The following is a 57671-nucleotide window of genomic DNA, read 5'->3' as shown; positions in this document are numbered from 1 at the left end:
CGATATCGTCGGCCAGCGCGACGTCGACTCGCTGTTCCTGATGGTGCATGTCGAGGCGGGTGTAGCCGAAGCTGAGCGACGGAATGCGGGAAGCGATGCGGGTGGCTTCCGGCACGCAGCTCGGTGCCGGAACCGGCACGGGCTCGCCCGTCTTGGCGGACTGCTGTTTCAGGTATGCGGCGAACAAGGGGTCCTTGCCCGTGGCGACGAGGGGCAGCAGACGGGTAAGGTCGACCTGACCCACCGCGTAATCCTTGTAACCCTTGTCCTTGGCCAGGTCGGCAAGGCGGCCGTCTTCCTGGAGGCTTTTCGCCGGCCGGTCTGCGCCGAGCGCCTGACGGATGGACGGCTGCGCGGCATCCGCCGGCAGGAGCGACACCACCGCCTGCTTGCCCACGGTGGCGATGATCAACTGGATACCCGAGTCCGCGAGCGTGACGTGGCGATACGCCTGGCCGCCGGCGTCGGCGGTGTCCAGCTTCTTGCCGTAGGCGGTTTCGAGACGGCCCACGAAGGCGTCCCAGGCGGCGGGATCGGCGAGCGCCACACGGACGACGGGGCTGAGGCCCAGGCCGTAGATGGCCGAGCCCGTCTTCACGTCGAGGCCCATGTTCTTCAAGGCCGCCTCGGCCGTCTTGCCGTCGAATTCGGCGGCAAAGGCCTTGAGCAGGCGGGCTGCCTCGGCGTTGCCCTTGCCCTCGAGGTCTTGCGCGAGGGACTTCATCTGGGCGACTTCGCCCGGAAGTTCCGCATTGGCCTGCGTCAACAGCGCCTCGTAGGCGTCGTCGTCGAGCTTGTCGAGGCTCGCCAGAACGTAAGGCGTGTCGGCCGGCACGAAGGCCAGCGGGGCGTCCTTGTCCTTGTGGCCGCAGGCCGCCAGCAAAACGCTGGCGAGGCCGAGCGCGATGAGTCGCTTCGTCGGTCGCATTGTGTATCCCATTGTCCGGTTTGGTCCCTTGGTCCGGCCATTATGCCGGAAGCGCGGCGCCCGCAGGCGCCGGCACGGCGGTCTGTCCGCAAAATCCTGCGACGAGGAGCGGCTGCCGCCTAGCGGCCCATGACCTCGGCCAGCACCGCCATGCGCACGAAGACACCGTTGCCCACCTGTTCGAGGATGCGGGACTGGGCGCCATCCGCGACGTCCGAGGCGATCTCGATACCGCGGTTGATCGGGCCGGGATGCATCACGAGGCAGCCCTTGGCTGCCCTGGCAAGGCGCCGGCAGTCCAGGCCGTAGCGCTCGAAGTAGGCCGCCTCATCGGGGAGATCCGTAGCCGCCATGCGCTCTTTCTGGAGGCGCAGCATGATGACGGCATGGGCCCCCTCGATCGCCTCGTCGAAGTCCTCGTGGAAGGTGACGCCGCTCAGCTCCGACTCCGCGGGCAGCAAGGCGGACGGCCCCACGATGCGCACGTCGCGCGCACCGAGCGCAGTGAACGCGTGCACGTCGGAGCGGGCCACGCGCGAATGGCGCACGTCGCCGCAGATGACGATGCGCAGCTTGCGGAAGTCCGGGTGATGGTTGCGAATGGTGAGCGCGTCCAGCAGACCCTGGGTGGGGTGGGCGCGATTGCCGTCGCCGGCATTCACCACGGAGACGCCGCTCATGGCGTGGCGAACCAGCGACTCGGGCGTGCCGGATTCCTTGTGCCGCACGACGATCGTGTCCAGGTGCATCGCTTCCAGCGTGTGCAGCGTGTCGAACAGTTCCTCGCCCTTGGCGGTGGAGGAAAATCCGATGTCGAAATTGACGACGTCCGCGCCAAGCCGGCGTGCGGCCAGTTCGAACGAGGTGCGTGTGCGGGTGGACGGTTCGAAGAAGAGGTTGAGCACCGTGCGGCCGGCCAATAGGTCGAGCTTGCGGGTGCCGTGCGCCGTGGCCTCGCGCATGCTGTTCGCCCGGTCGAGGAGGCGTTCGATGGCTTCGCGGGGCAGGTTCTCGAGGGTGGTCAGGTGGCGCAGGCGTTGTGACATGACGTCCTCAGAACGAAGGAGATGGCGAAATGGAGCAAGGCGGATCTGCCGGCATGGTACTGGCGGTGTGGATTCCGGTCATGCCTGCACGAGGTAGGACTCGAGAATGACGGCCGCTGCTTCCGCGTCGATCGACTTTGCATCGGAACGCTTGCGCGTGCCGGCGGCGCGGCCGGCGGCGAAGCGGCGGGCGGCTTCCTGCGAACTCATGCGCTCGTCGGCGAGGGCGACGGGAAGGGCATAACGTTCGGCGACGCGGTCCGCGAAGCGTCGCGCCGTACGCGTCATCGGCTGCTCTTTTCCGTCGTTGTCGAGCGGAAGGCCCACGACCAGTTCCGCGGGCAGCCATTCGCGGCGGAGCGCGTCCAGGGTCTGCCAGTCGGGTTCGCCATCGCGCACCGGTACGGCGGCAAGAGCCCGCGCGGTGCCGGTCAGGCGATTGCCGACGGCGACGCCGACTATCTTGGTGCCGACGTCGAATCCGAACAGGCAGCTCATCGCGTGGCGGGGCTCAGGCGTGACCGGCGTAGCCGGTCAACTGGGACGGATCGTGCACGCCGAGCTTGCGGGCTGCGGCCAGCCAGCGCTCGTCGATGGGAGTGTCGAACACGATGTGTTCGTCCGCTCGCGTGGTGAGCCACGCGTTGTCCATCACTTCCTGTTCGAGTTGCCCGGCGTCCCAACCCGCATAGCCCAGCGTGACCACGGCACGACGCGGGCCTTCGCCGGCGGCCATGGCCACCAGGATGTCGCGCGAGGTGGTCACGGACCAGTCGTCGTTGACGCGATAGCTGGAGTCCCAGTTGCCGGGCTCGCGATGGAGCACGAATCCGCGTTCCTGCTGCACCGGCCCGCCGATGAGCACCGGGTAGTCGGCAATTTCGGGGTCGTCGCAGGTGAGCTTCATCTGTGCGAGCACGTCGCCCAGGCGATATTCGGAGATCTGGTTGATCAGGAGGCCGACGGCACCGTCGTCCCCGTGCTGGCACAGAAACGCCACCCCGCGCGCGAACGGCGATTCGGCCAGCGAAGGCATCGCGATGAGGAATTGCCCGGCGAATGAGTTGGCAGTCGTCATGGGCACATTGTAGCCGCTACGACGATGAGCCGTGTGCGAACGTTCAGTGCGCCGCCTGTAACTTCTGCTCGATTACCAGGAAGGAGTGGCTTGTGCGCAACATGATGTTTACGAAGGTTTTTATCCTGGGCGGGCTGGCTTGCGCGACCACCGCCGGGGCGTCCACGCCGGGTGCTTGGAAGGACTATGACCAACGGCTGACGAAAGCCTGCATTGCCGCCAGCGGATTGAAGGACGCGAAGCCGGTCGGCGGCCCGATCCAGTACGACGATCGGGTGCCGGTCACCGCGCTGGTGCTCGCCGGCCGCTATCCGCAGAAGCACATGAACAACCGGCCCGGCCGGGAGCTGTGCGTGTGGGACCGCAAGGCCCAGAAAGCGTACGTGAGCGAGGCGGATCAGCTGCTGCCAAAGTGAGCGCTTTTGCCTTGTGTGGGAGCCGCTTCAGCGGCGATGGGTGCTCGCGGCGAGGCTGCCGCTGGCGCAGAATCGCCGGCAAAGCCGGCTCCCACACATCATTAGCCACTCCGAGGGTCTTCCTCGAAGATCAGTAATTTCGCAGCACGTCCCCCGGCAGGAACTGCCACGTGCGCGTGATGTAGAGCTCGTCCACCCGATTCTTGTCGGCGGGGAGGGCCGGGAAGGGTGCGGCAAGCCGGACGATGCGCTGGGCGGCGTCGTCCAGCACCTTCTGTCCCGAACTCTTGATGACGTCCATGCTCCTGATGCTGCCGTCCCGGTTCAGGCCTACCGTGAGGACCAGCTCGCCGTGCAGGCCCCGGCGCCGTGCCTCGTCCGGATAATTGAGGTTGCCCACCCGTTCCACGCGCCCGACCCAGCCCTTCATGTACGCCGCATACGCATATTCCCGCGTGTTGGACGAAATGAACTTCTTCTTCGGACGCTTGGCGTAGGCCTGCGACTGCTCCCGCACCTCGGCGGCCAGCCGGGCCATTTCCGTCCGGCGCTGCACTTCTTCGTCGGATTCCGGCAGGGGCCGCGGCTTTCGCTCGGTCTGTTCGTGCGTGGTGTCCACGGCAAAGGCCGTCTCGCCGGACGTGGTGAGGAGTTGGCTGGGTGTGGCTTCGCGCGGGGCCGGAGCCTGGGCTTCCTTGGGTTCTGCGGAGAGGCTGTGCTGCGGCGTGGGAAGGAGCCCCGAAACCGGGTCCGACGGGCGCGCCGCCTTGTCCTTGTCGCCGCCGCCGGCGTTGCTGGCCTGTGCGAGGAAGTCGGCCTTGTCAGGCTGCTCGCGGTTGGCGACGTCCACGAGGGTGACGTCGAGCGTGGGTACGCTCGGGCGCGGCTTTTCCGCCTCGAAGGTGATCCCGAGGATGACGATACCGTGCAGCAGCAGCGAGAACAGCAGTGTCGCGCCGAACAGGTCGGTGCCGGTGGTGCGGGTCGTCATCGGGCCTCGATCGCGTCGAACAGCAGCCCGGCGATGTTAATGCCGAAGCGGGCATCCAGTTCACGGACCCCGGTCGGAGATGTGACGTTGATCTCGGTCAGGTAGTCGCCGATCACGTCCAGGCCGACGAAGCGGAGTCCGCGCCGGACCAGCTCGGGGCCGACCTGCGAGGCGATCCAGCGGTCGCGATCGGAGAGCGGAATGCCCTCGCCATGGCCGCCGGCGGCGAGGTTGCCGCGGAATTCGTCGCCTTGCGGGATGCGGGCGAGGGCGTACGGCACCGGCTCGCCGTCGATCATCAGGATGCGCTTGTCCCCGGCCGATATCTCGGGAATGAATTTCTGGGCGATGGTAAACCGGCGGCCGCCGTCGAGTAGTGTCTCCAGCATCGAGTTGACGTTGCTGTCGCCGGCCGAGACCTTGAAGATGCCCTGGCCGCCCATGCCGTCCAGCGGTTTGAGGATGGCGTCGCGGTGCTCCGCCAGGAACGCCTTCAATTCGCCCCGGTCGCGGGAAATCAGTGTGGGCACGATGCACTGCGGGAAGTCGAGCGAGAACACCTTCTCGTTGCAGTCGCGCAGCCCGCGCGGATCGTTCACCACCTTGCAGCCGGCCCGCTGGGCGCGCTCCAGGACCATGGTGTCGTAGATGAACTGCGCATCCACCGGTGGGTCTTTCCGGGCCAGCACGACGTCCACCTCCGCAAGGGGCCGCCATTGCGGCTCGCCGAGGGTGAACCAGCCGCTGGGGTCTTCCCTGACGGTGAGGGGCCGCAGCCGGGCCCAGGCCTGTCCGTCGCGCAGGGCCAAGTCGCCCTGTTCCATGTAAAGGAGGGCGTGGCCCCGTCGGGAGGCCTCCAGCAGCATCGCGAAGGTGGTGTCCTTGGCGATCTTGATGGCGCGGATGGGGTCCATCAGGACGGCAACGGAGAGGGGCATGGAGGATTTCCGCAGGCAGGAAAGGTGCCAAGTTTAGTGAAGGTCGCCTGGCAAAGGGCCCCTTTAGGAAGAATTCATCTTGACGGCGCTCCGGCCAACCATTAAACAGCGGTCGGGAGGAACGCCGAAGAGCGGACCGCCGGAGCCTTGGTTCCGGACAACGACCTGGCGCACGGAATAGTCGACCGAAATCCGGCTATCCTGCACGGGTATTTGCGGTTTTTTTCGTGGTACGGGGGCGCAGTGAACGAAAACGGACGCGGGAACGACCTGAGCGGCTTGCGGGTCATGGTCATCGACGATTCGAAAACCATCCGACGCACGGCCGAAACCCTGCTGAAGAAGGAAGGCTGCGACGTCCTCACCGCCGTCGACGGTTTCGAGGCGCTGGCGAAAATATCCGACCAGAAGCCGAACATCATCTTCGTCGACATCATGATGCCGCGTCTGGACGGCTACCAGACCTGCGCGCTCATCAAGAACAACGCCCAGTTTCGCGGAACGCCGGTGATCATGCTTTCGTCGAAGGACGGCCTGTTCGACAAGGCGCGCGGCCGCATCGTCGGCGCCGAGCAATACCTCACCAAGCCATTCACCCGCGACGAGCTCCTCGGCGCGATCCACCGGTACGCGAAGGCGAGCTGACCCAACTCCACGCAAGACGACGTCCAGGGGGACGTGTGGCAAACATTCTCATCATCGACGACTCGCCCACCGACGTCCGCGTGTTCACCACGCTGCTCGAGAAGGCGGGTTTTTCCGTTTCCAGCGTCGACAACGCCGAGGCTGGCCTCGACCGCATCCGTGCGAACAAGCCGGACCTGGTGATCATGGACGTGATCATGCCGGGCATGAACGGCTTCCAGGCCACGCGCACGCTGAGTCGCGACCCGAACACCGCCGACGTGCCGGTGGTGATGATCACCACCAAGTCCATGGAGACGGACCGTGTATGGGGCCTGCGCCAGGGAGCGAAAGCGTTCATCACCAAGCCGGTGAACGAGAAGGAACTGCTTTCGACCATCGCCAGCCTCCTGCCGAACACGACGCATTGAGGACGCCATGAGCGAGAACGCGGCACTCACGCCATTCGAACTGCTCGCCCATTACGAGCGTGCCTGCCTCGCGCACACGGCCGACGCGCCGGAGCAGGTGGAGTCGCTGGGCCTGTGGCGCGGCATCGGTTTTCGCGTGGGGCGCCGGGCTTTCGTCAGCGGCATCGAGGAGATCAACGAACTTCTCGCCGTGCCGACCCTGACCAACGTACCCGGCACCCAGCCCTGGCTGATGGGCGTGGCCAACGTGCGCGGCAACCTCGTGCCGGCGATCGATCTCGGCCGCTTCCTGTTCGACGAGCGCACGCCGGCTTCGGAGCGTGCCCGCCTGCTGCTGGTACGCCAGCACGGCGGTACGGTGGGGCTGCTGGTGGACGAAGTATTCGGCCAGCGTACGATGGACGACGCCCAGCGCGACTCGGGCGAGGAAGAACACGATCCGCGGCTGGCGCGTTTCGTCGCGCAGAACGTCCAGATCGGCGAGCAGACGTTCGGACTTTTCAGCATGAGCCGTCTGGTTCGTGCGCCGGATTTCCGGCAGGCGGCGCTTTAGGCGCCTCCATGGGGGAGGGGGACGGCCGGGTGGTCGGCCTCCACAGGATGAGCGGGGCCGGTTCGACCGGTTCCGCGATGGGAACGGAGGGGCGGTCCTCGGGCCGCTTCGTCATGCCGGTGGCCATCGAGGCCCCGGCGGCTAGCTTTGCCAGGTTTGGGTGAGGTGGATATGAGCACGACAGCAGGCGGCGCAGGCCGGGAACGTGGCTACACGATCGTCATCGTGTTCCTGCTCCTGGCGATCGGTTTGGCGTCGGTCGACTTCTGGTGGCTGAACAACAAGAACGGCGAGGATCGCGAGGCCATCGCGCTGACGACCCAGGTGCAGGTGCTGTCGCAGCAGACCGCGAAGTACGCCCTGGAAGCGTCGGACGGTAACCGCGATTCGTTCCGCGAACTCGCCGCCACGAGGAACACGATCGATTCGGCCGTGCAGCGCCTGGTGAAGGGCGACGAGAAGACCGGCATGCCGGCCTATGCCGACGAGAACAAGACGCAGGCCGGTCGCGCCATTGGCGCGCTGTCCAACGCGTGGCACCAGCTGGACGCGGACATCGGCAAGATCCTCTCCAACAAGGATCTGGTGCTGTCCTCCGGCGAGCGCGCCGACCTCTTCGCCAAACAGATGCCGCTGCTGAACGCCCGCACCGACGAGGTGCTGAACATCGTGCAGCAGAAGAATGCCTCGGTGGAGCAGACCTTCACGCTGGCGCGCTGGATGCTCATGGCCGACCGCATGATCCGTCGCGTGCAGGAGATCCTGCAGGGCGGCGATGGCGCGCAGTCCGCGGCCGACGGCCTTTCGCGCGACGCGCAGCTGTACGGCGCGGTGCTGAAGGGCCTGATCGACGGCAATCCGGACGGCGGCGTGCGCGCCATCAGCGACGGCAATGCCCGGAAGATCCTCGAAGGCATGCAGACGTCCTGGGGCGATCTGGTGGACCCGGTGAACCAGCTCGTGACCGCGTCGCCCAACCTGCAGGACGTGAAGCGCGCCGGTAACCAGGCTTCGCTCGACTCCCAGACGGTGCTGCTGCGCGCGAACGAATCCGCCGACCAGATCGCGAAGCTACCGCTGACGCGCCTGTTCCCGAACGTGTGGTGGGGCCTGCTCGGCGCCATCGGCGCGGTGCTGTTCGCGCTGCTGCTCGTGTACAACCTCGTGCGCGACCAGCGCCGCCGCTTCGAGACCACGTCCGAACTCAACCAGCGCAACCAGACCGCGATCATGCGGTTGCTGGACGAGATGGGTACGCTCGCCGAAGGCGACCTCACCATCAAGGCCACGGTGACCGAGGACATCACCGGCGCCATCGCGGACGCCATGAACTCCGCCGTGGACGAGATGCGCAACCTCGTCACCACCATCAACGAGACCGCGGTGCGCGTCTCCGCGGCGGCGCAGGAAACCCAGGCCACCGCCATGCATCTCGCCGACGCGGCGGAGCAGCAGGCGCAGCAGATCACTTCGGCCACCTCCGCGATCAACCAGATCGCCACCTCGATGGACACGGTGTCGAAGGACTCCGCGGAATCGGCGGACGTGGCGCAGCGCTCGGTGCAGATCGCCTCGCGCGGCGCGGAAGTGGTGCGCGAGACCATTCAGGGCATGGATTCCATTCGCGACCAGATTCAGGAAACCTCCAAGCGCATCAAGCGCCTGGGCGAATCCTCGCAGGAAATCGGCTCGATCGTGGAACTCATCAACGACATTGCCGAGCAGACCAATATCCTCGCCTTGAACGCAGCCATCCAGGCGGCCTCGGCCGGCGAGGCGGGCCGAGGCTTCGCGGTGGTGGCGGACGAAGTGCAGCGCCTCGCCGAACGTTCGGCAAGCGCCACCAAGCGAATCGAAACGCTGGTGCAGACGATTCAGTCCGATACCAACGAAGCGGTGAGCTCGATGGAACAGACCACTGCGGAAGTGGTGGCCGGTGCCCGCCTGGCGGAGGACGCCGGTACGGCGCTGGGCGACATCGAGCGCGTCTCGAACGACCTTTCGGCGCTGATTCAGAACATCTCCGCCGCGGCACGTCAGCAGTCCGCCGCGGCGACCGACACCTCGGCCACGATGAACGTCATCCAGGAGATCACCTCCCAGACATCGCTCGGCGCCAGTCAGACGGCCGAGTCGATCGGTAACCTCGCCCAGCTCGCGAACGACCTGCGCCTGTCCGTCGCGAACTTCAAGCTGCCGGGTTGACGCAGTGAGACTTCAAGACCATACCGATTTCACCACGCTGCACTGGGTCAAGGCCGAGCTCGACGACGCCTTGTCCAAGGCGCGTCAGGCCCTCGAATCCTATGTGGAGGACTCGCGGGACGCCTATGTCATGCACACCTGTGCCGCGGACCTGCACCAGGTCCACGGCACGCTGCGTATGGTCGAGCTCTACGGCGCCGCGATGGTCGTCGGCGAGATGGAACAGCTCGTCGCCGCACTGATCGACAACCGCGTTGCACAGCGCGACGACGCCTATGCTGCGCTCATGCGCGGCATGATGCAGATGCCGGACTACCTCGAGCGCCTGCAGAGCGGCCACCGCGACGTGCCGATCGTGCTGCTGCCGTTGCTCAACGATCTGCGCGCCAGCCGCGGCGAACAGTCGCTGCACGAGTCCGCGCTGTTCACGCCGAACCTCGACACCATGTTGCCGGCCACGGCGCCGGGCGCGAGCGATCCCGCCGCCGCCGAGGCCCAGCGTGGCGAACTTGCCGAATTGCGCCTGCGCTTCCAGCAGCAGTTGCTGGCATGGTTCCGCGGCCAGGCCAGCGAACGCCAGTTGCTCGGCATGCGCGCCACGTTGGACAGCATCGCCGCCCGCTCCTACACGATCGCGGGTCGCCGCCTCTGGTGGATCGCCGCCGGGGTGCTGGAAGGTCTCGAACGGGGTGTGCTGCGTGCGCACGAAAAAGACGTACGCCAGTTGATCGGCCGCGTGGATCGCTCCATCCGCGAACTCGTGGAGGGCGGCGAGGAAGCCATGCTGGGCGGCGACGCCGACGAGCTGTCGCGCAAGCTGCTTTATTACGTGGCCCAGGCAAAACCGGGCAGCGAACGCATCGAGGAACTGCGCCAGACCTACCGTCTTGAAGGCCTGCTGCCGCAAGCGTCCGAGGTGGAACATGCACGGGGCTCGATGTCGGGTCACAACCGTGCGCTGCTGGACACCGTGTCGGCGGCCATCAAGGACGACCTGCTGCGGGTGAAGGAAGCGCTCGATCTCTTCCTGCGTCGTCCCGACGGCGATCCGGCCCAGCTTGGCCAGCAGACCGAAGTGCTGGACCGCGTGGGCGACACGCTGGGCATGCTGGCTCTGGGTGTCCCGCGACGCGTCGTGGGCGAACAGCGCCGCATCCTCGGCGAGATCGCCACGGGTGCGCGCGAACCGGACGAGGAAGCCCTGCTAGACGTGGCTGGCGCGCTGCTCTACGTGGAAGCCTCGCTGGACGACCACATCGAAAGGCTGGGCGCCGACGGCGAGGCCCCGGCGCCTGCCGACCTCGGCCCGTCGCCGCTGCCGCGCAGCGAAGCTCGCCACATCCTTTCCACGCTGATGCGCGAGGCCACCGCCAACACCGCGAAGGTGAAGGACGCCATCGTCGGCTTCGTCGAATCGTCGTGGGACCACGATCAGCTGGCCGGCGCTCCCGAGTTGATGGCGGAGATCGGGGGTGCCATGCGCATGCTGGGCGCGAGCCGCCCGGCGGAACTTGCCGACGGCATCGGTCTGTTCATTCATCGCGAATTGCTCGGCGACCGCCGTGTGCCGAACGGCGTGCAGATGGACCGGCTCGCCGATGCGCTGGCCGCGCTGGAGTACTACCTCGAGGCCGCGCGCGAGCATCGCGGCGGCCTGGAGCACATTCTCGACGTTACCCAGCAGAGCCTCGCCGAACTCGGCTATTGGCCCGTGCCGGTGGAACAGGAACCGGAAGCGGAAGAAGAAAACGACATCCTCGGCGAAGCCGCCATCGAAGACATCGAGGCGGCGGCGATCGAACACATCGCCGTGCCCTCGACCAGCGCCGATCCGGACGAGACGGTGGCGAGCTTCGCCGACAGCTTCGACCTCGTGGACGAGCCGCCGGCGGAAGTCGAGACCGCGCCCGAAGCACCCGTCGCCGCCGCTGAGGCTGCGCCTGCCGCACCGGCGGGCGAGGAAGACTGGGTCGAGATCGAAGAAGAGATCGAGCAGGAAGTCGGTGGCCTCGGCATGGCCGAGTTCGCGGGTTTCCAGATCACCGTCGACGGCATCGACGACGAGATTCGCGAGATCTTCCTCGAGGAAACCGAGGAGGAAATCGGCAACCTGCGTGCCGCCCTCGGCCATTGGCTGGCCGAACCGGAGCGCAGCGACGCGCTCGTGCCGATCCGTCGCTCGTTCCACACGCTGAAGGGTTCGGGCCGCCTTGTCGGTGCGCGCCTGCTGGGCGAGTTCTCCTGGAAGGTGGAGAACATGCTCAACCGTGTGCTGGACGGCACCATCGGTCCGCACGAAGGTGTGCAGGCCCTGGTGCGTCATGCCGTGGATGCCCTGCCGCAGCTCAAGGCAGCGCTGGAAGGCGACGCCACCCCGGCGGCGCCGATCGCCGCGATCATGGAAACCGCCGACCGCCTTGCGATGGGAGACACGGCCTTCGTCGAGGACGTGGCCCGTCATTCCATCCATCGCGTGCGCAGCAAGGTCAAGCGGCGCGTTCCGCGCGACACCATCGCGGCTGTGCCCACGGCCGCTTTTGCCGCCTACGGGCAGCCTCCCGCAGAGACGCCGGAAGCATCCGTACCCGTGGAAGCGACAGTCGACGAAACCGTCGCTCCCATGGAGGCCGAGGCTGCATACAGCGCACCGCCGCTGCCCCCGGTGGACGCGGTGCTGCTCGACATCCTGCGTGCCGAAGTGGCGCAGTACCTCACCGTGATCCGGGCGAACCTCGCGCAGGCCGGTGGCGACGAGCTGCCAGTGGACGATGCCCTGCTGCGTGCGGTGCATACCCTGCACGGCGCCATCGGCATGGTGGACATCCCCGTGCTGATCCAGGTGCTCGCGCCGCTGGAAGGCTTGATCAAGCGTGTGCGCGCCAGCGGCCAGCCGCTGCGGCAGGAAGGCGTGCAGGCGCTCACGGACGCCGCCGACCTTGTCGATCACGTCATGGACCAGTTCGACGCGCCCGATCCGCGTGTGCCGGACGTGTCGGAACTTGCCGCGCGCATCGCCGTGCTTCGCGACGAACAGCCGGAAGCGACGGTCGCGCACATCCTGTACGAACCCGATCCGCTGCCGCTCGACGACGAACTCGACCTCGAGTTGACGGACGACACGGTCACGCCCGCCCACGAGGACATCGAATCCTTCCTGCCCGAACAGGCGCTGGAACCGAGTGTTCCCTCGCTGGACGAGCAGTTGCTGGCGGATGAACTCGCGGACGAAGGGGCGCTCCTTGACCTGGAGCCGGTGCCGCTGGAACCGGTCGCATCCAACGACGAATTCGGCGCCGATCTGCTGACCTCGCTCGAAGGCTTCGACATCGAGAAGGTTGATGTCGAAAAGCCCGAGGGCGAAGTCCGGCCCATCATGGCCTACGATGCCGAAGAGGACGCCGCATGGCGCACGCTCCTCGGCGAGATCGAAGAGGCCGCGTCACCGGCCGCCACCGACGACGAGCCGTTGCCGCAGCCGATGTCGCACGATGGCGAGGTGTTGCATCTCGACGATGGACTGGACGAAGTCGTCACGGACGAGCCGCATGCCGCGCCGACGGACGACGCATGGGTCGACGTGCCGGTCGTGTCCGATACGCTCCCGGAAAGCGTTGCCGCCAGCGACGAGCCCGTGCATATCGAGGACCAGTCGCACGAGCCGCTGGCGCCGCAGGTGCATACGCCGCCCGACGAACCGGCGCCCGCCCTGGTACCCGAGCTTTCGCCTTACGCGGACATCGACCCCGACCTGCTCGAAGTCTTCGTCGAGGAAGGGCGCGAGATCCTGGATCACGCCGACGCCGCGCTCGCGGCGTGGCGAGCGGAGCCGGAGCAGCCCGAGCACGTGGCGGCCCTGCAGCGCGACCTGCACACATTGAAGGGCAGCGCACGCATGGCCGGTATCGCTGCCGTGGGCGATCTTTCGCACGCCATGGAAGCGCTGCTCGATGCGGTGGCCGGTGGCCAGCGCGAGAGCGATCGTCCCGCCATCGAGGCAACGGAAACCGGCTTCGACCGCCTGCACGGCATGATCCAGTCCATCGCGGCGGGCAAAGCGATCGCGCTGACGGATGCCGACATCGAACCGTTCGCCCGCCTGGCGGGTTCGCCGATCGGTCCCGACACGCTCACGGCGGAGGCCTATCGCGAAGAGCGCGAGGCCGCGATCATCGAACCCGCGCCGGTGTTCGAACCGCTGCCCGAACCCGAATCGCCGCCCGAGCCCGTCTTCGATCGCGAACTACCCGAACTGTTGCCCGAGTTCGAGGAAGAGGAACTCCAGCGCGCGTCGCAGGAGCAGATCCGCGTGCGCGCGGACATGCTCGACACGCTGGTGAACCACGCCGGCGAGGTGTCGATCTACCGCTCGCGCCTGGAACAGCAGACGGCCAGCTTCCGCTCCGCGCTGACCGAGCACGAGCAGACGGTCAGCCGCCTGCGCAGCCAGCTGCGCATGCTGGAAATCGAAACCGAAGCCCAGATCATCGCGCGCTACCACCAGGAACACCGCGACACCGGCCTGTCGAACTTCGATCCGCTGGAACTCGACCGCTTCTCGCAGCTGCAGCAGTACTCGCGAGCCCTGGCCGAATCGGTATCCGATCTTGTCTCGCTGCAAACCATCCTGGACGAGCTGACCCGCCAGTCCGAGAACCTGCTGCTGCAACAGCAGCGGGTGAACGCGGAGCTGCAGGAAGGCCTGATGCAGACGCGCATGCTCCCGTTCGATGCGATGGTGCCGAACCTGCGGCGCACGCTGCGCCAGGCCGCCTCCGACGTCGGCAAGCGCGCGCAGTTGGTGGTGGAAGGCGCCAACGGCGAAATGGACCGCAACATGCTCGACCGCATCAAGGCGCCGTTCGAGCACATGCTGCGCAACGCCGTGGCGCATGGCATCGAGGCGCCGGAAGCGCGCGAGGCAGCCGGAAAGAATCCGGAAGGCACCGTACGCATCCAGGTGGCCCGCGAAGCCACCGAGATCGTAGTGCGGCTGTCCGACGACGGCGGCGGCATGGATCGTGACGCGATCCGCGCCAAGGCGATCGAGCGCGGCCTGCTGCGTCCCGACGCGCGCGTGTCCGACGACCAGATCTTCCAGCTGACTCAGGTGCCGGGTTTCTCCACCGCGGAGAAAGTCACCCAGGTGGCCGGACGCGGTGTGGGCATGGACGTGGTGGCCAACGAGATCAAGCAGCTCGGCGGCACGCTCGGCATCGAATCGGAAAAGGGCCGCGGTACCACCTTCGTGATGCGCCTGCCGTTCACGCTCGCCGTGACCCAGGCACTGATCGTGCGGATCGGCGAGACCAACTTCGCCATTCCGATGACTTCGGTGCACGGCGTGGCGCGCATGGCGCCGAACGAGCTTGCCCACCGCATGGCCGATGCCTCGCCGGCGTTCGACTATCTGGGCGAGGAATACGGTATCCACGACCTGCCGCAACTGCTCGGCGTGCACGTGGTGTCCTCGCCGGACGAAGGCGATATCCCGCTGCTCCTCGCCCGTTCGGGCGACCTGCGCGCAGCGATTCGCGTCGATGCCGTGCTCGGTTCGCGCGAAATCGTGGTCAAGCCGGTAGGCCCGCAAGTGAGCTCCGTGCCGGGTATCCTCGGTGCCACGATCATGGGCGACGGCTCGGTGCTCATGATTCTCGATCTCGCGCCGCTGGTCCGCCACGGCGTGGCGCGCCGCGCCTTCGAGGCGGAAGCCCTCGTGCCGCATGCGCCGCGCGCGCAGGACGAGGTTCGCGTGAAGCCGCTGGTGATGGTGGTGGACGATTCCATCACCATGCGCAAGGTCACCGGCCGCGTGCTGGAACGCCACGAGTTCGAGGTGATGACGGCGAAGGACGGTATCGACGCCCTGGAGAAACTCAACGAGCGCGTGCCCGACCTGATGCTGCTCGATATCGAGATGCCGCGCATGGACGGCTATGAGCTGGCGACACAGATGAAGGCCGACGAGCGGCTGGCCGGCGTGCCGATCATCATGATCACGTCACGCACGGGCGACAAGCATCGCCAACGTGCCTTCGACATCGGCGTCGACCGGTACATCGGCAAGCCGTATCAGGAGAACGACCTCATCGTGCAGATCAACGACGTGCTCGGAGTCCACCATGGCTGACCGCGAGACGACGGTCGCGCTGCTGTTCGACGACGCCAGCCTCTCCGCGCACCTGCGTGAGGCACTCGTCGCCCAGGGCGCGCGGATCGTGTACGAGTCCGACCTGCGCTCGTTCGCGCCGGCCGAACTCGTCGGCTCGTCGGCGGACGTGGTGGTGGTCGATCTGGACAACCCGGGCGACGACGATCTGGACCGCCTCTACGACGCGGCGGAAGGTGGACATCCGCGTCTGGTGTTCAACGACGCCGACGCGAGCCGCAAGCTCGAAGGCTGGGATCGCGCCCGTTGGGCCCGGCACCTGGCCGCCAAGCTGGTGGGCGAGATGGCCCTCGATCCCCCCAGGCCCGAAGACGCACGTGCCATCGAGCCGCGCGTCGCCGAGCTGGCCGCCGTCGCCGCACCGGTCGAAGAACGCTTCGAGGAAACGCTGGTCGAAGACCTGGCGATCACAGGCAGCCATGGCTATCCAGAGACGCCGATGCCGGATACCGGCGCCGCGGCGTTCGGCGAGATGCCTGCGATGGCGGACGACGTCGCCGACGAACTGACTTTCTCCACCCCGCTGTCCGACGACAGCGGGGAAGGCGAGGGCGTGACCTCGTCGGAACTGGCGGCCGAACTCGAGGCACTGCTCGCCGACTCGGGCCCGCTCATCGAAGACGACCTCGAGTCGCTGCCGTCCGCACCGCTGGAACTGACCGAGCTGGCGACGCTCGACCTGTCCGGGTTCGAAGTGGTGGAGGAGGCGGTGGACGTCGACACCGCGCCGGAGGAACCGGCTCGCGAAAGCGGCAGCACGCTGAGCCTCGCATCGCTGGACGACGAGGCGTCCGTTGGCGGACAGGAGACGCTGCGGCCGGTCGAGATCGAATCGCGATCCACCGAATATGTTCCCCCGCCCGTGCCGGAATGGGACCTCGTGGACCACGATGCCGTCGTGGTGGAACCGGTGCCGCGTCCCGCGCCGGCCGAGTTCGGCATCGAGACGATCAGCGCCGCGGAGTACCTGGCGCAGGACGTCGTGGACGACGGTACGCACGGCGTGGAGCCGGGTTTCACACTCGAACTGGTGTCGATGGAAGAAGCCGTCGCACCGCGTACCGACGGTGAATTCGCGCACGAGATGTTTCTCGACGCTGCGCCGCGCGCGGTGCGCCGCGTGATCGCCATCGGCGGCACGCACGAGAGCGAGGCTTCCATCGCCGCGTTCCTCGCCGCGCTGCCGGAGCGTGTTCCCGGCGTGCTGCTGGTGGTCGCGCATCATGACGACACGGACGGTTTCGCGGCGCGCCTCGGTGCGCGCGTGGCGACCGACGGCACACATGCGACGCACGGCGATCGTCTGGTCGTGCCGCGCGGCGCGCACGTGCAGATCCGCCGCGACGGTAGCGTCGGCGTGCGCGACGACGGCAGCACTGCAAGTGTGAGCGGTCCGTCCATCGACGGCGTGCTGAGCACTGTCGCCGGCGGCTTCGGTGCCGACGCCCTGGCGATCGTGTTCGCCGGTCGCGGCAACGACGCGGTGGCGGGCGCGCAGGCGGTGTACGACGCCGGCGGCCGAGTCTGGGTCGAAACGGTGCCGCCGGAAACGGAAGCAGGACACATGGTGGCCGGCATCCGCGAGGAGCGGGTGGCCGACTACGCCGGCGACGTGGGCGCGCTGGCACGGAAACTGATCGAGGAATTCCCATGAGCGAGCCGTTACCGCGCGAAATCCGTTGCGTGCTGATCCCGAGCGGTGGCGTCCGCCTTTTGCTGCCCAACGCGGCGGTGGCGGAAGTGATCACCCTGGCGGGAGTCGAACCCGTGGCCGACGCGCCGGAATGGTTACTCGGGCGTATCGCCTGGCGCGGCTGGAGCATTCCGTTGCTGAGCTTCGACCATGTCGCAAGCCTCCCCGAAGACGCACCGCCGCAGGCCGCCCGCGTGGCGGTATTGAAAGCGGTAGGCCATCACCCCGCGATGCCTTACCTCGCCGTGCTGACGCACGGCTTTCCGCGCCTGACCACCTTGAACGCCGAACTCCTGCTGCCCACACACGACGGACACGAACTGCCGTTCGGCGTGCGCGCCCGCGTGCTGGTCCGCGACGACACGGCGGTGATCCCGGATCTGGAGCAACTGGAAGGTACGTTGGTGGAGATGCTGGCGGCGGCTTGAGGCTTGCCGTTCCAACGGTGCGGCTCGCCCCGGCCGAAGGGTCTGACGATGGACGTGACGGCTTCCCGCTTATCAGCCTGATTTAGGCTGACAGTGCAGCGAAGTCGTGGTCTGGGCTTGAATGCCGTCTGCATCAGTGAAAACTACCTTCCATCTGATAGTGAATGGCTCCGCGGCAAGACACGTGTGGGTTACGGTCAGTGGTTGTGATGCGTTCTGGAACCGCCCCATGACTGGCCGACAGATTATTCCCGATGGGCATTCCTCGATGGTGGATGCGTATCTCACCGGAAAGCGCGGGAATCCTCCGAGAGTAACTGAGGCCTCCACAGAGGACTCCGAAACCACGCTAACGTCCGGATATGTAGCAGAAAAGTGCTCGCACCCGTGACCTTCTCTGAACATGCGATACGCCTTTTCAAGGCCGCGCATCGTCAGGCTCTGAAAAACGTCGTTCCGAATCGCTTGGGCATCATCTTCATTTGTATGAAAGCCGAGCTCGGCGATGATGCTCGGCATGTTGGCGAGCCGATTTTCGCCATGGTTGTCCGCTCTGCTCTCATTGGATACAGGGAAGCTGGCGTAGCTTGAATTCGAGCCGAGGCTCTCTTTCATGTAGCAGAGTGCCAGGTCCCCAAGGCGTTTGCTTTCAGAACTGTTCGAATAATGGAATGTTCGTATTCCGCGCACCGATGCATCGTCATGGGCATTCGTGTGTAGATGGATGACGGCATCCACGCCCAGGTGGTTTGCATAAAGCGGTCGGCTACGGATGTCCTGGTCCCTCTCATTTAGCCCTGCGCCGCTTGGTTCCCGTCCAGCACTGTTCCAGATCGCCGTAAAGTCCGGCAGTTCGGATTTGATGTGATAGCGAGCGGCCATGGATAGCCATGGTTTCGCGCTTTCAGGATATATCGCGATTTGCGTGGATCTGGCGAGGAAGACTTCTGCGTCGCTTCGATCCTGAAGGTGCCTGGTCAAGTGACGCGCAAAGACTGGCGTAATGAAGTCTTCGACAACGAAGTTTGATGGCTCGCGTTGGGGGCGCCAATCCTTGAACCTGGAGTTGTAATAAACTCCATGGCCGGCGGCGACGAGCACTCTCGTCCGTAAGCTCCTTTTCGCGCGACTTGCTGACTTGTGGTCCGCAATCCCTCTGTCCGCGGGCCCTTTTTCCTCGGGAAAGTAATAAAAGATGTCTCTCCCGTCGAACCATACATTGAGTCTGTAGATTCGGGTTGGCTGAGCCGCTTCATAGACAATCGACGTTATGGCGTTGAGCCTTTCCTCGAAAGAGATCGTGTATGTATCGGGCACGTACTCCCGTCCGAGATCGACATTGAGGGTATTGCCTTCGTCGTTGTACCAGACTCGGGGATGGATGATCGGCTGTTGGCCGGGGAGGCGTTCTTCCTTCGCCAGGTGAGCTTGTACGAGCGCCGTGAGGATGGGTTCGAGCCTTATTCGTTCTTCCATCGGCGCAGAAGGCGATCCAATGGTATCGACTCCGAGTTCCGACAGATTTCGAGCCACACGAGCTTGGGTGCCAGACATTCCCGCGGTGCCTACAACGGCCAGTAGCACGAATACGGATGGGTATGACTTTCGCGGTGTTCTCATTGAATCCTCCGAGGTTCACCAGTCACGCCGGGATCCTGGCGCGGCCGTACTCGCAGACTCGCCGCGTCGATCAAGTATTCGTATTGGCCGGCGCCCAGTGCGGTCGGAAGGCGAAACTCCTGTACTCAGGGGGACATCGGAGGATCGGAGGTGTGGAAGCAATGAAGCCGCGTCGAGGGCGTGGCCAAACGCGCACTTGACTCGCAAACGAGAATCATTATCATAAACTCCGCACCCTAACGCGGAGTCCAGACCATGCTGCTTCGATCGCTTCCCCTAACCGACAACGGCGGCCGTGACCGGGTCGTTCCGCTTCGTGCTGCCCCGGTGGCTGCCCGCCGTGTGGAAAGCAAGAACCTGCTCGACGGTTCGCGTGAACTGGTCATCGAACATCAGGGCAGCGAGTACCACCTGCGGCTTACGCGGAACGACAAGCTGATCCTCACGAAGTAAGCGTCACCTCTCTCCCCGACGCCAAGCCACGCGGGTCTCCCCAGGCCGCCCAGCCAGGCATCCTTCGACCGTCTTCTGTCCAGGGACACGCCATGTTCGGCTGGCTCGCCACCTTCGGCGTGCAATCGCGCGCCCGCTCGTCCGCCACCACACGCTGGATGGCCCTTTCGCCGCGTACGTTGTTCGAAGGCCTGGGCCAGCTGGGTGGCGTGCTCTATCTCGCGCCCCGCGATGCCGCCGCACCTGCGCTCGGTGAGCCACACGATTGCCTGGTGGAGACTGCGGAACTGGCCTCGCTCCTCGGCACGCGCTACGTGGGGGTAACCTGCGCCGTCACCGCGGAGGGCCCACGGGAGTGGATCGATTGCGTGGACGGGCAGGGCGACACGTTAGGTCGCGTCTATCTCCTGCCGGACACGGACTATCTTGCCTGGGACGGCTTGTTCGCCGATGCGTCGCCTGCTCCGACTCCGTCGCGGCGCGCGCCGGATCGTGGCTGGCTGCGTGCTTCCCGTCCCCGCGTGCTTTGCTTCACGCGTCGGCGGATCGCCGGCTTCACGGTGCTGGGCGTCTGCGAGGCGCCAATCTCGTCGCTGGGCCGTGGCGTGGCCCGCGACATTGCCATGTCGGAATCCCTGATGGCCTTCGGCTGACGCAAGAGCACACCACGCGCCTGTGGGAGCCGGCTCGCCCTGTGTGGGAGCCGGCTGTGCCGGCGATCCCGTGCCAGCGGGCAGGCTTGCCACGAGTACCCATCGCCGCTGAAGCGGCTCCCACACAAGTCCGTCGGGTGTCCGCGACCTGGGCCTGTCCGGACACTTTGTCCGCGGACACATGTCGTTGCGCCTAGGCGCAACAGTAAACTATTGAATTAAAACGATTTCATGGCTTGGCACGGCGTTTGCTGCGTATCCACGCAAGCAAGCCAGGGAATCCACCATGATCCGTGACACCTCCGCCCAGGACCGCCTCGTCGAAGTCCGTCCGAACCGCAAGCGCAAGTTCCTCCTCATCGGGGCGGGGGTCGCGGCGGCCGTGCTCGTTGCCCTTGCCGCGCCGCGCATCGGCACGATGTTCTCGGCGGACACCTCGGTCAGTGCGTCCCGCCTGAGCTTCGGCACCGTGACGCGGGGCCCGTTCGTTCGCGATATCGCCGCGGAGGGCAAGGTGGTGGCGGCCGTCAGTCCCACCATGTACGCCACCTCCGCCGGCGCGGTCGTGCTCAAGGTGCACGCCGGTGACGTCGTGAAGAAGGGGCAGGTGCTGGCCGTGATCACGAGCCCCGAACTGACCAGCAAGCTCTCCCAGGAAAAGTCGGCGGCGGACGCGATGGAAGTGGATTACCTGCGTGCGCAGATCGACGCCAAGAAGAAGCGTTCGGAACTGCAGAAGGCGTTCGACAACGCGGTGATCGACCAGACCGCCGCGGAGCGCGATCTGAACCGCTACGAGAGCGCCTATGGCAAGGGCGCCGTGCCCCAGTCGGATGTCGACAAGGCGAAGTCCACGCTGGACAAGGCGCAGATCACCGCGAAGCACGCGAAGACCGATCTTTCCATGGACAACGACAGCCTCACCTTCGATGTGCAGGCGAAAAAGCTTGCCCACGACCGCCAGGTGTACCTGGTGCAGGACCTGGAGCGCCAGGTCGAAGACCTCAACGTGAAATCGCCCGTCGACGGCCAGGTGGGCCAGCTCTTCATCGCCGAACGCGCCACGGTCGCGAAAGACGCACAGTTGCTCAGTGTCATCGACCTGTCCGCGCTGGAAGTGGAGATGAAGGTGCCGGAAAGCTTCGCGCGCGACCTCGCCATCGGCATGCCGGGCGAGATCAGCGGCAACGGCAAAACCTGGAACGGCAAGGTCAGCGCGGTGTCGCCGGAAGTGGTGAACGGCGAGGTCGCCGCCCGCCTGCGCTTCGATGGCGAGACGCCGAAGCAGCTGCGTCAGAGCCAGCGCCTGTCCGTGCGCATCCTGCTCGACAAGCGCGACAACGTATTGACGGTGCAGCGCGGCTCGTTCGTGGACGAAAGCGCCGGCCGCTACGCCTACGTGGTAAACGACGGCATGGCCGATCGCCGCGATATCCGTGTCGGTGCGAGCAGCATCGACAAGGTCGAGATCCTGGATGGCCTGAAGGAGGGCGACAAGATCGTCATCTCCGGTGCCGACACCTTCGGCGACGCCAAACACGTCGCCATCAGCCGCTGACAGAGGGAAAAACCATGCTCAAGATGACCCACCTCGCCAAGGTCTACCGCACGGAAGTCGTCGAGACCTACGCCTTGCGCGACTTCAACATCGACGTGAAGGAAGGCGAGTTCGTCGCCGTGACCGGTCCCTCGGGTTCGGGCAAGACCACCTTCCTCACCATCGCCGGCCTGCTGGAAACCTTCACCGGCGGCCACTACCACCTCGACGGGGTGGAAGTGAGCCAGCTGGACGACAACGCCCGTTCGCGCATCCGCAACGAGAAGATCGGCTTCATCTTCCAGGCCTTCAACCTCATTCCCGATCTCAATGTCTTCGACAACGTCGAAGTGCCGCTGCGTTACCGCGGCATGAAGGCGGCCGAACGCAAGCAGCGGATCATGGATGCACTGGAGCGCGTGGGCCTGGCTTCGCGCGCCAAGCACTACCCGGCTGAACTCTCGGGCGGCCAGCAGCAGCGCGTGGCCATTGCCCGCGCGCTGGCGGGTTCGCCGCGCCTGCTCCTCGCGGACGAACCCACCGGCAACCTCGACACGCAGATGGCCCGTGGGGTGATGGAACTCCTCGAAGAGATCCATCGCGAGGGCGCCACCATCGTCATGGTGACCCACGATCCGGAACTGGCGGCACGCGCGCAGCGCAACGTGCACGTGATCGACGGGCAGGTGGTGGATCTGGCGGAAGAGCCGCGCTTCCACTCGCATGCGCACACCGCGCATTCCTGATCGAAGCCGATCCATCCTCGGGGGCTCCCATGTTCAGTTACTACCTTCAACTCGGCCTGCGCAGCCTGCGGCGCAACCCGGTGCTCACGGCACTCATGGTGATGGCCATCGGTTTTGGCGTGGCGGCATCGATGACCACCTATTCGGTCTTCCGCGCCACGTCGCGCGATCCGATCCCGCAGAAGTCCGATGTGCTTTACAACGTGCAGCTCGACAATTGGGGCCCGGAGAACACCAAGGAGGGCGAGCCCCCGCCGGCACTGAGCTACAAGGATGCGACGGCGCTGCTCCGGGCGCGCAAGGCCAAGCGGCAGACAGTCACGTACCCGATCGGCGTGTCGGTCATTCCCGAGGATCCTTCGCGCCTGCCCATGCGCCAGGGGGCCTACGCCACCGGTGCGGATTTCTTCCCGATGTTCGATGTGCCGTTCCTACAAGGGCGGGCCTGGAGCATCGACGACGACGAGAAGCATGCCGATGTGGCCGTGATCAGCAAATCGCTCAATGACAAACTCTTCAACGGCGGTCAGAGCGTGGGCAAGCAGATCAACCTCGACGGGCATCTGTTCCGGATCACCGGTGTCATCAAGGACTGGGCGCCGCAGCCGTTGTTCTTCGACGTGCCCAACACCTCCGGATTCGACGAGGGCGCGTCGGTATACGTGCCCTTCAATCGCGCGGTGGATCTGAAGCTGCCGAACAACGGCAACAACAATTGCGTGAAGGACCCGGGGGAGGGCTGGGAGAACTACCTGCGTTCCGAGTGCATATGGCTGTCGCTGTGGACGGAGCTTCCCAGCAAGTCGGAGGCCCAGTCCTACCGCGAATATCTGAGCGGATACGCCGCCGAAATGCAGCGGTCCGGGCGGTTCAGCTGGGCACCGAACGTTCGCCTCCGCAACGTCATGGACTGGCTGTCGGTGCAGAAGGTCGTGCCCCGCGAATCGCAGGTGTCGCTTCTGGTGTCGCTCGGCTTCCTGGTCATCTGTCTGGTCAACACCATTGGCCTGCTGCTGGCCAAGTTCATGCGCCGCGCACCGGAAATCGGGGTGCGCAGGGCGTTGGGTGCCTCGCGCCTGGACATCTACGCGCAGTTCCTCATCGAGGCAGGAACGATCGGCATCGCGGGCGGTGTACTAGGGCTGGTGCTGACGGGCTTTGGCGTCCTCGGAGTGGGTCTCGTGTTCCCCGAGCGCATCGCACGGCTTGCCACGCTGGACCCGACCTTGATGCTGCTGACCCTGGTCGTGGCCATCACGGCCTCCATTGTTGCCGCATTCTATCCCACGTGGCGCGCCGCCCAGGTGCAGCCGGCGTGGCAGCTGAAATCGAACTGAGGGTAGCGCCATGCAAATCAGACCCATCCTGGCAGCGCTCCGTCGGCACAAGGCGGGAACCATCCTTATCGCATTGCAGATCGCATTGACGCTTGCCATCGTTTGCAATGCGCTGTTCATCGTGCACGAGCGCCTCGATCGCGTGCGTCGAACGACTGGCATGAACGAGGCCAACGTCGTCGCGGTCCAGAACCTCTACGTAGGGTCGCCAGGCACCTATTTGCCGCTGATGAAGACGGACCTGCAGGCGCTTCGCTCCATGCCGGGCGTTGAAGACGCCTACGTAACCAATTCGTTTCCGCTGCGCAGGGGCGGTTGGTCGACCACCGCCCAACGGACCGCCGACGGTGGAAAAGACGGCGTGCAGAGCGCGCTCTACTTCGGCGACGAACATGCGCTGGCGACGCTGGGTGCGAAGCTGGTCGCCGGACGCAATTTCACCTCGAGCGAGATTGCGTCGTTCACCCGCGACCAGCAGCCCGCGCCGCCGCAGGTCATCGTGACCAAGGCCCTGGCGGACAAGATGTTTCCGGACGGAAATGCGCTGGGCAAGACCATCTATTACATCAAGGGGCGTCCGTCCACGATCATCGGCATCGTCGAAAAGCTCACGGTTCCCTGGATCGACACGGACTTCATCGACAACGTGACGATCATGCCCCTGCTGTTCGACAGTAGCTACCAGCATTTCATTCTGCGCACCAAGCCGGGCCAGCAGGACGCCGTGTTCAAATCCGTCGCCAACACGCTCTACGGCGTGAACCGCATGCGCGTGCTGCCGGAGAAGAACGGCGTGCGCACGTTCGAGATGGTGCGCGCCGCGGCCTACGATGCCGACAGGGGTATGGCGTTGCTGATGAGCATCGTCTGCGGTGTGCTCTTGGCTATCACGGCCGCCGGTATCGTTGGCCTGTCCAGCTTCTGGGTCGGCCAGCGTCGCAAACAGATTGGCGTGCGGCGTGCCCTGGGTGCGCGCAAGAGCGACATTCTGAGCTACTTCATGACCGAAAACTTCCTGATCGCGCTGGCGGGTGTCGTGGTGGGTGTGATCCTGGCGCTGGGCATGAACCAGTGGATGCTCACGCAGTTCGAGATGCAGCGTCTGTCCTTCACATATGTGCTGGTGGGCGTGGTCGTACTGCTTGGGCTGGGCCAGGCGGCGGTGTTCGCTCCTGCGCTGCGTGCATCGCGAGTGTCGCCCGTCGAAGCCACCCGTAGCGTCTGACAAAGGGCAGCCAGGAATCCGGATGTTCGGTTATTACATGGAACTCGCCGTGCGCAGTCTGCGGCGAAGCAAGGCGCTTACGGCACTCATGATTCTCGCCGTGGCGCTTGGCATCGGAGCGAGCATCACCACGCTCACTGTATTGCACGTACTGTCGGGCGATCCGCTGCCCGGTCGCAGCGGATCGGTCTTCATGCCGCAGATGGACCCGCGTGACAAGGAGCGCGACGACCATCCGGACGAATTGCCGACGCAGGTCACGTGGGCGGACGGCATGAACCTCCTTCATGCCGCGCGCGCCCGCCGGCAGGCGTTGATGGCCGCGGGCTCCACGCCGGTGCAGTCCGACGACCTCGCCATCGATCCGTTCATCGTGCCTGCCCGATACACGACGGCCGATTTCTTCGCAATGTTCGGCGTGCCCTTCCGGTACGGCCAGGGCTGGTCGGCGACCGACGACGAGTCGCGTACGCGTGTCGCCGTCATCGGTGGCGAACTCAACGATCGCCTCTTCCGCGGCGAAAACAGTGTGGGGCGAACGTTGCATGTCGATGGCGCGGATCTGCGCATCGTCGGCGTGCTGGCACCGTGGCGCGCAGTGCCCCATTTCTATGACCTGAACTCGGGCAACTACAGCGTGGGCGAAGAGGTATTCGTTCCGCTGGGTACCGCCCGCGCCGCGAAGCTCAAGCGCAACGGCGGTATCGAGTGCTGGGGCAACAAGTCGTCCGACGAGGCGGACATGGAAACGGCCAACTGCGTCTGGTTGCAGTTCTGGGTGCAGCTGGACGATCCGACCACCGTCGCGTCCTATCGACGGTTCCTGGACGGCTACGTGCACGAGCAGGTGGCGCTCGGCCGCTTCGAACGGCCGGCGGTCTCCGCGCTGCCGAACGTCATGCAGTTCCTCGACCAGCAGCGCGTGGTGCCGAGCGACGTCAGGCTCCAGGTGTGGCTGGCGCTGGGGTTCTTCGCAGTCTGTCTCGTCAACACCGTGGGTCTGATGCTGGCGAAGTTCATGCGTCGCGCGGGAGAGGTGAGCGTGCGTCGTGCGCTGGGCGCGTCGCGACGCAGCGTGTTCGCGCAGTTGCTCGTCGAGGCCGGCGTCATCGGTCTTGCGGGCGGCGTCGGCGGGTTGGGTGTGGCCGTGCTCGGGCTCGCGGTGGTACGCATGCAGCCGGGCGCTTCGGCCGAGCTTGCGCACCTCGATCTCACCATGCTCGGTGCCACCTTCGTCATTTCCATCGCCGCGGCCATCGCCGCGGGTCTGATTCCGGCCTGGCGCACCTGTCGCATCGCGCCGGCGCTGCAATTGAAGAGCCAGTGACATGCTGACAGACGTTCGTCCCATCGTGTCGACGCTGCGCAGGCATCGGCTCACCGCCACGTTGCTGGTCCTCCAGATCGCGCTGACGTGCGCCATCGTCTGCAACGCCATCTTCCTGATCGGCGACCGCGTGAGCTGGATGCTGACGCCCAGCGGCATCGCCGAGGGCGATCTGATGCGGATCACCGTCTCGGACATTGGACCGCGCCGCGACCTGCATGCCAGGGTGGAAACGGACCTGGCGACCCTGCGCGCCATTCCGGGCGTGCAGGCGGTCACCGTGGGCAATTCATTGCCGTTCGGCGGCAACGCGTGGAACTCGGGGCTGAAGCTGGACAGGTCGCAGCAGTCGCCCAGCGCGACGGTGGCGATGTTCTACGGCGAATCGCTCGTGGAAACCCTGGGCACCCGTCTCGTGGCGGGGCGGGTGTTCCGTCCGCAGGAGTACTCGTGGGTGGACGACCTCGTGGCCGGGAAGGCGACGAGCAGTCATGTGGCGATGGTCACCAGCGACCTGGCGAACCGGCTGTTCCCGGGCGAGTCGGCGATAGGCAGGGAAGTGTTCGTCGGAGGGGAACCGGCGCGGGTCGTGGGCGTCCTGGAGCGGCTGCCGGCCGCACGGGTCGGTGCGCGCGAGGACGCGAACAACACGCTGGTGATGCCGTGGCGGATGGTGCCGGCCTACGGCGGCGGTTATTTTGTGCGCGCACGGCACGGCGAGGCGGCTCGTGTGCTCAAGGATGCCGTTGCCGCACTGAAAAGGGCGGAGCCCCGGCGCGTGGTCGTGGAGGCACGCCTGTATTCGGACATCCGCGGCCGTTACTTCGCCACCGACCGCGCGATGACGGTGCTGCTCGCGGCGGTGTCGGTGGCCCTGCTGGTGGTGACCGCGTTGGGCATCGTGGGATTGGCGAGCTTCTGGGTCGCCCAGCGCCGTCGCCAGATCGGCGTGCGCCGGGCCCTCGGGGCGAGCCGGACGGCCATCCTGCGTTACTTCCAGACCGAGAATTTCCTGCTGGCCAGCATGGGTATCGTCCTGGGCATGGCACTGGCCTACGGGATCAACTTGCTGCTGATGCGCCAGTACGAATTGCCCCGGCTGCCCTGGACCTACCTGCCGGTGGGGGCGATCGTGCTTTGGACACTGGGGCAGGCGGCTGTGCTGGCCCCCGCCCTGCGGGCGGCCTCGGTGCCGCCTGTCGTAGCCACGCGCGGATAAATTATCGAAGTGTCCCTAGAATGGGACGAGGTGCCGGCGGGATAGCAACCTTTTCGCCGGGGGAGGCATCCATGGCTGCATGCGAAGAAACCAGATGCGCTGCGTACTGATCATCGACGACAACCCCGCCGTGGGCGAAGCCCTTTCGCTCGCCCTGAGCCTGCGCGACATCCACCCGCTGGTGGCGCTCACGCCGGAGGATGGCCTGGCGACGTTGGCCCGGGAGCGGGTGGATGTCGTCATCCAGGATATGAACTTCACCGCCGACACCACCTCCGGGGAGGAGGGCGCGGCCCTGTTCAAGGCGATCCGCGCGCGGTATTCCGACCTTCCCGTGATCCTCCTCACCGCGTGGACGCACCTCGAGGCGGCCGTGGAACTGGTGAAGGCCGGGGCGGCCGATTACCTGGCCAAACCGTGGGACGACACCAAGCTGCTGGCGACGGTGGAAAACCTGCTCGAACTCTCGGAATCCACCCGCGAGGTGACTCGCGCCCGCGTGGAACGCCGCCGCCGCAAGGAGGCGCTGGAAAGTCGCTACGACCTCGACGGCCTGGTGTTCGCCTCCGAAGCCATGAGCCGCACGATCGAACTGGCCTGCCAGGTGGCGCGTTCGGATGTGCCCGTGCTCATCACGGGGCCGAACGGAGCCGGCAAGGAGCGCATCGCCGCCATCGTGCACGCGAACTCCGCCGTTCGGCGCGGTCCCTTTGTGGCGGTGAATTGCGGTGCCTTGCCGGGCGAACTGATCGAAGCGGAACTGTTCGGTGCCGAGGCCGGCGCCTATACCGGAGCCAACAAGGCGCGGGAAGGCCGCTTCGAAATGGCCGATGGGGGCACGCTGTTCCTGGACGAGATCGGCAACCTGCCCCTGCCGGGCCAGATGAAGCTGCTGCGCGTGCTGGAAACGGGCCAGTTCGAACGCCTCGGGTCGGGCCGCACACGCCAGGCCAAGGTGCGCGTCGTCAGTGCCACCAATGCCGATCTCAAGGCGATGATCGCCGCAGGCACCTTCCGCGAAGACCTCTATTACCGCCTCAACGTGATCGACGTGAACCTGCCGCCGCTCTCGGAGCGCACGGACGACATCCTGCCGTTGGCCGAATTCTTCCTCGACGGGAAGGCCATGCTTTCCGAGGACGCGCGCGAGGCCTTGCTGGCCCATTCGTGGCCGGGCAACGTGCGCGAACTGAAGAACGCCATCGCGCGTGCCGCTTTGCTCGCCGCCGACGGACGCATCGAACCGGCACACCTCGCCCTGCCGCCTCCCGCGGCGCATGTGGCCAGGAACCTCGACGAACCCAGCCGCGAATCGGTCGAAGCCGCCCTCGCTTCCGCAGGTGGCGTGGTGAGCCGGGCGGCCAGCACCCTGGGGCTGTCACGGCAGGCGCTTTACAGGCGCATGGAGCGCTACGGCCTGGCGGTCTGATACGTTCGCTGCCATGAAGACCCTCTCGCTCGAAGGACGGATGACCCTGGTCGTCGCCTGTTCCGCCATCGTCGGCGCCCTGGTATTCGCCGGCGTGTCGATCTGGCCGTTCCCGCAGCTGCTCGTCTGGATACGCACCGTGCCGGACAAGGCCGGGAAACTTCCGCCGGCCCCGCCGCTGGAGACCTTCGACGTCGGCACCGCCATGGTGATCTGCCTCATCGTGCTGCTGCCCCTGTCGGCCTGGGTGGCGCACGCGCTGGTGGAGCCGCTGCGACGGCTGATGCGGGCTCTGGAGAGCGCGGTGGCCAGCTACCGCGACGGCGACTTCAGCATGTCCATCGGCACCACGCGGCGGGACGAACTGGGCGACCTGATCCGCATGCACAACGCCCTTGGCCAGACCCTGCGCGATCAGCGGCAGCACATCGCCCAGCGCGAACTGCTGCTGGACACCGTGGTGCAGAACACGCCCGTGGCGCTGGTCCTCACCGATCGCGCCGGCAAGGTCACCTACGCCAACATCGCCGCGCGCCACCTGTTCAACGAGGGCCGCACGCTCGCGGGGCTGGACTTCGACGAGGTGCTCGGTGAGATGCCGGAGAGCCTGCGCGAGGCCGCGAAGAGCGGGGAAGACGCCTTGTTCTCGGTGGAAATGGAAGGCAGCGAGGAAACCTTCCACCTCTCCCAGCGGGGTTTCCGGCTCCAGGGCAAGCCGCACCGCCTGCAGTTGTACCGGCGCATGACGCGCGAACTCTCGCGCCAGGAAGTGCATACCTGGAAGCGCGTCATTCGCGTGATCAGCCACGAACTGAACAATTCGCTGGCGCCCATCTCGTCCCTTTCCCATTCCGGCGCGGAACTGGCGCGGCGAGGCGACCTCGAGCGCCTGCCGGGCGTGTTCGCCTCGATCGGCGACCGGGCGAAGCACCTGCACAGTTTCATCGCCGGCTATGCCAGCTTCGCCAAGCTGCCGGCCCCGCAGTCCCGGGCGGTGGTCTGGGCGTCGTTCCTCGATGCCCTGGCATTGCATGCCACGTTCCGTCTCGCGGCACCGCTGCCGGAACAGCAAGGGTGGTTCGACCCCACCCAGGTGGAGCAGGTGCTGATCAACCTGATCAAGAACGCGCACGAGGCCGGTGGCGATCCGGAGGAAGTGACCCTCGCCGTGCACCACGTGGGCCGCGACATGCTGATCGAGGTGGCCGACCGCGGCCCCGGCATGAGCGAAACCGTGCTGGCGCAGGCGCTGCTGCCTTTCTACTCCACCAAACGATCGGGTACGGGTCTGGGACTGGCCCTGGCGCGCGAAATTTCGGAAGCGCACGGAGGGCGCATCGCGCTGTCCAACCGCGATGGCGGCGGCCTGCGCGTGACCCTGGTCCTCCCCGTCGTTTCGGCCTGAGCTCCATCGCCTATACTCCGGGGAACAACACCGGGAGAGGGAAACCAGGCCATGGGAAGCATCGTTGCACTGGTGGTGGTCGTCGTCGCCGTCATCGTACTCGCCAAGCTCATCCGCATCGTGCCGCAAGGTTACGAATGGACAGTCGAGATGTTCGGCAAGTACACGGGCACGCTCACGCCCGGGCTGCACTTCCTCATTCCGTTCGTTTATGCGATCGGCCGCAAGATGAACATGATGGAGCAGGTGCTCGACGTCCCCTCGCAGGACGTCATCACCAAGGACAACGCGGTGGTCCGCGTCGACGGTGTAGTGTTCTACCAGGTGCTCGACGCCGCCAAGGCCGCCTATGAGGTCGCGAACCTCGAGGCTGCGGCGCTCGCGCTCATCATGACGAACATCCGCACGGTCCTCGGCTCAATGGACCTCGACGAAAGCCTCAGCCAGCGCGACGCCATCAACGCGAAGCTGCTGGGCGTGGTGGACGAAGCCACGCATCCCTGGGGCGTCAAGGTCACCCGCATCGAAATCAAGGACATCTCGCCGCCGCGCGACCTCGTCGATGCCATGGCCCGCCAGATGAAAGCCGAGCGCGAAAAACGCGCGAACATCCTGGACGCCGAGGGCTTCCGCCAGGCGGCCATCCTCAAGGCCGACGGCGAGAAACAGTCCGCCATCCTCGAGGCCGAGGGCAAGAAGGAAGCCGCATTCCGCGAGGCGGAAGCACGCGAGCGCCTCGCTGAAGCCGAAGCCAAGGCCACCACCATGGTGTCGCAGGCCATCGCGGGTGGCGACGTCAATGCGCTGAACTACTTCGTCGCCAACAACTATGTGGAGGCGCTGAAGGAAATGGCGAAGTCGCCGAACCAGAAAACCCTGCTGTTGCCCATGGAGGCATCCGGCATCCTCGGCTCGCTCGCCGGCATCGCCGAACTCGCGAAGGATTCGTTCGCCGCCCAGCAGCGGCCGTCGCCCGATGCGGCGCCCTCCCGCACGCCGCCGCTCCCGCGCTGACATGGAGCAGGTGGCCACTCACTACCTCTGGTGGATCGTCGCGCTACTGCTTATCGGCGGCGAAGTGATCCTGCCCGGCTACTTCATGTTGTGGATCGGCATCGCGGCCGCCGCCATGGGTGTCGTGCTCCTCATCGTGCCCGAGATGGGCTCGCTGGCGCAGGCGATCGTCTTTGCCGCCTTTGCCTTCGTCTCCTGCTTTGCCTACTGGAAACTGGTGCGGCCGCGGCTCGACCGCGTACCGCCCGGCAACGAGCGTCTCAACCGCCGCGGCGAGCAACTGATCGGCCAGCGCTACGTGCTGTGCGAAGCCATCCAGAACGGCCGCGGCAAGGCGAAGGTCGGCGACGGCACCTGGCTCGTCACCGGCCCGGACCTTCCGCTCGGCGCCACCGTGGAGGTCGTGGGCATCGACGGCACCACGCTCCGCGTGAAGGCGGCGGACATTGGCTGAACCCGCGCCGCTGACGGTACCGGTGAGTTTCGCCACCACGGCGATCAACACCCGTATCGCGTTCCTCACCGAGCTTGCGCGTCGGTTGCACCAGTACGGCACCACGGCACCTCGTCTGGAAACCGCGATCGGGCGTTCGGCGCAACGGCTCGGCCTGTCCGCGGACGTATGGTCGAGCCCCACGGCCATCATTGTGTCCTTCGCCGATCTGGGGCAGGGCGAAGAGAGCGTGGCGCAGGTCACGCAGGTGATGCGCCTGCCCCCGGGCGACGTGAACCTCGCACGCCTTTGCGAAGCCGACCGCATCGCCGATGCCGTCATCGACGGCCAGATGGAACTCCGCGAAGGTTTCCACCTCCTCCGCAAGCTCGGTGCGCCGGATACGTTCCGCGCACAGCTGGGCGTCATCGCAAGCTATGGGCTCTGCGCGGCGAGTGTGGTCGCGCTGCTGCTGCACAGCGCATGGCCCGACCTCGTTACCGCCGGCGTCATCGGTGTCGTCATCGGTCTCATCACGGTGGCATCCGCCAGCCGCCCGCAGCTGTCCGCCGCAAGCGAGGCCATCAGTGCCATGGTGGCGACCGCCATCGCCACCGTGGTCAGTGCGTACATCGTGCCGTTGGCGTTGAAGTCGGTGATCCTCGGCAGCCTCATCGTGCTCCTGCCGGGTATGGCGCTTACCACCGCGGTGCGCGAGATTTCCAGCCAGCACCTCGTCTCGGGCGTGGCCCGCATGGGTGGCGCCATCGCCACGTTGCTCAAGCTCACGTTCGGTACCGTGGCGGCAAGCCAGCTTTGCGAGGCCCTCGGGGTGGTGGCGCGCAACTACGCGCTGCCGCCGTTGCCGTCGTGGGCCGACTGGCCGTCGTTGATCCTCGGCGCGTTTTCGTTCGCCATCCTGTTTCGCGCGGCTCCACGCACATGGCCGGTGGTGATGGCGTCGGTCGTGCTGGGTTACCTCGCCACCGCGTGGGGCGGCAGCATTTCGGGTTCCCTGCCGGGCGCGCCGTTCGGCGTGTTCGTTGGCGGGCTGCTGTTGAGCTCGCTGAGCAATGTCTATGCGCGTTACGCACACATGCCCGGGGCCGTAGTGCGCGAGCCGGGCATCATCCTGCTGGTACCTGGTTCGGTGAGTTTCCGCAGCGTGTCCTACCTGCTCGACCGCGACGCATCGCTCGGCATGGACACCGGTCTGCTGGGCATCACACTGCTCGTGTCGCTCGTGGCGGGCCTGCTGTTCGGCGACCTCATCGTGGCTCCGCGACGCTCTCTTTAATTGTGGGAGCCGCTTCAGCGGCGATCCCGCGGCAGCGGGCAAGCTTGCCGCGCGTACCTATCGCCGCTGAAGCGGCTCCCACAGAAAAGTCAGGCCAGCAGGTCCTTTTCCTTCTTGCCGGCCTTCAATGCATCGTTGAACCAGTTCGGGCGCTTGCCGCGGCCGGACCAGGTCTGCTCGGGATTGGCGGGATTGCGGTATTTGGCGGCAAGCGCGGTGCCGGTGGCTCCGGCGCGGCGTGCTTTCGGTGCGCGGTTACCGAATACATCGTCGAGGGTGACGCCCTCCGCCTTGAGCAGCGCGTTGATTTTTTCGCGAACCTTGGAGACTTTCTCCTTGCGCAGTTCGTTCTGCCGGGCCTGCGCCTTGGCGATCAACTCGTTCAGCTGATTCTGGTTGAGGTTCTTGATATCGACTGCCATTGGCCACTCCGCGTATTTCGGTAGTAATGAACAGGGCCGCATCGACCCATGACTCGCTGCTTATGAGCGAGTGGAGATTGTGCCTAATAGATCCCGTTATGTCAGCCTGAAATACGCAAGTGTCAGCAAAAGGGGCCAGCCTCGGCTATCGCCTACGTTTATATTAGATGGTGCCTTCAGAGATTAACTCCGGAACCTATTGCAATGCGTCTCGACGGGCGCATGAGCGGTTCAGAAATTTTACGAATTTTCAGATTTTTCGCGTGGATTGAGCGTCTGCCGGCGTGACATTCTCCTTAAGCGGCCGTCAGCACATTTAGACGCTATGCGTCAGATATGACTGAGTCGGTGCTACAGGTCGTCGATCTCGCGACGACGTCGAGCTGCTTATAAACACATGAAGGGAGAGTCATGAGAAATGTATTCTGTGCAGATGGAGAAGACGGGCGCCGGCGGCTCTGGGTGCGGCGTAAACGTCTTACGATGTTGGTGGCGAGTGGTGTCATGAGCGTCGTGTCGGCGAGCGCCGTCGCAATGGAAGACACATACGATGCCAAGCCGGGCAACCACCGCACATTGCGCGAGACTTCAACGACTTCTTCGGCGAATGCCGATTCCGCACCGCGTTCTTGCCATGCCATCGCTCCTTATGGATGGACTGCTTCTGACGCATGTGCCTATGCTGCCGGTCCATCCCGGGAGCAGATTGCTCCTGAATTCATGGAGGGAGTGCCGATGGAAGCGCAAAAATATGCAGGTAGCCCGGACCTCAAGTTCGGGGACAGCGGTCACGTCAGGCTGGTCGTCAACGATCACTTCAATGGGTCATCGAAACTGCTTTCCGATGGAAAGATCCTGTCGGTCGGAAGCGGTGGCTTCGGCAACGTGTCACTGGTAAGACACTTGCCTGACGGCAGGTTGGATGTCGCTTTCGGCGAGGGTGGCATAAAGCGGACGGACCTTGCCGTGAATCGCGAGTGGATCCTTACCGATTTTCAGATACTGGATGATGACAGGTTGCTCGTGGGAGGCGACGCGAAGCGGCCCGACGAGACCAGCACGCTGATATATGCCCGTCTTCTTCCGAATGGCGACCTCGATTCCACCTTCGGCAAAGGTGGCGTCGTCGAAATCGACCTCCCACTGACTCCTTTCGATCAGACAAGGCGCATGGCGATGCAGCCGGATGGAAAGATCGTTGCCGCCATCAACTCAAGCTATGGCCCGGGTAGCATGCGGTCCGACACCGGCCTGCTGCGCTTGCACGCGGACGGCTCCCTGGACCAGGCATTCGGTTCAGGTGGCGTGTCCTACGAGTTTCCGCCCGGATCGTCACTTGGGAAAGTCACGGTGCTCGCCGATGGCAAATTGTTGTTGAATGGCACTGGCCGCAACGGGGGCATGCTGTCGCGCTATGACTCGAGCGGCAACCCGGATCCCAGCTTCGGCGTAGGTGGGCATTTTTACTTCGCGGTGCCCAGCGACCCCGATGGCAATCAGATAAACAAGATCGCCGTACAGGATGACGGAAAGATCGTCATAGTCGGTTCGGTAGGGTTGACTGGCGCGCAGATCGGAGTGATTGCGCGCGTTAAGTCGGATGGTTCCGGATTCGACACGACTTTCAACAATGGAGAGCCTCTTCTCCTTCCCTACGAGGGAAGGGCAAACTCCGAGCAAAACGTGGCCATACAAGAGACGGACGGTAAGGTCGTATCGTCGGGAACCATATTCGGAAGCCAGGGCCCATTCACCTTAAGGCGATTCAACGCCGATGGAACGCCTGATCGAAGCTTCGGCACGGAAGGCCTCGTGACGGAAATGCAACCTGAAGGGGTCTTCGCCATCATGTCGGGGCTTCAGATAGACGAGGATGGTCGATACCTCGTATCGGGTAGCATTTTTGATTTTTCCGAAGCGGGCAGGGTAGCTCTGGGTTCGAATCTCGGGGACATGGTCTGGCGGCCGGAAGCTGCCATGTCGGAGGTCCACGCAGAGCCGACCGCGTTGCAGTCGATCGGAATCTACCGCTATCTGGCGAGGTAACGCTTAGTGGTTGACCCACCACTTCCGAGCTTGCCGGAAGTGGTGGGGAGATCAGCCCAAGCGGGGTCAGCCCAGCAGGGCGAACAGTTCCTCGCGGGTCACGTTGCGCGCTTCGGCGTCCGTGCGGGCGCGGTATTCGAACGTGCCAGCCTCGAGGCCGCGGCTGCTCACCACAACGCGATGCGGAATACCGATCAGCTCCATGTCCGCGAACATCGGGCCGGGGCGGAGACCACGATCGTCCAGCAGAGTGTCGATCCCCGCCTGCGACAGGGCCTGGTAAAGCGATTCGGCTGCTTCGGACACCGCCGCGTCGTTCTTCGGATTGATCATGCATACCGCCACGCGCCAGGGTGCCATGGCTTCGGGCCACACGATGCCGGCCTCGTCGTGGCTCTGCTCGATGGCCGCCGCGACGATGCGGCTGACGCCGATGCCGTAGCAACCCATGTACATCGTGCGCATCTTGCCCTGGTCGTCGAGCACGCCCGCACCCATGGCTTCGGCATACTTCTGGCCGAGCTGGAAGATGTGACCCACCTCGATACCGCGGCCGAGACGAATGGTGCCCTTGCCATCGGGCGAGGCGTCGCCGTCCACTACCTTGCGGATGTCCGCAACACGCGTGATCCGTGCGTCGCGCTGCCAGTTCGCGCCGGTGAAGTGCGTGCCGTCCTGATTGCCGCCACACACGAAGTCCGCCAGCACCGCGGCGCTGCGGTCGACGATGACGGGAATCGATTCGGGCAACCCCACGGGGCCGATGAAGCCGGGGCGTGCACCGGTGGCGGCGAGGATGTCCGCTTCGCTCGCCAGTTCGGACTCGTCGGGCATCTCGGGAAGATGGGCCACCTTCACTTCGTTGATCTCGTGGTCGCCGCGCACGCAAAGGGCGACGAGGCCTTCGCGGCCGCGGACGAGGATCGTCTTCACCACCTGCGTGGCCGGCACGCCCAGGAAGGCGCTGACTTCCTCGATCGTGCGCTGCGTGGGCGTGTCTACCCGCGTCAAGGCCGCTGTGGGCGCGGGGCGTTCGGTGGCCGGCGCGAGGGCTTCCGCCTTCTCGATGTTCGCCGCATAGGGCGATGCGTCCGAGAAGGCGAGGGCGTCTTCGCCAGCATCGGCCAGCACCTGGAACTCGTGGCTGGCGCTGCCACCGATGGCGCCGGTGTCCGCGTCGACCGCGCGGAATGCCAGGCCAAGGCGGGTGAAGATGCGCGAATACGCCGTGTACATCACGTCGTACGTCTCACCGAGCGATTCCGGTGTGAGGTGAAACGAGTAGGCGTCCTTCATGAGGAACTCGCGCGCGCGCATCACGCCGAAACGGGGCCGGATCTCGTCGCGGAACTTGGTCTGGATCTGGAACACGTTGAGCGGCAGCTGCTTGTAGCTCTTCAGCTCGTTGCGCGCGAAGTCGGTCACGACCTCCTCGTGCGTGGGGCCGTAGCAGTAGTCCTGCTCCTTGCGGTCCTTCATCTTCAGCAGTTGTCCGCCGAATTTTTCCCAGCGACCGGTTTCTTCCCAGAGTTCGCGCGGCTGCACCGACGGCATCAGCATTTCCACCGCGCCGGCGCGAACCATTTCCTCGCGGACCACGTTTTCGACCTTGCGCATCACGCGCAGGCCGAGCGGCGTCCACGTATAGAGACCGGAGGCGAGCTTGCGGATCATGCCGGCGCGCAGCATCAGCTGGTGGCTGGCGATTTCCGCGTCGGCGGGGACTTCCTTGACGGTGGCGAGGTGAAACTTGCTGAGGCGCATCGGCGAGCGGTCCGTACGGTAAAGGCGGGATTATAGGTGGTTTTCCCAGCCGCCCCGTACCGAAGGAACCTATTTGCAGTACAGGGTCATCTGGGCTTGCGTGGTTTCGATCTGGCGCTTGCGGCCGGCGTCGTCGAGCGGGACCTGCCCCCCCTTGCCGTCGTCCACCGAAACCTGCTGCGGTTTCGCAAGGGTTTCCATGTTGGACTTCAGCGTGGCGCAGAGTTTGGCCCGGTTCTCCGGTGTGTCGGCGGTCGGCCCGGCAGACGGTTTTTCCGGCTCCGGCTTGGCGGCCGGTGGCGGTGGCGGGGTCTGGCCGGCCGGCGGGACGACGCTGCCGGTGGTCTTCACCTTGTCGTATTTGGTGCCCGCGGGTGGCGGCGAGTCGGCGTAATGCGTGACGCCCTGGGCGTCCTTCCACTTGTAGGCCTGGGCAAAAGCCAGCGGGCAGGCCGCGAGCAGGACGGCAAGGGTGACGATTCGGCGCATGCGAGGGCCATCCGGCGGAAGGTGTGTCGGAAACAAGTATCACCCGGCACCAGGCCGTGCAAGCGACACAGTTCCCGGTTCCGCGCGGGGAGGCGCCAGACTGACGCTTCACCGCGGCTGGGCTACACTGGCGGCCCATGTCACGGAATGGCCCATGAGCGATCCGATCCAAGTCCGGGCGCCGCGTCATCGCGGCATCTACCTGCTTCCGAACCTGTTCACGACGGGCGCGATGTTCGCCGGTTTCTACGCGATCGTCTCCGCCATCGGGGGACATTACGCGGTAGCCGCGCTGGCGGTGTTCGTGGCGGGCATCCTCGACGGCATGGACGGACGCGTCGCGCGGCTCACGAATACGCAGAGCGAATTCGGCGTGCAGTACGACTCGCTGTCCGATCTGGTCAGCTTCGGTCTGGCGCCGGCACTCGTCATGTATACCTGGGCCCTTTCCTCGCTGGCCGCCTACGGGCCGGTGTGGGGGAAGATCGGCTGGGCGGCGGCCTTCATTTACGCCGTGTGCGCCGCGCTGCGTCTCGCACGCTTCAACACGCAGGTGGGCGTGGCCGACAAGCGCTATTTCCAGGGTCTGGCAAGTCCGGCGGCAGCCGGTCTGTGCATGTCGTTCGTCTGGACGATGGAAAAATTCGACATTCCCGGCCCTTCCGTGGCGTTCTTCGCGATGCCGCTGGCGGTGATCGCCGGCCTGCTGATGGTCAGCAACGTACGTTACTTCAGCTTCAAGGCCTGGCCGAAGGGCGATCGCGTTCCCTTCATCTGGCTCATTGCCGCCGTGCTGATCGTGGTGTTGCTGCTCGTCGACACGGCGCGCGTGCTGTTCGCGGTGGCGGTAATCTACACGGTGTCGGGCCCTGTCATGACCCTTTGGGGGCGGGCCACGCGGCGCCGCCGTGCCCGCCGCGCCAGGGTGCCGGAGTAATCCACGTGGCTGCCGCTCCCGACCGACGCCAGCGCCTGCTCAAGGTCATGGGCATCACGCCCTGGCGGTTGCGCACCGGGCCGGTGGCGTCCGGGACGGAAGCCGTTCCGGCAAACGACGCGACGGGTACGGTACAGACGGCCTGCGTCGTGGTGCTTCCCGCGGGGGCCAGCGCGCGGGAACTGGATCTCGTGGGCCGCGCCTTGCGTGCCTATGGCCCGGCCACCGGTCGCGCCGCGCGACTGGAAGCCGGTGAACGCGGGCTGGGTGACATTCCTGTGGCCAAGGCGTACATCGTCTTCGGCGAGGCGCAGGCAAAGGCGCTGGGCCGGAACCTTCCCGCGGCGGTGATGAGCGCCGCGCAGATCCTGCTGGTCGACACGCCGGCCGCGATCCTCACGGACCCGGCGGCGAAGCGCCGTCTGTGGAACGGACTGCGTACCCTCGGACCGACCCTGCGCGGAGCCTGACCCGATGGTCGCCGTGGCACGCCCGTCCACCGAGATTCGCGCCATGCGCCGCGACGATCTCGACGCTGTGGTCGCCCTCGAACACGCCTCGTACGAATTTCCCTGGAGCGCCGGCATTTTCCGCGACTGCCTCCAGGCAGGCCATAACTGCTGGGTCATCCTGCACGAGGGCGAGATCGCCGGTTACGGCATCCTTTCAGTGGCGGCCGGCGAGGCGCACGTGCTCAACGTGTGCATCGGCAACGCCCATCGCGGATTGGGCTACGGCCGCCGCATGATGCGCCGCCTCATCGATCTCGCCCGTTGGTATGGCGCGGAGCGGATCTTCCTGGAGGTGCGTCCGTCGAATCCCGTCGCCAAGGCGCTTTACGACTCGCTCGGTTTCACCGAGATCGGGCGTCGCCCCTCGTACTACCCGGCAAGGGGAGGCCGCGAGGACGCGATCGTGATGTCGCTGGAAATGCGGGCCGACGGCGCGAGCTGACCGCCCCGCGGGGTCACCCCTCGCGCAGCAAAGCCATCGGTGAGGTGCGTACCACCTTGCGCGTGCCGAAGAGTCCTATCGCCATGACCACGAACGCGGCCAGCGCGGCGGCGCCGATAAGCGGCCACAGGGGCGGCACGAAGTTCTCGATGCGAAACACCGCGTTGCCCAGCCACAGGCCGGCACCCAGGGCGCCAAGCGCCGCGGTCAGGCCGGCGACAAGACCGAGCAGGGCGAATTCGCAGGCGGCCGCGGCGCGAAGTTGCGCCCGCGTGGCGCCCAGCGTACGCAGCAGCGCGGCCTCCTTGCGTCGTTCCTGCGCGCTCGCCGCCAGGGCTGCGGCGAGCACGAGCGCGCCCGCGAGCAGGCTGAAGCCGAGCACCCAACGAACGGCGCCGCCGACGCGATCGACGATCTCGCGTACACGGTCGAGCAGCGCGTCGACGTCGATCAGGCTCAGGTTGCCGAAGTCGCGCGATACCTTCGCCAGTCGATCGCCACGTCCACGCGGAAGGTAGAAGCTCGTCAGCCACGTGTGCGGCAACTGATCCGCATGCGCGGGATCGAGCATGAGGAAGAAGTTCACGCGGAACGAACTCCAGTCCACCTTGCGCACGCTGCTTACCTTCGCGTCCAACGTACCTTCGCCCACTTCGAAGCTGAGCGTGTCGCCGATCTTCAACTGGTAGCGGTCGCGCCACGAGGTGTCGACGGAGACCTCCGCCTGGGAAGGCGCCGGGCCCGCCCAGGTACCTTCCACCACCTGATTCGAAGGCGGCAACTCCGCGGCCCACGACAGGCGTAGCTGGCGGTCCGCCGAATCCTTCGCGTCATCGTTGGCGAAGGCGATGCTGTCGATCGGTTTTCCGTTGATCGCGGTGAGCTTGCCCACGGCGAGGGGCATCATGTTGGTGCGGGTGGCACCCATGTCGCCCAATGCCTTGGTGAATGCCGCGCGCTGGTCGTCCTGGAGGTTCAGCGCGAACCAGTTGGGCGTGTCGGCAGGCAGTTCGCGCCGCCAGCCTTCGAGCAGGGAAGGCGCGACGACGGCCAGCAGGAGGAGGGCGCACAGCCCCAGCGAGAGCGCGGTGGCCTGCACCAGCGAAAGACCGCGCCGGCGGGCGAGGGCCGCAAGGCCGAGACGGAGCGCCGGATGCGCGCCGGGCGCCACGCGGCGCGCGATGACCAGCAGCAGCGCGGAGAGCAGCGCGGCCACCACCGCCACGCCGGCGAGCGTGGCGGCGAGAATGCCCGCCAGCTTCGCGGAATCGCTCTGCACCCACACCAGCAGCACGGCGGTGACCAGCGGCACGAGGTAGAGGGCATCGAACCGGCGCACGCGCCGCTGCATGGATTCGCGGAAGACGGCCACCGGGGGCACCTCCGCGAGGCGCACGAGGGGCGGGAGGGCGAAACCGGCCAGCACGGCGAGGCCCATCGCGGCCGCCGCGAACGCGGGTCCGAGCGGGAGGGTGGTGGGAATGTTGTCGAACAGCTGGCGGGCGAAGTACCACGCGCCTTGCGCGAGCCCCAGCGCGATGGCCATGCCCAGCGCGGCGGCGGGCAAGGCCAGCGCGGCCAGGGTCGTGACCAGCAGTGCCGCCACGCGCCGGCGGGGCGTGCCCAGGGCGCGCAGCAGGGCGACCTCGCCGGCCTTGCGGCGCGCGTAGCGCGCGGCGGCAAGGGCGATGGCCACACCAGCCAGCAAGGCGGAAAGCAGCGCGGTGAGGCGGAGGAAGGCGCTGGCGCGATCGAACGCGGTGCGCATCCGCTCCTGCATCTTTTCGGGCGTGATGAGCTCGGCACCCGCGGGCAGATCGCTGCCTTCGAGGTCGCTGCGCCACGCGGCGACCGCGGCCGGCGAGCCGGACACCAGCAGGCGGTGGCGTGCGCGGCTGCCCACGGACAGCAAGCCGGCGTCGTTGGCGTCGTCGAGGTTCATGAGCGCGCGGGGCGCGAGCGCGAACAACTCCCCGCCGTCGGGCTGGCGCAGGAGCTCCGCGGCCACTGCGAGGTCGCGCCCGCCGATCTGGACGGTCTGGCCGGGGCGGATGCCCAGACCCACCATGGCGCGATGGTCCAGGAACACCTGCCCTCGCGGCGGACCATGCGCCACGCGGTCGCGCCCGTCAGCCCCTCGCACTTCCAGCGTGCCCCTCAGGGGATAGACGCCGTCCGTGGCGAGCACGTCGAGCAATTGGCTGTGCTCTCCGACGAAAGCCACGCTGCGGAACGCGGCGCCCCGGGTGGCCGTCAGTCCGTCGGCTTGTGCCGAGCGCAGCATCGCATCCGGCAGCGGCGCCGGGGCGCTCACCCCGAGGTCGCCGCCGATCAGTTCGGCGGCGCTGGCGAGGATGCCGCGTTCGATGCGCGTGGAAAGGGTGGCGACGACGCCAAGGGCGATGACCGCCAGTACGAGCGAAGCGGCCAGGGTGCGCAGTTCGACCAGATGCCATTCGCGGCGCAGCGTGCGAAGAGCGAGCCGGGCGACGTTCACGCGGGCACTCCGAGGCGTCCTTCGTGCAATTCGGCGGAACGGGCACAACGTGCCGCGAGCCGGGCGTCGTGGGTCACGAGGATGAGGGTGGTCGCGTGCTGCCGGTTCATCTCGAACAGGAGGTCGCCCACGTGTTCGCCCGTGTGCTGGTCGAGGTTGCCGGTGGGCTCGTCGGCGAAAAGGATGCGTGGGCGATGCACGAACGCCCTCGCCAGCGCGACGCGTTGCTGCTCGCCGCCGGAGAGCTGGGCGGGGTAATGTTTGCGGCGGGCACCGAGGCCCACCGCATCCAGTGCCGCATGCGCCCGCTCGCGCGCCGTGTCGTCGCCCTCCAGCTCCATCGGCAGCATTACGTTTTCCTCCGCCGTCAGCGCCGGGAGGAGGTGGAAGGACTGGAACACGAAGCCCACCAGGCGGCGTCGTACCGCGGCCCGGGCTTCCTCGTCCATGCTCTCCAGGGCCTGCCCGTCGAGCCGGATGCTGCCGGCGGTGGGAACGTCGAGCCCGGCAAGCAATCCCAGCAAGGTGGTCTTCCCCGAGCCGGAAGCGCCGACGATGGCGAAGCTCTCGCCGGCCGCCACCCGCAGATTCACCCCGGAAAGGATGTCCAGCTGCCCCTCCGGTCCGAAAACCGACTTGCTAACATCCGCCACTTCGAGAAGAACACTGGAAGAATCGCTCATGCGTCGTTGCCTGGTCCTGTTGCTGTTCGTCTGGTGCGCCATCGCCTCCGCGGCGGAGGCGCCGCGCAAGGTGCTGGTGCTCGGGGACTCGTTGTCGGCGGCGCACAACATTCCGGTGGAAGCCGGCTGGGTGCGTCTGCTGGACGCGCGCACCTCGAAGATGGCGACGCCATGGACGATGGTCAATGCCAGCATCAGCGGGGAAACCTCCCTGAGTGGCAGGAACCGCCTGCCGGCCCTGCTGGCGAAGCAGCGGCCGGGCGTCGTGGTGATCGAACTGGGGGCCAACGACGGTCTCCAGGGCCTGCCCCTGACCCAGCTGGCAGCCAACCTCGACGCCATGATCGAGGCGGCCAAGGCGGCGGGGGCGAAAGTTCTCCTCCTGGGCATCGAGTTGCCGGTGAACTACGGGCCACAGTACCGCGACGGCTTGCGCAAGGTTTACGCGGACGCCGCGAAGAAGCACGGGGCTTCGCTCGTGCCGTTCCTGCTCGACGGCGTTGCGCTCGACGCCGCGCTCATGCAGGACGACGGCCTGCATCCGAAGGCCGCCGGCGAACCTCGGGTGGCGGAGAATGTGTGGAAAGCGCTTAGTCCGATGCTCCATTAAACGACGCTTCGTCCACGTAATCGTCCGCACAATGAACATTGTTTTCGGTCTTCACGCTGCTCTCACCGGCCCGGCCGTTAACTCTTCACATTTGTGAATCACCAGAGGAGTGGAGCAGATGAGCACACGCGACGAACAGGCTGGACTGATCCTTCTCGTCGAGGACAATCGCCAGATCGCCGAAATGGTCGGCGAATTCCTGGAGCGCCGCGGCTATTCGGTGGATTACGCCGCCGACGGCGTCAGTGGCCTGCATCTCGCCGTTTCCAACAGCTATGACGTCATCGTCCTCGATCTCATGCTTCCGGGTATGGACGGCCTGGACGTCTGCCGGAAGCTGCGCAAGGACGGCAAGAAGTCCACGCCGGTGCTCATGCTCACCGCGCGGGACACCCTGGAAGACAAGCTGGTGGGCCTGGAGGCCGGTGCCGACGACTACCTCGTGAAGCCCTTCGAAGTGCGCGAGCTGGAAGCCCGCTTGCGCGCGCTGATTCGCCGCGATCGCCGCCAGGTTTCCTCGGAAGTGCTGAACGTCGGCGACATGACCCTCGACACGGCTACCCTGCGCCTGACCCGTGGTGGCCAGGAGCTCACGGTGTCGCCGATCGGCCTGAAGCTGCTCGCCATCCTCATGCGCGAATCGCCGCGGGTCGTCAGCCGCCGCGATATCGAGCGGGAGATCTGGGGCGACACGCTTCCCGACTCCGACACGCTGCGCTCGCACCTGTACAACCTGCGCCGCGTGATCGACAAGCCGTTCGACCGCCCATTGCTGCACACCATCCACTCCGCTGGATACCGTCTGGCGGACCTCGATTCCGAAGTCGCCGCGTCGCAGACGGCATGAAGCGGGAGCAGCACCAGGTCTGATCGATGGAAGGCAGGTCATCGCAGGGTAAACGGCGTCGGCGCGGCTCGTTCCGCGTACGCGTCGCCGTCGTCTTCGCGCTCCAGACGATCGTCATGATCACCGCGTCGCTCATGGCCGCGAACAATGTCGCGCCCATCGGCGCGGCGATCGCGATCATGCTTTGCTCGGGCGCGCTCGCCTGGATCGCCGTGTCGCGCGAGTGGATTCCCGTGGCGGCGCTGGCGCGGCTCCTGGACGCATGGGACCCGGAAAAGCCGGACATGGCCGGCCTGGACCGCGAGGGCGGGAAGCATTCCGACGGCGACGTGTCGTCGCTGATCCGCGGATTGCACGGGTTGGCCAGCCGCATCGAAGGCTACAGCGAGCGCGAGCGCAACTTCACCCGCGACGCCAGCCACGAACTGCGGAGCCCCCTGACCGTCATCAAGATGTCTTCGGACATGCTGGCCGACGAGACGGAACTCTCCGACGTGGGCTACCGCTCGCTGGAGCGTATCCGTCGCTCCACCCGCGAGCTCGAGGCACTGGTGGAGGCTTTCCTTATCCTCTCGCGCGAGTCCGATCAAGGCCTTGCGGAGGAAGACTTCGTGGTGAACACGGTGCTTCGCCAGGAAGTGGATTACGCGCGAGAACTGATCGCGGGACGCCCGGTCGAACTGGTGCTCGACGAGCCGGCGAGCTTTGCCTTGCACGCGTCGCCGCGTGTGTTCGCCGTGCTTTGCGGGCAGCTGATCCGGCACGCCCTGCAGCAGACCGACCAAGGCACGATCATGGTCACCGTCATGCCGGGCAGCGTCAGTGTGATCAACCCGGCGCTCGACGTGCCGGAGGCGGGCAGCCGCCGGCATGCGTCCGTGGACCGGCACGGCTTCGACCTTGCCATCGCGCGCCGCCTGTCCGACCGCTTCCAGTGGCCGCTCGAACTGCGCTCGCTCCCGGGAGCCAACCGCGTCGCGAGCGTGCGTTTCCCGCATCCGCAGCCGGTGGAATCCTGATGTAGGAGCGCGCCAGGGCGCGCGCACACCTCAGCGCAGAAGCTTTTCCACGTGCGATACGTCCAGTGCGCCGCTGTAAGCCCTGCGCGTACCGTCCGCCTTGATCACGAGCGTTCGCGGTGTCTCGCCACCCCAGGCCGGGTCGATCAGGAAGTTGAGCCGGTCCGGCGTCGACTCCGCGTAGGCACGGGAAGGCACGTCGTCCAGTTTCGCGGCTTTCAAGCGCGCTTCGAGGGCGGTGGACTGGCTCAGCGGATCCGTGGCGACGAAGACAAGGTCGACATCGGCATGGTTGCGCTGGTAAGCGCGCAGGGAGGAAAGGTTCTGTTCGCAGTACGCGCAATCCAGCGACCAGATGGCGACGAGCCGCGCGCCTTTCGCCGGCACGGCCAGCAGCGCGGCGACGTCGTCCGTGCCGAGGGCTTGCGGCGCCCCCGCGAAGGCGGGCATGGCCGCCGCCAGCGAGAGCGCGCAAGCGCAGACAATGGCGAAGCGTTGCATTACAGCGCCTCCGTCGGCACGAGGCGGAACTGACCGTTCGGATTCCATGCGACGAAGGCACGATGCTGCCAGAGCACCAGCTTCGGCCAGCCCGATGCGTCGCTCGTGTGTGCGATGGCCCGGGGCTCGCCGAAGGTGTCGCCGCCATCGTTGGACTCGCGCAGCATCAGGTCGAGGCCTTTCGCGGAAACCTGATGGTAGGCGACCCACACCCGTTTGCCGTCCGCGACCAGGTCGGCATGCGATGCGCCTGCGCCTGCCACTTTTGCAAGGTGCGCGGGTTCGCGGCCGGGCTGGAGCTGTCCGTACCAGATGCTGGCGTTCCCACCGGCCGCGCTGAACCATACCGCGTGACGCACGCCGGAGCCGTCGATGGCCAGCGAAGGCCCATGATGCGGACAGCCCTCGATATGCCATTGGGTGAACGTCGCACGCTGCACGTTCGGTGTGCCGTCGCCGACAGGCAGGGCGGCATAGGCGTGGTCGCGGATGTTGTCGCCGTAGATCGCGCGGAAGAAGGCATCGATGCGGCCGTCCGGCGCGCGTGCCAGCGCGATGCGGCAGCATTCACAGCTTTGGTCGACGATCTTGCGCTCGGGTGCGAACGCCGCGCCGCGGTCGGTCGACCAGGTGTAGTAGGTGGCGGCCCCGAGATAGGGCTTGCCCTTGGCTTTTGCCGCTTCGAGGTCGCGCTTGTCGATCCACGCGATTACGACGTCGCCCTTGCCGTCAACGGCAAGCGAATCGAACCGGTGGGTGATCTCCGCAGTGTCCCGATGCACCGTCTTCGGCTCGTCGAAGTGCGCGCCGCCGTCGAGCGAGCGGGAGAAACGGACGAAGCCGGTCCACGGCAGCTTGCGCGGCTGCGACCAGCTCACGTAAAGCTCCCCGTTGGGGCCCAGCGCGATCTTCGGCCGGTTCTCGCCTTCGGCGTAAAGCGGTTCGCCCACGGGATTGACGATGGTCGACGTCGCGAAGCTGCGGCCCATGTCGTCGGACCGGCGCGCGCGCACATGCTCGCCCACCGTGTCCACCACCCAAAGGTGTCCCTGCGCGTCCATCGCCGCGTCGAAACCCAGGGGCGCCTCGTGGCCCATGGCCATGCCGGACATGCCGTCATGCGCATGCGCGCCGCCTGCCAGCGCAAGAAGGGCCACGCACAGAAAAGGCTTGATCGGGGTCATCGGTCGTCGGTTCGTTCGCGCACGGGATGCTTGCTCAGCTTGCGCTGCAAGGTACGGCGATGCATGCCAAGGCGGCGTGCGGTCTCCGAGATGTTGCCTTCGCATTCGGTCAGCACGCGTTGGATGTGCTCCCACTCCAGCCGGCGCAACGGCAGGGGGGCGTCAGGGGCGTCCACGAGGTCGTCGAGGTCGCCGGGGCCGCTGTCGCCGTCGAGCAGCGCCCGGACCACGGCATCGGCGTCCACCGGCTTCGCGAGGTAATCGTGCGCGCCGCGCTTGATCGCTTCCACCGCCGTGGCGATGGAGGCATAGCCGGTGAGCAGGAGCACCCGCATGTCGGGGACGAGTGCCTGCAGTTCCGGTATCAGCCGCAGGCCGTTCTCCTCGCCCAGCTTGAGGTCGAGCACGCAGTAGCGCGGCTGGTGTCGCCGCGCCAGCGCGCGGGCGTCGTCGGCGTTGTCGCTGCTGATGACCTCGAAGCCGCGGGAGGTGAGCGCCCGGCCGAGAACGCGGGCGAACGTGGCATCGTCGTCCACGATCAAAAGGGGGCGTCCCGACGGAGGGGCGAGCTCGTTCATGCGTAGTCTCCAATGACCCTGAGGGGCAAGCGCAGGCGCATCTCGGCGCCGTGCCCGGTGTTGCTCGCGGCAAGTTCGCCGTCCAGTCGTTCCGCCGTGGCCTCGGCCAAGGCGAGACCCAGTCCCAGGCCCGTGGCCTTCTGCGAGAGGCCAAGCGTGCCGAGCTCGTCGAATTCGTCGAATCCGGGACCTTCGTCGGTGACCGTGAGCTCCAGCCACTGCTCCACCACGCCGATGCGCAGATGGACCGCCGTGCTCTCGTTCATGGCCGACGCGTCGGCGGCGTTGTTGAGCAGGTTGATGAGGGCGTGCCGCAGCCCCGGCGGCGAGCGCAGCGCGATGCGCCCGGCGCCCGGTTCGAGGGTGACGGTGACGTCCGCTTCGGGCCGCAGCAGCTGGAAGCGCTCGAGGCATACGTGCACGAACTCGTCCAGCGTGAGGCGTTCCGGCACCTGCGACAGTTGTGCCTGGCCGAAGGCCACCATCTCGCGCAGGATGGTGCGGCAGCGCTCCACCTGGCCGTCGAGCAGGTCCAGGTCTTCGCCCAGTGCGTTGTCCGTTGCGTGCTCGCGACGAATTTCCGGGAGCAGCGTGCGCATGGTGGAAAGGGGTGTGTTCAGTTCGTGCGCGGCACCGGCCGCCTGCGTGGCGATGGCGAGGATGCCTTCGTCGCGCAGCGCGCGCTCGCGCACGCGCTGCACCTCGCCCTGCTGGACGCGGAGGGCCTTTGCCAGGTTGCTGATGAACACCCCGAGGAGGATCGCCATGATGACGAAGTTGACGCCCATGCCTGCCACGTAGAGATCGAAATCCTGGCTCTTGTCGCCCAGCGTCGGCAGGGGAAGGTGGTAAGGCACCAGCAACACGTAGGCCACGCCGGTGAGGATCGCGACGAGCGACACGCCGGGCACGGAAAGCGCCGCCGCGGACAGGGCGATGGGTACCAGCAGCAGCGTCACGAAAGGATTGGCGGCGCCGCCTGTGCAGTAGAGCAGGTAACCCAGCACCAGCGTATCGGCGGCGATGTGCACGATGGCCTCGCCTTCGCTCACCTTCCAGGGCATACCCAGGCGGAAGGAGGCCGCGGCCGCGAACACGGCGAGCACGCAGACGCCGATCATGAGCGGCAGCAGCGGTACGTCCAGCTTGAGCAGCGTGATGCAGGTGAGGATCGCCACGCTCTGGCCGGCGATCGCGCAAAGGCGCAGCCAGGCGAGGGTACGGGCAAGGGCGAAGGGACCGGAGCGGGACGATGGCATAGGCAGGATGTCGCTCACGGTGGTCTTGTCGTGGCGTGAGGGCCGCGCCTCGCGGCGCGGCCCCTAAGCCGTCACAGGTCTTCGTTGTGCACGGGCGGTATCGGCGGCAAGGCCGACAGCGCGTGGTTGGCGGAAAGCTTCTTCATCAACGGCAGCATCGCCACGGCGATGACCGTGCAGCCCACGCCCACGAAGCCGAGCTTGTTGAACAGGCTGGTGTAGATGGGCAGCGACTGCAGCGGATCGGTGATGTTGTCGGGAATGGCCGCGAAGTTGGCCACCACGCTGCCCATGTATTGCGCCACGCCGGAAGCCACGTAGTAGGCGCCCATCATGAAGCCGCCCATGCGCGCCGGCACGTAGCGGGCGATCATGGCCAGGCCCAGGCCGCTCACCAGCACTTCGCCGAGCGAGTAGAGGCCGTAACCCCACACCATGTACCACGACGAGATCGCGCCGTTCACGGCCGTGGTGGCGCCCAGGCCATACATGAAGAAGCCGGCGGCCACGGCGGCGAAGCCGAGGGCGAACTTGGCGGCAACCGGGAAATCCTTGCCGTGCCTGCCGAGCGAGTTGTAGATCCAGACCAGGATCGGCGAGAGGATCACGATCCAGATGGCGTTGAGCGACTGGAACTGCTCCGGAATCCACCGGAAGATCTCGAAGCCGAAGATGCCGAAGGAAAGGTCGACGTTGCGCTGCGCGAACAGGTTCAGCGAGGTCGACATCTGCTGGTAGAAGATGAAGAAGAAGATCGTCTGGATCGTGAGCACCAGCGCCGCGATGAGGCCCGCGCGCTCGCCCGGTTCGCTGGAGCGGATCAGGTGTACGAAGATGCCGAGGATCACCACGCCGGCGGCGTAGACGCAAAGCTGCGCCACGCCCTGGTTCTGCAGGATGTACGCCGAGACGGCGATGATGGCGATGCCGCCGGCGATCACGCCGAGGACGTTCTTCGCCTTCGCCGGCTGGTAGTCCGGCTCCGAGCCGATATGCGCCAGGGTGCGGCGCATGAAGTAGTAATTGATCAGGCCGAGGATCAGGCCGATGGAGCAGACGCCGAACGCGGTGTGCCAGCCCAGCGCGTCGCCGTAATGTTCGCCGACGTAATCGCGGATCCAGGGCGTGAGCAGCATCGAGATCGTCGAGCCGACGTTCACCGCCATGTAGTAGATGGTGAACGCGCTGTCGATCTTGACCTCGTCGCCTTCGTAGATCTTGCGCACGAGGTTGCCGGCGTTGGGCTTGAACAGGCCGTTGCCGAGGATGATGACGCCCAGCGCGAGGTACAGCGCGTACGCATTGTTGGTCGGGATCCAGAGGAGGGCGTAGCCCATCATCAGCACCACGGCGCCGCTGAGCATGGTGCGGCGCGAACCGAGGAATTTGTCGCCTATCCAGCCGCCGATGGCGGGGGTGGCGTAGATCAGCGCAGAAGCCGCGCCCCAGACGAGGTTGGCGTCGACGTCGGCGAAGCCGAGCTTCTTCACCATGTAGGTGACCATCAGCACCTGCATGCCGTAGAAGCCGAAGCGCTCCCACATCTCGATGAGGAAGACCGTGCTGAAGGACTTGGTCTGTGAAACGGGCGGGTTCTGGATTGCCATGTATTTTCCGGACATTTGGAAACAGCGAGCACGGACGGAGCCGGCTCCCGTCGCCGTGACCCTGAACGGAGTCACAACCGTTCAAGCGTAATACAAATGGTCGGCGCGGTTGTGCTGCGCCGCCAGAGGGGCGCGGCGATTCGCCACGCCAAAGGCCCTAAGCCGGCCGGAAGGCGGCCTGTGGCATCATATCGGGCCGTCCACGACCCCCGGCCCAGCCCCGATGCCGCAGCGCAACCTTTCCACCCGTCAGCTCGCCGCCGGCCCGGCCCCGGCGCGGGCGGCCTGAGCGACATGGCATCCACCGAGCGGCGGGGGCCGCGGCAGATCTACGCGGCCTTCCAGTGGTCGATGCAGGGCCTCAAGGCGTGTTTCCGGCACGAGGCCTCGTTCCGGCTCGAGGTGCTGCTGGCCGTCGTCGTGGTGCCCCTCGGCCTGTGGCTGGGCCACGGCCCCATCGAGAAGATCCTGCTGATCACTTTCCCGGTGCTGGTCCTGTCGGCCGAACTGCTGAACTCGGCCATCGAGGCCGTCGTGGACAAGGTCAGCCCGGAATTTCACGAACTGGCAGGCCGGGCCAAGGACATGGGCTCAGCGGCCGTCTTTCTGCTGTTGGTGATGGTGGTGGTCACCTGGGGCCTGATCCTCCTGCCGCGTTTTTTGTAGGAGCGCGCCCCGCGCGCGACATCTTTTGGGGCCGTGCCCCGGAGCTGGCGCGCGAACGTGGGGACTGGCCCGAAAATCTGTCGCGCGCAGGGCGCGCTCCTACGAGCTGCGGTTTGGGGTAAGTTGTTGCGGCACATTCCACGGAACCCGCCGCCATGAAGACCCTCGTCCGCACGTTCGCCCTCGTCCTGCTAGCCGCCTTCCTTTCCGGCTGCGGCTACAACGCCATCCAGCGCGAAGACGAAGCGGTGAAGGCCGCCTGGTCCGAGGTGCTGAACCAGTACCAGCGCCGCGCCGACCTCGTGCCCAACCTGGTCAACACCGTGAAGGGCTACGCGCAGCACGAGGAACGGGTGCTCACCGAGGTCACCAATGCCCGTGCCCGCGTCGGTCAGACGCAGATCACTCCGGAATTGCTCAACGATCCGGAAGCCCTCGCCAAGTTCCAGGCGGCCCAGGGGCAGCTCACCAGCGCGCTGTCCCGCCTGATGGTGGTCAGCGAGAACTATCCGCAGCTCAAGGCCGATGGTTCGTTCCGCGACCTCCAGGCCCAGCTGGAGGGCACCGAGAATCGCATCACGGTGGCGCGTAACCGTTATGTGGCTGCGGTGCAGAGCTACAACACGCTCATCCGCTCCTTCCCCAACAACCTCACGGCGAAGGTCATGGGTTACAAGGTGAAGCCGAATTTCAGCGTCGAGAACGAGAAGGCGATCTCCACGGCGCCCACCGTCGACTTCGGCTCCACCCCGGCGCCGGCTTCCTCGGCCGGCCACTGATGCGCGGATTCGCGGCAGCGCTGCTCCTTGCCGTCACCTTGCTCGTGCCGCCCCTCGCGGCACGGGCCGACGCGCCCGTGCCGAAGCTGACGCGCCATGTCACCGACCTCACCGGTACCCTGACCAGCGATCAGGTCGCGCGCCTGGATGCGCGGCTCGTCGATCTGGAAAAGACGAAGGGCGCGCAGGTCGTCGTGCTGATGGTGCCGACCACCCAGCCCGACGATCTCGAAAGCTATTCGCTCAAGGTGGCGGAAACGAACAAGGTCGGCAGGGAAGGGCCCGATGACGGGTTGCTGCTGCTCCTTGCCAAGAACGACCGACGCGTGCGCATCGAGGTCGGCTATGGCCTGGAAGGCGCGCTGCCTGACGCCATCGCCTCGCGCATCATTCGCGAATACATGGCCCCGAAACTGCGGGCCAACGACTATTACGGCGGCATCGACGAGGCCCTGAACGCGATCACGCAGATCGTGCAGGGCGAGGCGCTGCCGCCACCGGTCGCGCCCGACGAAAGCCACGAACGCCGCGGCGGCGGTCACCTGCTGGTGCCGCTCCTCTTCGCGGCCATCTTCCTGCGCGGCATCCTGGGTCGGGCGCCGCTCGGCGTGCGCATGCCGCTGGGTGGCGTGCTCGCCGGCGGCATCGGCTGGCTGTTCCTCCATTCCATCCTGGGTGGCCTGCTCGGTCTCGTTGCCGGTGCCTTGTTCATGGCCATTCCGCTCGGCGCCGGCCGCTCCATCGGCGGTGGCGGGTGGGGCGGGTTCGGTGGATGGGGCGGCGGAGGCGGCTTCGGCGGCGGTGGTTTCGGTGGTGGTGGAGGCGGCGGCTTCAGCGGAGGCGGCGGCAGTTTCGGTGGTGGCGGCGCGTCGGGGAACTGGTGATGGATATCGGACGAATCGCAACCAACCTGTTCGGTGCCTGGTTCCAGATGGGCAGGCAGTTTCCCTCGGCCACGCTCGATGCCATCGCGAAAACGGTGGCGGAAGGCGAGGGCCGGCATCGCGGCGAACTCCGGGTGGCCATCGAGTCGCGGCTGCCGTTCTCGGCCGTGGCCGCTGGTGTGACCGCACGCGACCGCGCGGCCATGCTGTTTTCCCATATGCGGGTGTGGGATACCGAGGAAAACTGCGGCGTGCTGCTCTATGTGCTGCTCTCGGAACATCGCATAGAGATCGTCGCCGACCGCGGCATCGCAAAAGTCGTGGCGCCCCCCGAGTGGGAAGCCATTACCACGCACATGCGCGACCAGTTCGCGCAAGGCCGCTTCCGTGAAGCGGTGCAGACGGGCGTGGCGGAAGCCGGTGCACTTCTCGCACGGCATTTCCCCTCCAACGGCGATTCACGAAGCAACGAACTGCCGGACCGCCCTCTGGTTCTCTGAGCAGGAAGAGGGCCGCCCCGGAGGGCGGCCCTTTCGCATTACAGCGTGAAGTCGTATTGCACCATCAGGCGCAGGGAGCGCGGGGCCTGATAGTTCTTCGGTACGCGATACGTGGTGCCGTAGTACGTCTGGTCGGCACCGTTCTCCGCCACCTCGGAGAGGTAGGTCGGCTTTGCATTGTTGAATGCATTGAGCACGTCGAGCTGCATGGTGAGGCCCTTCGCGAAGGCCGGCGTGTAGACGACGTTCGGGCTCAGTGTCCAGGTCCACGGAAGGCGCTTGCCACGTCCCCGTCCGGAGATTTTCCCTTCGCAGTAGAAGAACTCCGAGTTATAGCTCGGGATGCCGGCGACGGTTCCATCGCCGCCACCGAAGCAACTGGTCGGGCGACCTGACTCGAGGAGTCCATTCACGCCGACGGACCATTCCGGCGACAGGCTGTAGCCGCCGTAGACCTTGAAGCTGTGCCGCCGATCGTTCGGAAGGTAGCCGTTGGCACCGATCATCAACTCCGGATGGTCGAACGCACTGGTGGTACCGGTGTCGTCCTGGCCGTTGTCGGACCTCACCAGGCCTTCCGTGTTGCCGCGATTCTTCGACCAGGTATAGGACGCGTTGACGTACAGGCGCTCGCTTGTCTTTTCCGCCGACAGCGTCACTGCCTGGTAGGTGCGCTTGGCCTTGGGCCCGAACAGGCTGCCCGGAAGGGTCACGTTGTGCAGGGTGCCGCTGCCGTCGAGATCCACGTCCACGGACACCTTGCTGCCCGGGTTGTAGATGAAGCAGCCGGGCGTGCTGGCCGGCGGCGAGAAGCGATCGCCATTGGCGTCCACGTCCAGGCCGATGGACTTGCCGTAGTCGTAGAACGGGCGCCAGTCGCAGGTGTCGTCGATGGCGTTGTTGAGCCTGCGATAGGTGGCCTTGGCGCCAACCACCCAGTCATTGAGGAGCGCATTGTCGCTGACGATGCGGTGTTGGAACCCCAGGATGTACTCGTCCTGTGAATAGGGCTTGAGTCCCTTCGACGCGACCGAGCTCGGATTCGGTGTGCTGCCGTTCGCGCCGTTGACGATGACCCGGTCGCCCGTGGCGTCGCCCAGTGTCGGTGCGCCGGTCGTCGGATCGATGCCCGAATACGAGAAGTTCTGCATCGTGTAATACGAGGCGGTGGCCGCACGCAGCGCCACGTTGGCCGCGATGGGCAGCGAATAACGGCCGGCGGTGCCGAAGACCTTCGTGGCCGAGTCGCCGAACACGTCCCATGCGAAGCCCAGGCGCGGCTGCCAGATGTTGGCCTGGCGCACGAAGCGTTGCCCGGCACCGTTCCTGTTCTCGAACGAATCGTTGCGTATGCCGATGTAGGCGAGAACGTTGTCGGTGACCTGCCAGTTGTCCTGCAGGTACCAGGATTTCTGGTCGACGGACACCGAGCCACCGGTGCGGAAGTTGTAACGGGTGACATAGTCCTCACCCGCCGAGTTCGTGCGGTAGTAGTAGAGGACGCCGCCGGCGTAGCTCTTCCCGGCTTCCGAATTCCACTTCTCGCGCGAGTAACCACCCGCGAGGCTGTGATCGCCGATTCGCCAGTCGAGATCGATGCGATAGGCCGTACGCTGGTCTTCGCCGTCAAAGCGATCGACCTGGCTGCTGAGGTAGCAGGAGCGAATCGGGCTGGTGGCCCCCGAGAGCGTGCTGGAGCGGCGATCGATGATGTACGGACAGCCGGAGTTCCCGCCTTCGATGTTCCCGTCGTACCTCGTGACGGTGCCGTCGGCGCTGATGTATTCGGAGGAATTCTTGCTCTTCATCTTGCCCCATTGCGCAGACAAGGTGAGGTCGTCGCTGATGTAACCGGTGTACTTGAAGATGTTGGTGGCCCCACCGGTCTTCCTTTGGCGGCGCCCCAGATAATCGTTGGTGGAGGGCTTGCCGTTCGCATCGATCGACGGGGCGAAGTAACGATTCGTCGTGTGCTGCGTGTTGTTCATCGACGTCCATTCCAGAACGTTCGCATCGTCGATGTTCCAGTCCACCTTGATCAGATGGAACGGGTTGTCACGCGTGTTGCGCTGCGCGGCAGCCGAGGACGTGGCGACGGGATAGGTGGTTTCCGTCCGGCGTTCGGACTGGAAGATGCCGTAGAAGAACAGCTTGTCCTTCACCAGCGCTCCGCCTAGCCATGCCGAATAGACGTTCCGGTTATCGCTGTCCTTCTGGTATGTGCGATAGAGGTTGCCGTCCTTCGTGTACGTGGTGGGCGACTGTTCGCGACCCCATGCGGGGGTATAGACCCAGCTGGCGCCGCCTTTCCATTCGTTCGTGCCGCGCTTGGTGATCACGGAGGTCACACCGCCCGTGGAGAAGCCGTACTGCGCGCCATAGCCGCCGGTCTGCACGTCGAGCTGCTGGATCGCCTGGAAGGGCACTTCGGCGAACGACAGATTGTTGTAGAGGTTGGTGACGTTGAACCCGTTGACGTAGTAGCTGTTCTCCGCGACGGACGCGCCGCCGAACGAGGGCAGGTTCCCGAAGGTCTCATCGCCCTTGACGGTGCCCGGCGTCAGTGCAGCCACGTCCACCACGTTGCGCGGCACGGGCAGCCGGTTGAGCTGGTCGGCCGTGAAGCTGGTGCGCGATTCGACGGACGCCACGTCGATGGCCGCCAGGGCGGTGGCCGATACCGTGACGGTATCCAGAGCCTGCGCGTCGCTCTGGACCGCGGGCGCGATGAAGTTCACCTGCGCGGACTGGCCGGCCACAACGTTGATGTCGCGGCTGGCGACGGTGCGTCCGTCTTGCTGAACGTTCACGCGATAACTTCCGACTGGCAGAGACGTGGCGCGGTAGCGCCCGTCTTCGCCCACGGCTACCGTCCGCTTCGCACCGGTGCCGAGGTTGTGGATTTCGATGCCCTGGGACACCTCGGCGCTGCCGTAGATATCGCCGACGGTGCTTTGCGCCTGGGCGACGGTGGCAAAAAGGCCGGCGGCGAAGGCCGTGGCGAGCGCGGTTCGCTTCAACATGCTTGTCATTGGTCAAAACTCTCCCTGACCCTGTTTCACAACAGGGCTGTACAGCTTCTTGGTAGCGCCGGTGGGCGCGGAGTGGGGTGCGGGTCCGGGTGTGGGGACACCCGCGTCGCGAAGACCCTGCGCGTGAATGCGACGTGATCGGACAGTACAGCGAAGGTTTCGCCGACGCAAGAAATCAGAGCAAAATCATAGACTTTGCGAAATTACTCAGAATCGCTGCTGATAACCCACGTAGTAGTAGCGGTCGATGTCGAACGCCGGGTTGTAGGGCGGGCTGCCGCCGCCGGCGCTGGTCACGTTGTAGTAAAGCGGCCCCTTGCGGCCGAAGATGTTGTTTACGCCGACACGGACGTTTCCGTTCCACGGCGCCTGCCAGCGCAGTTGCAGATCGTGGAACGCGACGCCGCCCTTGCGGCTGACGCCGGCAACACCGGTCAACGCGTTGAGTTCATTCGGGCGATTGCACTCGACATCGCTGGACCAGCAGGAATCTTTCAGCCCCGAGAAGTAACGGGTGGTCCATGTGGCGCCGAAGCGGCGCCACGACCAATCGAGCGAGAGATTGGAGCGCACCCGGTAGAGGCCCTGCACGCCGTTCATGTAGCCGGCAAGATGGCGAGGGGCGGCCCCCGGCGAACTGACCTGCGTGTAGTCCTCGAGATAGGTGCTGTCCGAGAGCACGGTGAATTCGCCGTACCTGGTTTCGGGAAAGCGATAGTGCAGGCCGAGGTCGTAACCTTCGGTGCGCAGCGAGCCGAGGTTGGCGAGGCTTTCGTCCAGCGACGCGATGCGGCCATTCGCGCCGCGCACAAAGCGTCCACACCAGGTCGGATCGTTGCGCACGTAGCAGAAGTTGAGAATGTCGCCGGCGAGGATCGGCGTGATGACGTCGGATATGTCGACCTTGTAGTAGTCGAGCGTGAGGTCGAGCCCGTCGGCGAAATACGGGCTGTACACCAGCCCCGCGGTGCGTGTGATCGAGGTTTCCGGCTTCAGCGCGGGATTCGCCCCGGTCCGGAACGCCGTCGGATTCTGGCCGCCGGTGGCCGACGCGATCTGTGCTCCCGATTGATCCACTTGCCGGTAGTTTCCCGGCACTCCCGCGGCGGTGCAGCGCCCGCGTACGGCGGCATCGCTCGCCGCGGCGCCGTAGACGCTGTCGCACGGGTCGAGGAAGCTTTCGAAGGTTTCGCTCGATCCGGCATAAAGGTCCGCGACCGT

Annotated in this window: 51 protein-coding genes (2 of these 51 only partly in view); 32 read left to right on the top strand and 19 right to left on the bottom strand. The window is 65.9% G+C overall.

The features are described 5' to 3' along the window. From HBF26_RS16720 to HBF26_RS16705, 4 genes are all read right to left on the bottom strand, one after another. Positions 1-928 carry the 5' portion of a hypothetical protein gene (locus HBF26_RS16720; protein ID WP_167129025.1) on the bottom strand. It extends 821 nt beyond the left edge of the window, so the window shows 928 of its 1749 coding nt (coding positions 1-928); the start codon lies at positions 926-928; its stop codon lies off the left edge, out of view. 119 nt (positions 929-1047) lie between these two features. Continuing rightward, positions 1048-1974: an aspartate carbamoyltransferase catalytic subunit gene (locus HBF26_RS16715; protein ID WP_167129024.1), complete on the bottom strand. Its 927-nt coding sequence runs from the start codon at positions 1972-1974 to the stop codon at positions 1048-1050. Positions 1975-2052: 78 nt separating this feature from the next. Continuing rightward, entirely contained in the window at positions 2053-2472 is a 420-nt protein-coding gene (gene ruvX, locus HBF26_RS16710) for a Holliday junction resolvase RuvX (protein ID WP_167129023.1), read from the bottom strand. A gap of 13 nt (positions 2473-2485) precedes the next feature. Further along, complete coding sequence (locus tag HBF26_RS16705) at positions 2486-3052, bottom strand: YqgE/AlgH family protein (protein WP_167025383.1); 567 nt, start codon at positions 3050-3052, stop codon at positions 2486-2488. Positions 3053-3144: 92 nt separating this feature from the next. Between HBF26_RS16705 and HBF26_RS16700 the strand changes: the two genes are divergently transcribed. Further along, the gene (locus HBF26_RS16700; RefSeq protein WP_205287666.1) at positions 3145-3468 is read left to right on the top strand and encodes a hypothetical protein; all 324 of its coding nucleotides are present in this window, start codon (positions 3145-3147) and stop codon (positions 3466-3468) included. A gap of 130 nt (positions 3469-3598) precedes the next feature. On the opposite strand, the gene HBF26_RS16695 is transcribed toward HBF26_RS16700, so the two are convergent. Both HBF26_RS16695 and gshB read right to left on the bottom strand, forming a co-directional pair. Further along, complete coding sequence (locus HBF26_RS16695) at positions 3599-4459, bottom strand: energy transducer TonB (protein ID WP_167129022.1); 861 nt, start codon at positions 4457-4459, stop codon at positions 3599-3601. Then, entirely contained in the window at positions 4456-5397 is a 942-nt protein-coding gene (gshB, locus tag HBF26_RS16690) for a glutathione synthase (protein ID WP_167129021.1), read from the bottom strand. The genes HBF26_RS16695 and gshB overlap by 4 nt, the downstream gene beginning before the upstream one ends. A 288-nt stretch (positions 5398-5685) precedes the next feature. Here gshB and pilG point away from each other — a divergent pair, with 288 nt between their 5' ends. The 7 genes from pilG to HBF26_RS16655 all read left to right on the top strand — a co-directional run bounded on the left by pilG (position 5686) and on the right by HBF26_RS16655 (position 17497). Further along, positions 5686-6042, top strand: coding sequence for a twitching motility response regulator PilG (gene pilG / locus HBF26_RS16685; protein ID WP_166700483.1), 357 nt, complete (start codon positions 5686-5688; stop codon positions 6040-6042). A 35-nt stretch (positions 6043-6077) separates the two neighbouring features. Beyond that, positions 6078-6452 (top strand): response regulator, encoded by a 375-nt coding sequence (locus HBF26_RS16680; protein ID WP_167025388.1) that lies wholly within the window; start codon positions 6078-6080, stop codon positions 6450-6452. A gap of 7 nt (positions 6453-6459) precedes the next feature. Then, a complete protein-coding gene (locus HBF26_RS16675; RefSeq protein WP_167025390.1) occupies positions 6460-7005 on the top strand; it encodes a chemotaxis protein CheW in 546 nt (181 codons plus the stop codon). Between the two features lie 171 nt (positions 7006-7176). After that, entirely contained in the window at positions 7177-9210 is a 2034-nt protein-coding gene (locus HBF26_RS16670) for a methyl-accepting chemotaxis protein (RefSeq protein ID WP_167025392.1), read from the top strand. Positions 9211-9214: 4 nt separating this feature from the next. After that, positions 9215-15337 carry an Hpt domain-containing protein gene (locus tag HBF26_RS16665; protein WP_167129020.1) on the top strand — a complete coding sequence of 2041 codons (6123 nt, stop codon included), beginning with the start codon at positions 9215-9217 and terminating at the stop codon, positions 15335-15337. Continuing rightward, on the top strand, positions 15330-17030 hold the full coding sequence (locus HBF26_RS16660; RefSeq protein ID WP_167129019.1) for a chemotaxis protein CheB: 1701 nt from the start codon (positions 15330-15332) through the stop codon (positions 17028-17030). Before HBF26_RS16665 ends, HBF26_RS16660 begins: the two co-directional genes overlap by 8 nt. Continuing rightward, positions 17027-17497 (top strand): chemotaxis protein CheW, encoded by a 471-nt coding sequence (locus HBF26_RS16655; protein ID WP_167129018.1) that lies wholly within the window; start codon positions 17027-17029, stop codon positions 17495-17497. The genes HBF26_RS16660 and HBF26_RS16655 overlap by 4 nt, the downstream gene beginning before the upstream one ends. 72 nt (positions 17498-17569) lie before the next feature. On the opposite strand, the gene HBF26_RS16650 is transcribed toward HBF26_RS16655, so the two are convergent. Further along, complete coding sequence (locus HBF26_RS16650) at positions 17570-19051, bottom strand: N-acetylmuramoyl-L-alanine amidase family protein (protein WP_167129017.1); 1482 nt, start codon at positions 19049-19051, stop codon at positions 17570-17572. 321 nt (positions 19052-19372) lie between these two features. Here HBF26_RS16650 and hemP point away from each other — a divergent pair, with 321 nt between their 5' ends. The 13 genes from hemP (at position 19373) to HBF26_RS16585 (ending at position 33192) form a co-directional block, all read left to right on the top strand. After that, positions 19373-19570 carry a hemin uptake protein HemP gene (gene hemP, locus HBF26_RS16645; protein ID WP_167025406.1) on the top strand — a complete coding sequence of 66 codons (198 nt, stop codon included), beginning with the start codon at positions 19373-19375 and terminating at the stop codon, positions 19568-19570. A 92-nt stretch (positions 19571-19662) separates the two neighbouring features. Continuing rightward, positions 19663-20223, top strand: coding sequence for a hypothetical protein (locus HBF26_RS16640; protein ID WP_167129016.1), 561 nt, complete (start codon positions 19663-19665; stop codon positions 20221-20223). Positions 20224-20509: 286 nt separating this feature from the next. Then, on the top strand, positions 20510-21781 hold the full coding sequence (locus tag HBF26_RS16635; protein WP_167129015.1) for an efflux RND transporter periplasmic adaptor subunit: 1272 nt from the start codon (positions 20510-20512) through the stop codon (positions 21779-21781). A gap of 14 nt (positions 21782-21795) precedes the next feature. Continuing rightward, positions 21796-22506, top strand: a complete 711-nt coding sequence (locus HBF26_RS16630; protein WP_167129014.1) for an ABC transporter ATP-binding protein — start codon at positions 21796-21798, stop codon at positions 22504-22506. A gap of 29 nt (positions 22507-22535) precedes the next feature. Continuing rightward, on the top strand, positions 22536-23843 hold the full coding sequence (locus HBF26_RS16625) for an ABC transporter permease (protein WP_167129013.1): 1308 nt from the start codon (positions 22536-22538) through the stop codon (positions 23841-23843). A gap of 10 nt (positions 23844-23853) precedes the next feature. After that, complete coding sequence (locus tag HBF26_RS16620; RefSeq protein WP_167129012.1) at positions 23854-25068, top strand: ABC transporter permease; 1215 nt, start codon at positions 23854-23856, stop codon at positions 25066-25068. Between the two features lie 22 nt (positions 25069-25090). Next, complete coding sequence (locus HBF26_RS16615; RefSeq protein WP_167129011.1) at positions 25091-26395, top strand: ABC transporter permease; 1305 nt, start codon at positions 25091-25093, stop codon at positions 26393-26395. A gap of 1 nt (position 26396) precedes the next feature. Then, entirely contained in the window at positions 26397-27614 is a 1218-nt protein-coding gene (locus tag HBF26_RS16610) for an ABC transporter permease (RefSeq protein WP_167129010.1), read from the top strand. A gap of 94 nt (positions 27615-27708) precedes the next feature. Continuing rightward, complete coding sequence (locus tag HBF26_RS16605) at positions 27709-29043, top strand: sigma-54-dependent transcriptional regulator (protein WP_167129008.1); 1335 nt, start codon at positions 27709-27711, stop codon at positions 29041-29043. A 13-nt stretch (positions 29044-29056) separates the two neighbouring features. Further along, positions 29057-30448 carry a sensor histidine kinase gene (locus HBF26_RS16600; protein ID WP_167129006.1) on the top strand — a complete coding sequence of 464 codons (1392 nt, stop codon included), beginning with the start codon at positions 29057-29059 and terminating at the stop codon, positions 30446-30448. A gap of 51 nt (positions 30449-30499) precedes the next feature. After that, the gene (locus HBF26_RS16595; RefSeq protein ID WP_167129004.1) at positions 30500-31462 is read left to right on the top strand and encodes an SPFH domain-containing protein; all 963 of its coding nucleotides are present in this window, start codon (positions 30500-30502) and stop codon (positions 31460-31462) included. 1 nt (position 31463) lies between these two features. Beyond that, positions 31464-31916, top strand: a complete 453-nt coding sequence (locus HBF26_RS16590; protein ID WP_167129002.1) for an NfeD family protein — start codon at positions 31464-31466, stop codon at positions 31914-31916. Continuing rightward, entirely contained in the window at positions 31909-33192 is a 1284-nt protein-coding gene (locus HBF26_RS16585) for a threonine/serine exporter family protein (RefSeq protein ID WP_240151397.1), read from the top strand. The genes HBF26_RS16590 and HBF26_RS16585 overlap by 8 nt, the downstream gene beginning before the upstream one ends. A gap of 89 nt (positions 33193-33281) precedes the next feature. Here HBF26_RS16585 and HBF26_RS16580 read toward each other — a convergent pair whose 3' ends face one another. Further along, entirely contained in the window at positions 33282-33614 is a 333-nt protein-coding gene (locus HBF26_RS16580; protein ID WP_167129000.1) for an H-NS histone family protein, read from the bottom strand. 504 nt (positions 33615-34118) lie between these two features. Between HBF26_RS16580 and HBF26_RS16575 the strand changes: the two genes are divergently transcribed. Then, positions 34119-35660: a hypothetical protein gene (locus HBF26_RS16575; RefSeq protein ID WP_167128998.1), complete on the top strand. Its 1542-nt coding sequence runs from the start codon at positions 34119-34121 to the stop codon at positions 35658-35660. Between the two features lie 66 nt (positions 35661-35726). Here HBF26_RS16575 and HBF26_RS16570 read toward each other — a convergent pair whose 3' ends face one another. Beyond that, positions 35727-37424 (bottom strand): proline--tRNA ligase, encoded by a 1698-nt coding sequence (locus HBF26_RS16570; protein ID WP_167128996.1) that lies wholly within the window; start codon positions 37422-37424, stop codon positions 35727-35729. Positions 37425-37493: 69 nt separating this feature from the next. Next, positions 37494-37913, bottom strand: coding sequence for a DUF4124 domain-containing protein (locus tag HBF26_RS16565; protein WP_167128994.1), 420 nt, complete (start codon positions 37911-37913; stop codon positions 37494-37496). Positions 37914-38067: 154 nt separating this feature from the next. Between HBF26_RS16565 and pssA the strand changes: the two genes are divergently transcribed. From pssA to rimI, 3 genes are read left to right on the top strand one after another with little or no spacing between them, the layout of a single operon-like run. Next, the gene (gene pssA / locus HBF26_RS16560; RefSeq protein ID WP_167128992.1) at positions 38068-38850 is read left to right on the top strand and encodes a CDP-diacylglycerol--serine O-phosphatidyltransferase; all 783 of its coding nucleotides are present in this window, start codon (positions 38068-38070) and stop codon (positions 38848-38850) included. A gap of 5 nt (positions 38851-38855) precedes the next feature. After that, on the top strand, positions 38856-39320 hold the full coding sequence (locus HBF26_RS16555; RefSeq protein WP_338039695.1) for a hypothetical protein: 465 nt from the start codon (positions 38856-38858) through the stop codon (positions 39318-39320). 4 nt (positions 39321-39324) lie between these two features. Next, positions 39325-39804 carry a ribosomal protein S18-alanine N-acetyltransferase gene (gene rimI, locus HBF26_RS16550; protein ID WP_167128990.1) on the top strand — a complete coding sequence of 160 codons (480 nt, stop codon included), beginning with the start codon at positions 39325-39327 and terminating at the stop codon, positions 39802-39804. A gap of 13 nt (positions 39805-39817) precedes the next feature. Here rimI and HBF26_RS16545 read toward each other — a convergent pair whose 3' ends face one another. After that, positions 39818-42301 (bottom strand): FtsX-like permease family protein, encoded by a 2484-nt coding sequence (locus HBF26_RS16545; RefSeq protein ID WP_167128988.1) that lies wholly within the window; start codon positions 42299-42301, stop codon positions 39818-39820. Further along, positions 42298-42984, bottom strand: a complete 687-nt coding sequence (locus HBF26_RS16540; protein WP_167128987.1) for an ABC transporter ATP-binding protein — start codon at positions 42982-42984, stop codon at positions 42298-42300. Before HBF26_RS16540 ends, HBF26_RS16545 begins: the two co-directional genes overlap by 4 nt. Here HBF26_RS16540 and HBF26_RS16535 point away from each other — a divergent pair. From HBF26_RS16535 to HBF26_RS16525, 3 genes are all read left to right on the top strand, one after another. Then, positions 42983-43594 carry an arylesterase gene (locus tag HBF26_RS16535; RefSeq protein WP_167128985.1) on the top strand — a complete coding sequence of 204 codons (612 nt, stop codon included), beginning with the start codon at positions 42983-42985 and terminating at the stop codon, positions 43592-43594. The two genes, HBF26_RS16540 and HBF26_RS16535, sit on opposite strands and share 2 nt — an antisense overlap. A gap of 118 nt (positions 43595-43712) precedes the next feature. Then, positions 43713-44441, top strand: coding sequence for a response regulator transcription factor (locus tag HBF26_RS16530; protein WP_029213612.1), 729 nt, complete (start codon positions 43713-43715; stop codon positions 44439-44441). Positions 44442-44467: 26 nt separating this feature from the next. Beyond that, the gene (locus tag HBF26_RS16525) at positions 44468-45460 is read left to right on the top strand and encodes a sensor histidine kinase (RefSeq protein WP_167128983.1); all 993 of its coding nucleotides are present in this window, start codon (positions 44468-44470) and stop codon (positions 45458-45460) included. Positions 45461-45490: 30 nt separating this feature from the next. Here HBF26_RS16525 and HBF26_RS16520 read toward each other — a convergent pair whose 3' ends face one another. The 5 genes from HBF26_RS16520 to HBF26_RS16500 form a co-directional block, all read right to left on the bottom strand. Then, a complete protein-coding gene (locus HBF26_RS16520; protein WP_167128980.1) occupies positions 45491-45961 on the bottom strand; it encodes a TlpA family protein disulfide reductase in 471 nt (156 codons plus the stop codon). Then, a complete protein-coding gene (locus tag HBF26_RS16515; RefSeq protein ID WP_240151396.1) occupies positions 45961-47145 on the bottom strand; it encodes a sialidase family protein in 1185 nt (394 codons plus the stop codon). Before HBF26_RS16515 ends, HBF26_RS16520 begins: the two co-directional genes overlap by 1 nt. Beyond that, positions 47142-47723 carry a response regulator transcription factor gene (locus tag HBF26_RS16510; RefSeq protein ID WP_167128978.1) on the bottom strand — a complete coding sequence of 194 codons (582 nt, stop codon included), beginning with the start codon at positions 47721-47723 and terminating at the stop codon, positions 47142-47144. Before HBF26_RS16510 ends, HBF26_RS16515 begins: the two co-directional genes overlap by 4 nt. After that, positions 47720-48982: an ATP-binding protein gene (locus tag HBF26_RS16505; RefSeq protein ID WP_167129102.1), complete on the bottom strand. Its 1263-nt coding sequence runs from the start codon at positions 48980-48982 to the stop codon at positions 47720-47722. Before HBF26_RS16505 ends, HBF26_RS16510 begins: the two co-directional genes overlap by 4 nt. Positions 48983-49053: 71 nt before the next feature. Continuing rightward, the gene (locus HBF26_RS16500; protein ID WP_167128975.1) at positions 49054-50589 is read right to left on the bottom strand and encodes a peptide MFS transporter; all 1536 of its coding nucleotides are present in this window, start codon (positions 50587-50589) and stop codon (positions 49054-49056) included. Between the two features lie 294 nt (positions 50590-50883). On the opposite strand from HBF26_RS16500, the gene HBF26_RS16495 reads away from it, so the two are divergent. The 4 genes from HBF26_RS16495 (at position 50884) to HBF26_RS16480 (ending at position 53418) form a co-directional block, all read left to right on the top strand. Then, complete coding sequence (locus HBF26_RS16495) at positions 50884-51255, top strand: diacylglycerol kinase (RefSeq protein ID WP_167128972.1); 372 nt, start codon at positions 50884-50886, stop codon at positions 51253-51255. Positions 51256-51410: 155 nt separating this feature from the next. Next, positions 51411-52034, top strand: a complete 624-nt coding sequence (locus HBF26_RS16490) for a LemA family protein (RefSeq protein WP_167025480.1) — start codon at positions 51411-51413, stop codon at positions 52032-52034. Next, complete coding sequence (locus HBF26_RS16485) at positions 52034-52918, top strand: TPM domain-containing protein (RefSeq protein ID WP_167128969.1); 885 nt, start codon at positions 52034-52036, stop codon at positions 52916-52918. Before HBF26_RS16490 ends, HBF26_RS16485 begins: the two co-directional genes overlap by 1 nt. Further along, positions 52918-53418, top strand: coding sequence for a TPM domain-containing protein (locus tag HBF26_RS16480; RefSeq protein ID WP_193569943.1), 501 nt, complete (start codon positions 52918-52920; stop codon positions 53416-53418). The genes HBF26_RS16485 and HBF26_RS16480 overlap by 1 nt, the downstream gene beginning before the upstream one ends. A gap of 38 nt (positions 53419-53456) precedes the next feature. On the opposite strand, the gene HBF26_RS16475 is transcribed toward HBF26_RS16480, so the two are convergent. Continuing rightward, positions 53457-56441 carry a TonB-dependent receptor gene (locus HBF26_RS16475; protein ID WP_167128963.1) on the bottom strand — a complete coding sequence of 995 codons (2985 nt, stop codon included), beginning with the start codon at positions 56439-56441 and terminating at the stop codon, positions 53457-53459. 216 nt (positions 56442-56657) lie between these two features. Next, positions 56658-57671, bottom strand: partial view of a TonB-dependent receptor domain-containing protein gene (locus HBF26_RS19800; RefSeq protein WP_275690598.1) — the 3' portion only. The gene runs 1908 nt beyond the window's last position; the window shows 1014 of its 2922 coding nt (coding positions 1909-2922); the start codon falls outside the window, past its right edge — the gene reads right to left on this strand; it ends in the stop codon at positions 56658-56660.

This window comes from Luteibacter jiangsuensis (assembly GCF_011742555.1).
In the GTDB taxonomy this organism is placed as follows: domain Bacteria; phylum Pseudomonadota; class Gammaproteobacteria; order Xanthomonadales; family Rhodanobacteraceae; genus Luteibacter; species Luteibacter jiangsuensis.
This window is presented reverse-complemented; position numbering and strand designations above follow the sequence as displayed.

Coding starts and splice junctions, on each gene's coding strand:
- HBF26_RS16715 (WP_167129024.1), bottom strand. CDS start 1,974: ATGTCACAACGCCTGCGCCACCTGACCACCCTCGAGAACCTGCCCCGC.
- ruvX (WP_167129023.1), bottom strand. CDS start 2,472: ATGAGCTGCCTGTTCGGATTCGACGTCGGCACCAAGATAGTCGGCGTC.
- HBF26_RS16705 (WP_167025383.1), bottom strand. CDS start 3,052: ATGACGACTGCCAACTCATTCGCCGGGCAATTCCTCATCGCGATGCCT.
- HBF26_RS16695 (WP_167129022.1), bottom strand. CDS start 4,459: ATGACGACCCGCACCACCGGCACCGACCTGTTCGGCGCGACACTGCTG.
- gshB (WP_167129021.1), bottom strand. CDS start 5,397: ATGCCCCTCTCCGTTGCCGTCCTGATGGACCCCATCCGCGCCATCAAG.
- pilG (WP_166700483.1), top strand. CDS start 5,686: ATGGTCATCGACGATTCGAAAACCATCCGACGCACGGCCGAAACCCTG.
- HBF26_RS16675 (WP_167025390.1), top strand. CDS start 6,460: ATGAGCGAGAACGCGGCACTCACGCCATTCGAACTGCTCGCCCATTAC.
- HBF26_RS16670 (WP_167025392.1), top strand. CDS start 7,177: ATGAGCACGACAGCAGGCGGCGCAGGCCGGGAACGTGGCTACACGATC.
- HBF26_RS16660 (WP_167129019.1), top strand. CDS start 15,330: ATGGCTGACCGCGAGACGACGGTCGCGCTGCTGTTCGACGACGCCAGC.
- HBF26_RS16655 (WP_167129018.1), top strand. CDS start 17,027: ATGAGCGAGCCGTTACCGCGCGAAATCCGTTGCGTGCTGATCCCGAGC.
- HBF26_RS16650 (WP_167129017.1), bottom strand. CDS start 19,051: ATGTCTGGCACCCAAGCTCGTGTGGCTCGAAATCTGTCGGAACTCGGA.
- hemP (WP_167025406.1), top strand. CDS start 19,373: ATGCTGCTTCGATCGCTTCCCCTAACCGACAACGGCGGCCGTGACCGG.
- HBF26_RS16640 (WP_167129016.1), top strand. CDS start 19,663: ATGTTCGGCTGGCTCGCCACCTTCGGCGTGCAATCGCGCGCCCGCTCG.
- HBF26_RS16635 (WP_167129015.1), top strand. CDS start 20,510: ATGATCCGTGACACCTCCGCCCAGGACCGCCTCGTCGAAGTCCGTCCG.
- HBF26_RS16630 (WP_167129014.1), top strand. CDS start 21,796: ATGCTCAAGATGACCCACCTCGCCAAGGTCTACCGCACGGAAGTCGTC.
- HBF26_RS16625 (WP_167129013.1), top strand. CDS start 22,536: ATGTTCAGTTACTACCTTCAACTCGGCCTGCGCAGCCTGCGGCGCAAC.
- HBF26_RS16620 (WP_167129012.1), top strand. CDS start 23,854: ATGCAAATCAGACCCATCCTGGCAGCGCTCCGTCGGCACAAGGCGGGA.
- HBF26_RS16615 (WP_167129011.1), top strand. CDS start 25,091: ATGTTCGGTTATTACATGGAACTCGCCGTGCGCAGTCTGCGGCGAAGC.
- HBF26_RS16610 (WP_167129010.1), top strand. CDS start 26,397: ATGCTGACAGACGTTCGTCCCATCGTGTCGACGCTGCGCAGGCATCGG.
- HBF26_RS16605 (WP_167129008.1), top strand. CDS start 27,709: ATGCGCTGCGTACTGATCATCGACGACAACCCCGCCGTGGGCGAAGCC.
- HBF26_RS16600 (WP_167129006.1), top strand. CDS start 29,057: ATGAAGACCCTCTCGCTCGAAGGACGGATGACCCTGGTCGTCGCCTGT.
- HBF26_RS16595 (WP_167129004.1), top strand. CDS start 30,500: ATGGGAAGCATCGTTGCACTGGTGGTGGTCGTCGTCGCCGTCATCGTA.
- HBF26_RS16590 (WP_167129002.1), top strand. CDS start 31,464: ATGGAGCAGGTGGCCACTCACTACCTCTGGTGGATCGTCGCGCTACTG.
- HBF26_RS16580 (WP_167129000.1), bottom strand. CDS start 33,614: ATGGCAGTCGATATCAAGAACCTCAACCAGAATCAGCTGAACGAGTTG.
- HBF26_RS16575 (WP_167128998.1), top strand. CDS start 34,119: ATGAGCGTCGTGTCGGCGAGCGCCGTCGCAATGGAAGACACATACGAT.
- HBF26_RS16570 (WP_167128996.1), bottom strand. CDS start 37,424: ATGCGCCTCAGCAAGTTTCACCTCGCCACCGTCAAGGAAGTCCCCGCC.
- HBF26_RS16565 (WP_167128994.1), bottom strand. CDS start 37,913: ATGCGCCGAATCGTCACCCTTGCCGTCCTGCTCGCGGCCTGCCCGCTG.
- pssA (WP_167128992.1), top strand. CDS start 38,068: ATGAGCGATCCGATCCAAGTCCGGGCGCCGCGTCATCGCGGCATCTAC.
- rimI (WP_167128990.1), top strand. CDS start 39,325: ATGGTCGCCGTGGCACGCCCGTCCACCGAGATTCGCGCCATGCGCCGC.
- HBF26_RS16535 (WP_167128985.1), top strand. CDS start 42,983: ATGCGTCGTTGCCTGGTCCTGTTGCTGTTCGTCTGGTGCGCCATCGCC.
- HBF26_RS16540 (WP_167128987.1), bottom strand. CDS start 42,984: ATGAGCGATTCTTCCAGTGTTCTTCTCGAAGTGGCGGATGTTAGCAAG.
- HBF26_RS16530 (WP_029213612.1), top strand. CDS start 43,713: ATGAGCACACGCGACGAACAGGCTGGACTGATCCTTCTCGTCGAGGAC.
- HBF26_RS16525 (WP_167128983.1), top strand. CDS start 44,468: ATGGAAGGCAGGTCATCGCAGGGTAAACGGCGTCGGCGCGGCTCGTTC.
- HBF26_RS16520 (WP_167128980.1), bottom strand. CDS start 45,961: ATGCAACGCTTCGCCATTGTCTGCGCTTGCGCGCTCTCGCTGGCGGCG.
- HBF26_RS16515 (WP_240151396.1), bottom strand. CDS start 47,145: ATGACCCCGATCAAGCCTTTTCTGTGCGTGGCCCTTCTTGCGCTGGCA.
- HBF26_RS16510 (WP_167128978.1), bottom strand. CDS start 47,723: ATGAACGAGCTCGCCCCTCCGTCGGGACGCCCCCTTTTGATCGTGGAC.
- HBF26_RS16505 (WP_167129102.1), bottom strand. CDS start 48,982: ATGCCATCGTCCCGCTCCGGTCCCTTCGCCCTTGCCCGTACCCTCGCC.
- HBF26_RS16500 (WP_167128975.1), bottom strand. CDS start 50,589: ATGGCAATCCAGAACCCGCCCGTTTCACAGACCAAGTCCTTCAGCACG.
- HBF26_RS16495 (WP_167128972.1), top strand. CDS start 50,884: ATGGCATCCACCGAGCGGCGGGGGCCGCGGCAGATCTACGCGGCCTTC.
- HBF26_RS16490 (WP_167025480.1), top strand. CDS start 51,411: ATGAAGACCCTCGTCCGCACGTTCGCCCTCGTCCTGCTAGCCGCCTTC.
- HBF26_RS16485 (WP_167128969.1), top strand. CDS start 52,034: ATGCGCGGATTCGCGGCAGCGCTGCTCCTTGCCGTCACCTTGCTCGTG.
- HBF26_RS16480 (WP_193569943.1), top strand. CDS start 52,918: ATGGATATCGGACGAATCGCAACCAACCTGTTCGGTGCCTGGTTCCAG.
- HBF26_RS16475 (WP_167128963.1), bottom strand. CDS start 56,441: ATGTTGAAGCGAACCGCGCTCGCCACGGCCTTCGCCGCCGGCCTTTTT.